The following is a 56878-nucleotide window of genomic DNA, read 5'->3' on the forward strand; positions in this document are numbered from 1 at the left end:
ACGGCCAGCGCCGCGCCCAGCACCAGCACGCGCGCACCGAGGGACGGGTGCGTCGGTTCGTCCGGTGACGTGGGGCGTCCGGGAGCTGGCACAGCCCGATCGTGGCAGCGCCCGGCGACGACGGAGCCGCTGCGGCGCGTCAGGCACCCGTTCGGCGCACCGGACCGCAAGGGGCAGGTCGGGTCGGCCACCAGATCGCAGACATCGCTGGACATGACAACGGACATTCAGGTACATCTATGCCACTCAAGATTTATCAAACTGCATCAAACGACACGATCAGGGAGCCGACATGGCGATCGAGGGCGAGAGGATCGGGCGCCGCCGGTCCGCAGGCGGGGCGTTCGGCGCGCTGCTCGTGGGGGCGGCGACGGCGGTGGCGCTGGCCGGGCTGCTGGGGCTGCGGCTGGAGGTCGTGCTGAGCGGGCGGTCCGGCGTGTGGCGGGTGGACTCGGCGGTCGAGGCCTGTGTGCTCGTCGTCGGCGGGCTCGTCGCGCTCTGGCTCGCGGTGTCCGCGTCCGTCGCCGCCGTGTGCGTCCTCGCCCGGGTGGCCGGCGCGAGCTGGGAGGCCGGGGAGTCGCTGGTGGCCCGGTGCGCGCCTAGGGTCGTCCGCATAGCCCTGGTGGTCGTCGTGGGGGCGGGCGTCGGGCTCGGTCTCGCCTCGGGGGCGTCCGCTGCCTCCCCGGCGCCGGCGCCGTCGGCCTCGGTGGGCGTCGTCGCGGGTGCCGACGACCTCGGGTGGGCCGTGACCGGTCCCGACGTTGCGAGCGGCCCCGCCGAGGGCTCGGGTCCGGTCGCGGCCGCCACCGACGCACCCTTCCCGCAAGCCGAGCAACTCGCCCCGACCGGCGCAGGGACCCCGGCCGGTCAACCGGCGGCAGCGAGCGCACCGGCGCTCGCCATGGAGACACAGGCGACACCGACGACACCGACGACACCGACGACAGCCGACACCGTCGTCGTCGTCGCGGGCGACAGCCTCTGGGCCATCGCCGCGCGCCACCTGCCTCCGGAGTCGACGGACGCGCAGATCGCCGAGGCATGGCCGCAGTGGTACGACGCCAACACCGCGACGATCGGCGCGGACCCCGGCCGCATCCTGCCCGGACAGGTCCTGGCCGTGCCGACCACCGGCGCCGGGATGTCGTCGTGAGCGCGGCGGTGCTCGCCCGGTCCGGCACCGCCGCGGAGGAGGCGTTCGCGCAGGTGCGCGGCACCGCGGACCCGGTCGTGCCGCACGAGCCTCCACGTCGCCCGCAGGCCCGGCTGGTCGCCGCGCCGCCGCCGGCCACGGTCGAGGAGGCCGCCGGACCGGTGCACGCGGTCCCGTTGACCGCCGCGGCCCGGATCGCCGTCCTGCGCGCGCGAGACCGGCCACCGGTGGACGAGGCCGACGACGAGCCCGGTCCGCTCCCCGACGGCGATCCGGCCGTCGTCGCCCGCACCATCGCGCTCGCCGCGCTCGAGGTCCTCGCCGGCCGGCGGTCGGCCGCCCAGCTCGCCCGCTGGCTCACGCCCGGCGTCTACGACTCGCTACAGGTCCGCGCCGGCCTGACGCAGCGGGTGCTCGGCGATGCCCGGAACGGGCGGCCGCCGGTCATCCGCCGGGCGCGCGCGTGCCGCGTCGGGACGCACGCGTTGGAGGCCAGCGTGATCGCCGACGACGGCGCTCGTGTCCGGGCCGTCGCGATCCGGCTGGAGGGTCACCGGGGCGCCTGGCGCGCCACCGCGCTCGAGATCGGCTGACCCCGGACGCACGGAAGCCCGCCCCGAGGTGGTCGGGGCGGGCCTCCGTCGTGCTCGTCAGCGCTTGCGCTGCTGCTTGGCCGCCTTACGACGCGCCTCGCGGTTGGCCGTGCCGTCCTCGCCGGCCGCGACTGCCGGACGCGCACCCGCGCTGCGGCCCCCCGCGTCACCGCGGGTGACCACGCCACCGTCACCGTCCACCGACGGGGCCGTGTACTGCAGCGGTGCGCGCTCGGCCGGCCCGTCGATGCCCTTGGCGACGAGCTTGCCCGGGGTCGGGCCGTCGGACACCGAGCGCGTGGCCGCCTGCGCACCGGCGCTGGCCGCTGCCGCGACCGCGGAGTCGGCCGTCACGGCGGGTGCCTCCGGCTGCGCCACCTGGACCTCCAGGTTGTACAGGAAGCCGACCGTCTCCTCCTTGATGGCGTCGGTCATCGCGTTGAACAGCTGGTAGCCCTCGCGCTGGTACTCGACCAGCGGGTCGCGCTGAGCCATCGCCCGCAGGCCGATGCCCTCCTTGAGGTAGTCCATCTCGTAGAGGTGCTCGCGCCACTTGCGGTCGAGCACCGAGAGGGTCACGCGCCGCTCCAGCTGGCGCATGTTCTCCGAACCGATCTCCTCCTCGCGCGCGGCGTACGCGTGCTCGGCGTCGGAGAGGATCTCGCGCTCGATGAGCTCCGCCGACAGGCGCGTGGCCCCGCCGGCCTGCTCGACGACCTCGTCGGGCGTGATCGACACCGGGTAGACGGCCTTGAGCGCCGTCCACAGCGCGTCGAGGTCCCAGTCCTCCGGACGCCCCTCGGCGGCGGCGCCCGTGATGTACGCCGTGAGCACGTCGGAGCGGAAGTGCTTGACCTGCTCGTGCAGGTCCTCGCCCTCCAGCACCCGGCGGCGCTGCTCGTAGATCACGACGCGCTGGCGGGACATCACGTCGTCGTACTTGAGGACGTTCTTGCGGATCTCGAAGTTGCGCGCCTCGACCTGCGACTGCGCCGACTGGATGCCGCGCGTGACGATCTTCGACTCGAGCGGCATGTCCTCCGGGAAGCCCGCGCGCGTCATCATCGACTCGGCCAGGCTCGAGTTGAACAGGCGCATCAGGTCGTCCTGCATCGACAGGTAGAACCGCGACTCGCCCGGGTCACCCTGTCGGCCGGATCGACCACGCAGCTGGTTGTCGATGCGGCGCGACTCGTGCCGCTCGGTGCCGAGGACGTACAGGCCGCCCAGCTCGACGACCTCGTCGTGCTCGGCCGCGACCGACTCCTTGGCCTTCTCGAGCGCGAGCGGCCAGGCCGCCTCGTACTCCTCCGCGTTCTCGGCGGGGTCCAGGCCGCGAGCGGCGAGGTCCTCGACGGCCATGAACTCCGCGTTGCCGCCGAGCATGATGTCGGTGCCGCGGCCGGCCATGTTCGTCGCGACCGTGACGGCGCCCTTGCGGCCCGCCTGGGCGACGATCGAGGCCTCGCGGGCGTGCTGCTTGGCGTTGAGGACCTCGTGCGGGACGCCCTGCTTCTTCAGCTTGGAGGAGAGCAGCTCGCTCTTCTCGACGCTGGTGGTGCCCACGAGCACCGGCTGGCCCTGCGCGTGCCGCTCGACGATGTCCGCGACGACGGCGTCGAACTTGCCGTCCTCGCTCTTGTAGACGAAGTCGCGCTGGTCGATGCGCTGCATGTTGCGGTTGGTGGGGATGGGCACGACGCCCAGGTTGTACGTGCCCTGGAACTCGGCGGCCTCGGTCTCGGCCGTACCGGTCATGCCGGAGAGCTTGCCGTAGAGGCGGAAGTAGTTCTGCAGCGTGATCGTGGCGAGGGTCTGGTTCTCGGCCTTGATCGCCACGCCCTCCTTGGCCTCGATCGCCTGGTGCATGCCCTCGTTGTAGCGACGCCCCGGCAGGATGCGGCCCGTGTGCTCGTCGACGATGAGCACCTCGCCGTTCATCACGACGTAGTCCTTGTCGCGCTTGAACAGCTCCTGCGCCTTGATGGCGTTGTTGAGGAACCCGATGAGGGGCGTGTTGAGGGACTCGTAGAGGTTCTCGATGCCGAGGTAGTCCTCGACGCGCTCGATGCCCGGCTCGAGGACGCCGACCGTGCGCTTCTTCTCGTCGACCTCGTAGTCGCGCTCGGCCTGCAGCCGCCGGACGACCTTGGCGAACTCGGCGTACCAGCGGTTGGTGTCGCCCGACGCGGGGCCCGAGATGATCAGCGGGGTGCGTGCCTCGTCGATGAGGATCGAGTCCACCTCGTCGACGATGGCGAAGTTGTGGCCGCGCTGCACCAGCTCGTCCGTGCTCCACGCCATGTTGTCGCGCAGGTAGTCGAAGCCGAACTCGTTGTTGGTGCCGTACGTGATGTCGCAGGCGTACTGCCGCCGACGCTCGGCCGGGTCCTGGGAGGAGAGGATCACGCCGCTGGTCAGGCCGAGGAAGCGGTAGACGCGCCCCATCAGCTCCGCCTGGTAGCTGGCCAGGTAGTCGTTGACGGTGACGACGTGCACGCCGTCGCCCGACAGCGCGTTGAGGTAGGCCGGGGCGGTGGCGACGAGGGTCTTGCCCTCACCGGTCTTCATCTCGGCGATGTTGCCCAGGTGCAGCGCCGCGCCGCCCATGAGCTGGACGTCGAAGTGTCGCTGGCCGAGGGTGCGACGGGAGGCCTCACGCACGGTGGCGAACGCCTCCGCGAGGATGTCGTCGAGCTTCTCGCCGTCGGCGAGGCGGGCCCGGAAGCGGTCCGTCTCCTCGCGCAGCTCGGCGTCCGACAGCGCGACGAAGCTGTCCTCCAGGGCGTTGACCTGCTGGGCGATGCCCGACAGCTTCTTGACGATCCGGCCTTCACCGAGGCGCAGGACCTTCTCGAGGATCGCTGGCACGCACTACTCCCGACGTGTTCGCACTCCGGGCGCGCGCGGCGTCGGAGCGGCTGAGGTGACCGGCCGCACGGCCGGGCGCGTCCATCGTAGGCGAGCCTGCACGGCGTGGGCGAAGAACGACCACCGCGGCGCCGAGCAGGACCGCCCCGACGACGCCGGTCACCCCCAGCCGCTCGCCCCGCAGGATCACGGCGCCGACCGTGGCGGTCAGCGGTTCGAGCAGGGCGAGGAGCGCCGCAGTCGTCGCCGGGACGTGCCGCAGCCCGGTGAAGTACGCGCTGTACGCGGCCGCGGTGGGCACGACGGCCAGGTAGGCCAGCAGCGCCCAGCCCTGCGGGTCGTCCGGCACGGTGAGCCCGGCACCGGCCACCGCGGCGACCGGCAGGAGCACGATTCCGCCGAGCGTGAACGCGGTCGCGGTGAGGGGCAGCGGACCGAGCCCGGCGACGCTGCGGCGGTTCAGCCCGGTCATCGTCGCGAAAGCCGCGGCGGCGACGAGGGCGAGCAGCGCGCCCGCCGCCGTGCCCGGCCCGGCGGCGTCCGACGGGCCGACGAGCAGCACGAGCCCGACCAGTGCGAGGCCGAGGGCCACGAGGGTGCGGGCCGACGGCAGCCGGCGGGCGGACACCGCGGTCCCCACGGCCACCAGCAGCGGCGCGGCACCGAGCGCGACGAGCGTGGCGACCGCGACGCCGGCCCGTTGCACGGCCGCGAAGTAGGCGGCCTGGTACACGGCGGCGAGCAGCGCCGTCTCGACCACCCGCACGACCACGGGCCGCGTCCGGGCGAGACCGCGCAGCGCCCCCGCCACCGCGAGGCCCAGCAGCAGGACTCCCCCACCGCCCAGGAGCCGGTACGAGGCCACCGTCAGCGGAGGGAGGCCGGCGACGTCGGCCAGCGCCGCGCCCGCGAGCCCGCCGGTGCCCCACAGCACGCCACCCAGCGCGACCAAGGCGAAGTCGCGCGACCGGGTCTGCGGGGTCATCCCGCCGACCGCAGCGCGTGGGTGAGGTCGGCCGCGAGGTCGCCGCGCAGGGAGCCCTCGCGGTCGCCGACGACGATGTCGCCCAGGCCGAGCCAGCCCGCGAGGTCGCGCAGCTCGGCGGCGAGCGGGTCGATCACGTCGGCGTCAGGCGTGGTGGAACCCGGCGCCCGGTGCGCCGCATGCACGCGCAGGATCCCGGCCTGCCGGTCGGCCTTGAGGTCCACCAGCGCCGGCAGCGACTCCCCCAGCAGGAACGGGAGCACGTAGTAGCCCCACACCCGCTGCGGCTCGGGCACGTAGATCTCGATGCGGTAGCGCAGGTCGAACAACGCCTCGACCCGGCGGCGCTCGAAGACGAGCGGGTCGAACGGGTTGAGCAGGGCGCGCCCGGCGGCCCGGCGGGGCAGGTCGGCGTCGCGATGCCGGTAGACCGGGCCCTGCTTCCAGCCGTCGACCTCGACCTGGTGCAGCACACCGTCCTCGACCAGGTCGGTGATGGCCGACGCGACCCGCGCCTCCTTGATCCGGAAGTAGTCGGCGATGCTGCGCAGCGTGCCGATGCCGTGCGCCCGGGCGCCGATCTCGATCAGGGCCCGGACCGCGTCCTCGTCGGACGGCTCGGGGCGGGCGAGGACGTCGGCCGGCAGGACGCGGGACGTCAGGTCGTACCGCCGCTCGAACGCGCCGTTGCGTCCCGCCGACGTGATCTCGCCCGTGAAGAAGAGGAACTCGAGCACGCGCTTGGCCACCGACCAGTTCCACCCCCACTCGCCCCGGGTGGTCGGGTGCTCCGCCTCGAACCCCTGCTGCACCTCGCGCGCGGTGACCGGGCCGCGGTGGTCGATGATCGCGCGGATCTCCGCGAGCACCGGCGAGTGCTTCAGCGGCACCTCGGCGATCCCGCCCCACGCCTCGTCCTGGTACGCGCGCTGCCGCCAGCCGAGCAGCCGGAAGGTCTCGGGCGGCACGAACGACGCCATGTGGGCCCACGTCTCCACCAGCCGGCGTGGCGACCGGCCCGCGGCCCGGTCCAGCAGCGCCGGGTCGTACGGACCGATCCGGGAGAACACCGGCATGAGGTGCGCGCGGGCGAGCACGTTGACCGAGTCGATCTGCAGCAGGCCCAGCCTGTCGACGACCTGCTGGAACTGACGCATCGTCGGATCGGCGCCACGCGCCGGGCGGGGCCGGTCCAGACCCTGGGCGCGCAGGGTGATGCGGCGGGCCTGCGACAGGGAGAGGCGTTCGAGCGGCACCCGCTCATCCTGCCGTGCGCCACCGACACGACGACGCCCGCCGGGTCACGAGGACCGGGCGGGCGTCGGGCGTGCGGGTGGTCAGCCGCCGACGGTCGCCGTGACGGGCGTGTCGAGCTTGATGATCCCGTAGCTCCAGCCACGGCGGCGGTACGCCACCGACGGCTGCGCGGTCTCGGCGTCGATGAACAGGAAGAAGTCGTGCCCCACGAGCTCCATCTCGTAGAGCGCGTCGTCGACCGTCATCGGCTGCGCCTGGTGCACCTTCTCGCGGATGATCACGGGCGAGTCGCCGAGGGTCGTCTCGACGGCCGCGTCGGGGTCCACCGGCGCGGGCTCCTCCGGCTCGGGCTCGGGCGGACGGACGTCGACGGGGGCGATAGGAGTGTGGTTGCGGTGGTCCTTGCGCCGGTCACGCGTGCGACGCAGCCGCTCGAGAAGCTTCCCGAGCGCCAGGTCCAGCGCTGCGTACCGGTCGTCTGCGCACGCTTCGGCGCGGATCACGGGCCCCCGGTCGACGACGGTGAGCTCGACGCGCTCACAGCTGCCGGACTGTCGGGGGTTCGTCTCGTGCGACACGAGGACGTCGATCCGCTGCGCGCGGGGGGCCAGCTGCTCGACTTTCGCGAGCTTCTGCTCGACGTGCGTCCGGTACTTCGGAAGCACCTCGGTGTGCCGGCCGGCAACCACGATCTCCATGTGAGCCTCCTGCGAGGTCAGGGGCGGGTCGTGCCCGCCCAGGTGACAGACGATGGGCTGCCCCAGGGGCAGTCGGGCGGCGTCACCTCCTCCCGCGGCCTACCCGGACGACCCCGTGGGGGTCGGCTCCGCGCGGCGCCGTCGGCTCAGGCCCCCACGCTAACCCCGCGGGACCCGTCGAACCACTCGCACCGCGCAGGGATCACCCTGTGGACACCGGCCGCCCGGGAGGGAGTCGTGGCGGCGCGGTCGGCCCGGGTGTCGACGCCAGCGTGACGCCCCCGACGACCCGTGCCCCGGCCCTCTCGAGCGCGGCGCGGGACGCGGCGAACGTGGCACCCGTGGTGAGGACGTCGTCGACGAGCAGCACCACTGACCCGTGCGCGCGCGGTGCTCGTGAGGGCGGCACCCGGACCTGCCCGGCGAGGTTCCGGGCCCGCGCCCGCGCGCCGAGACCGACCTGGTCCCGACCGCCGTCGCGCACGAGGACCGGTGCCGACTGCGCCGGCAGACCGGCGTCGCACAGGCCGCGGGCCACGGCAGCCGCGAGCGCGCCGGCCAGGTCGGCACCCCGGCGACGGCGGGTCGCGGCGGTCGACGGCGCGGGGACGACCAGCAGCGGACGGTCGCGCAGCTGCGGCGCGATCCGGTGCGCGGCGACCTCGGAGGCGAGCGCGAACGGGCGTGTCAGGTCGAGACGCCCGCGGTCCTTCCACGCGACGATGCCGCGCCGGACGTCGCCGGTGCAGTCCGCCAGGGTCCACACCGGCGGCGGCGACCCGTCCAGCCGGTCGAGCCGGGGGGCGCGGTCCTCGCACCGCCACGGACGCCCCGACAGCCGCGCCGCGCAGGTCGGGCACCAGGCGACGTCGTCGGCCCCGCAGCCACCGCACGCGACGGGCAGCAGCAGTCCCAGGAGCTCTCGGGCGAACGACATGGGCCCGAGGCTGCCCGGTCCCGCGCGCGGACGCGGACGGGCCAGTGGAGCCCCGGGGCTGTGGGTGGCCGAGTCAGCCGGGGAACGACGGGTCGGACGCCCCCGCGACCCCCTTGACCTGCGCCCACGTGGAGCCGACGAACCTGCGCAGCTCGCCGTCCGTCGTCGTGACGTAGATGACCGAACCCCCGGCCTCCGCCGCCAGCTTGGCCACCTCGGGCAGCGCCCTCGTGGGGCCGGCGACCGGGACCAGGTGGACGGCCGGGTTGCCGGTCGAGCGCCCGATGACCGCGAGCGTGGACTCGTCGGACCAGACGACCGACGTGGCGTCCACGAGCGAGGCACCCGCGCGGACCGGGATGCCCAGCTGCTGCGGCGTGCCCGACTCGTCCCGGGTGATCGCCGCGACATCGATGTTCACGCCGTCGGCACCGGCGGACACGATCGCGACCCGGACCCCGTCGCGGGCGACGCGCACGGCGCGCACCGTCCGGCCGTCGAGCCACTCCGCACTGACGTGCACGGGGTCGCCGTCGGTGGGCGCCGCGACGAGCCCGCTCGACGACTCCGCGGTCCAGGCCCAGCCGAAGCGGTCGACGGACGGTGCGACCAGTCCCGACCCGGTGAACAGGTCACGCGCGGGCGCCGAGCCGGTCGGCACGGTGCTCAGCGTGGTCGTCCCCGAGAGCATCACGCGGACCGAGGCGTCCTCGTTCCGCGCGGGGCTGCGCGCGTCGAGGCCGGCGAGCGACTCGAGGCCGGGCACCGCGGTGACCTCGCCGTCGACCAGCGCGACGATCCGGTCGCCCTGGAGGAGCTCCAGGTTGCTGGGCGGCGGGTTGCCCCGCTCCAGCGTCGTCGGACCCGGCTCCAGGATGACGCCGCCCGCGTCCACCTGGACCGAGCCGATGCCGGGCACCGGGCGCAGGCTCGCGTCGATCTGCTGGAGCAGGAGGTCGCGGTCGGCGCGGGTGACCGCCAGCGCCGGGGCGAGGCTGACGTGGGCCACGCCGTCCTCGTCGACGGTCACGGACTGCGGGTTCAGCTCCACGCCGTCCGGCACCGCGGTGCTGACCGCGTCCTGCAGCCACGGCGACGGGCCGCCGAGCAGCTCCGTCATGATCGACGTCGGCAGGTTCTTCGCCGGGAACCACCGCGACTCCGGCACCAGGAACGTGTCGTCCGGGGACAGGAAGTAGAGCGACGCCGGCCGGTAGTTCCTGGTGAAGTCCTCCTGCTGCAGGATCAGCCCGTCGGCCAGCTTGCCGATCCGCCACTGGTCGTCGTCGTCCTGGACCATGTTGAACGTGACCGACTCGCTGCCCTCCGGCGCCGCCTCGGCGTAGCGGCCACCCTCGTCCACGCGTGCCTTCACCGGGACGTCGATGGTGACCTCGGTGTCGGTGGTCGACGGCTCGTACTCGAGCGGACCGGAGACCGCGACGGTCGCGAGGGGCTGCCAGGTGGCCTTCGCCTCGCCCGCGAGGTACTCCCGCGCGGTCACGAACTGGTCGCTGAACCCGGCGGCGCCGGCCGCGAGGAAGCCGTCGACGATCTCCGTCGGGCTGGCTCCCGGCTGCGGCCCGGGGGCCAGCACGTCGATGTCGGTCGGCTCGCTGACCTCGGCGTTCCCCTCCTGGACCGGTCCCGAGGTCGGGATCGCCGAGCACGCCGCCAGCACGGCCACGGTCAGGGCGGCCATCGCCGTCCGGCGGAGCCCGCGCGCGCTCATCGGACCCCCTGCCGGTCGACCGCGCCGTGCTCGTCGGACGTCATGTCCGGCAGGGCCGCGGGATCGGTGTTCGGCCGGACCACGGGGATGCGCAGGGCGCCGGTGATCGGTGACTCGTCGGGGGCCAGCGGCAGGGGCGACCCGGTGAGCCGGATGCCCGCGCGGCGCGGCAGCGTGAGCCGGAAGCTCGCGCCCCGCCCGGGACGGCCCCACGCCTCGAGCCAGCCGCCGTGCAGGTGCGCGTCCTCCAGCGAGATCGCCAGCCCGAGCCCGGTGCCGCCCGTCGTGCGGGCTCGCGCGGGGTCGGCGCGCCAGAACCGGTCGAACACGTGGGCCGCCTCGTCGGGGGTCATGCCGACGCCGCGGTCGCGGACCGTGACCGCCACGGCGTGCGCGTCGGCACCCACCGTCACCTCGACCGTGCTGCCCTCCGCGTGCTCGACGGCGTTCACCAGCAGGTTGCGCAGGATGCGCTCGACCCGGCGGGGGTCGATGTCCGCGACGCAGCGCTCCTCGGGCACGACGACGTGCAGCCACGCGCCTCGCCGCTCGGCCAGCGGGGAGGCGTGGTCGACGGCCTGGATGACGACGTCGTTCACGTCCCGGCCCTCGGCGTCGAGCACGGCCGCTCCGGCGTCGAACCGGCTGATCTCGAGCAGGTCCGCCAGCAGGTCCTCGAACCGGTCGAGCTGGGTCTGCAGCAGCTCCGCGGAGCGCTTGGCCGCGGGGTCGAAGTCGTCGCGGGAGGCGTGGATGACCTCGCCGGCCATGCGGATGGTGGTCAGCGGGGTGCGCAGCTCGTGCGAGACGTCGGAGACGAACCGACGCTGGAGGGTCGACAGCTCCTCCATGCGATGGATCTGGTCCTGGAGGCTGTCCGCCATCTCGTTGAACGAGCGGGCCAGCGTCGCCATCTCGTCCTCGCCCTTCTCGGGCATCCGCTCGGACAGGTGCCCGTCGGCGAGCCGCTCGGCCACCTCCGCCGCGCGCCGGACGGGACGCACGGTCTGCCGCGTGACCAGCCACGTCATGCTGCCGAGCAGCACGACGAGGGCGGCCGCAGCGAGCGCGAGGGTGCGCTGGAGGAAGTCGAGCCGGTCCTGCTCGGACTGCAGGCTGTAGAGGAAGAACAGCTGGTAGGTGCCCTCGACCGGCACGGTCACGTCCTGGCCGACGATCACGCCGGGCGACACCCCGCCGCTCTCCTGCTCGATGGCCACGGACTGCCAGTGCTGGCCGCCGCCGGCCGTCGCGAGCCGCAGCTCGGGGCTCACCAGGGAGAGCAGCGAGCGGTCCGAGGCCGCACCCGTGACCGTCACGCCGCCGCCCTTCTGGCCGGGAGCACGCAGCAGGAAGACCTCGCGCCGGTCGGAACCACCGGTGCGCTGGGCGAGCGCCACGTCCCGCAGGAGCCGCTGCACGTCGGTGCCCGCGGTCGCCGTCGACGCGTCGAGGGTCGCCTGCGCCTGCTGGGTCGACCGGGCGCTCTCCTGGAGCACCTGCTCGAGCCGCGCGTTGAACAGCCCGTCCGCCATCCGGGCGCTGACGTAGGCGCCGACGAGGGTGAGCGCGACCAGGCCGATGGCCATGGTCGACGTGATGACGCGGACCTGCAGCGACGACCGCCACGCCCGTGCCCACGAGCGGACCCGGCGCCGCGAGCGTGCCCTGACCAGCCGCCAGGCCCCGCTCACCCGCACGAGCCTGCTCCAGACCACCTCACGTCGAGGCCACGCCCGCCTTGTAGCCGACGCCGCGGACCGTCACGACGATCTCGGGCTGCTCCGGGTCGTTCTCGATCTTGGAGCGCAGACGCTGCACGTGCACGTTCACCAGGCGGGTGTCGGCCGCGTGCCGGTAGCCCCACACCTTCTCCAGCAGGACCTCACGGGTGAACACCTGCCACGGCTTGCGGGCGAGGGCCACCAACAGGTCGAACTCGAGCGGCGTGAGCGAGACCGGTCGGCCCGCGCGGGCGACCCGGTGGCCGGGCACGTCGATGGTCACGTCGCCGATGGTCAGGTGCTCCGGGGCCGGCTCGTCGCTGCGGCGCAGCCGGGCGCGCACGCGGGCCACGAGCTCCTTGGGCTTGAACGGCTTGGAGATGTAGTCGTCGGCGCCCGACTCGAGGCCCAGCACGACGTCGACCGTGTCGCTCTTGGCCGTGAGCATGACGATGGGCACGCCCGACTCGGCGCGGATCTGCCGACAGACCTCGTTGCCGTCCTTGCCGGGCAGCATGAGGTCGAGCAGGACGAGATCCGGCTGCGTGGCGCGGAACACCCCGATCGCCTCGTCACCGTCCTCGCAGAACACCGGGTCGAAACCCTCCGAGCGCAGCACGATGCCGATCATCTCGGCCAGCGCGGTGTCGTCGTCGACCACCAGCACGCGTCCCTTCATGGCGGCATTCTCGCACCGTGAACGCCCGGACCCGGGCCACACGCCCGTCCGACGTGATTCGGGGCCGACACATCACCCGGACGCGCGTCGGCGGCCACGGCCGTCGTGGCACGATGATTCCTCCGCGGGGGCCACGTGACGGCGCCCGGACCACCGGGTCGACCACAGCCGAGGGAGCCGCGCTCGCATGACGAGCCCGCACGACGACGTGCCGCAGACGCCGACGTGGGCCGCGCCCGCGGGAGCGGGTACGCCACCGCCGGCGCCGCCCGGAGCACCCGTCCCTCCCCCGCCGCCTGGGTGGGGCGCGCCGCAGCCTCCGGGTGCGTGGGGTCCCGCCTCGCCGCCGCCCCCCGGGGTCGCGTGGCGGCCGCCCGCCCTGCAGCCCGGGATCATCCCGCTGCGACCGCTCGGCATGGGCGAGATCTACGACGGCGCCTTCCGGGCGGTCCGCGCGAACCCGCGCGTCATGTTCGGGCTCGCCGCTCTCGTGGTGACGCTCGCCGTCGTGCTCCAGTCGGTCATCGTCTGGTACGTCCGCGGGGTGCTGTCGGCGCAGATGGCGGACCTGGTCTCCGAGATCGACCCGTCCGGGCAGATGGAGCTGGGCGACGCCCTCGGCGCGTCCGTCGGCTCCCTGATCGCGGCGCCGTTCACGTCGATCGCGACGACCGTGCTCACAGGCCTGCTCATCGTGTCCGTCAGCCGGTCCGTGCTCGGGCAGGTCGCCAGCGTCGGCGAGGTGCTGCGGTCGTGGCGCGTCTGGCTCGTCGTCGGCTTCACTTTCCTCACGTCGATCGTCTCGATCGTCGCGGCCGCCGTCGTCGTCGGCAGCGTCACGCTCCTCGCCGTGAACAACCAGGTGGCGCTGGCCGTGCTGGTGGCGCTGGCCGGTGGCCTGGTGCTGTTCGTCGCGGCGATCTGGGTGATCACCCGCACGCTGCTGGTCCCGCCCGCGCTGATGCTCGAGGGCAAGCGCTTCTGGCCGACCGTCGCCCGCGCGTGGCGGCTCACGCGCGGGAGCTTCTGGCGCCTCTTCGGGATCTACCTGCTCACGGCGATCCTCGCCGGGATCATCTCGTTCATCATCACGGTCCCGGCCGGCGAGGTCGCGGCGTTGGTGCTGCGGGACCCAGCGGGGACGTCGTTCCTGTCGATCGTGGTGACCGGCGTCGCCAACATCATCGCGTCCACGCTGTCCACGACGTTCCTGTCGGCCGTCGTCGCGCTGCTCTACATCGACGTGCGGATGCGCCGTGAGGGCCTCGACGTCGAGCTGGCCCGGGCCGCGGAGACCACCGCGTGAACCTCGCGGCCCGGGTGCCGGCCGGCGTGCCGGTCGACCCGGACGCCGCGACCGCGCGCCGCTGGGCCCGCGAGGAGCTGGCCGACCCCGTCTACCACCAGCAGGGCTCGCTGCTGCGCCGGCTGCTGACCTGGCTGTCCGAGCAGCTCTCGAGCCTGCGCACGCCCGCGGCGATCGACCCGTGGGCCGTGCTCGTCGTCGTCGCGATCGTGGTGGGGGTCGTCGTCGTCGCGTTCCTCGTCGCCGGGCCCGTGCGGCGCGCCGGCCGGGTGACCTCGGAGCGCCGGGTCCTCGACGCCGACGACGACCGGACCGCCGAGCAGATCCGCGCGGCCGCCGACGCCGCCGCCGCGCGCGCCGACTGGTCCCTCGCCGTTCTCGAGCGGTACCGGGCGATCGTCCGGGGCCTCGAGGAGCGCACGATCCTGGACGAGCGGGCGGCGCGGACCGCCCACGAGGCGGCGCTGACCGCGGCCGCCCGGCTGCCGGACCTCGGCGCCGACCTGGTCGCCGCGGGGCGCACGTTCGACGACGTGGCCTTCGGCGACGTGCACGGGACCGCCGACGACGACGCCCGGCTGCGCGGGCTCGACGCCCGCGTGCGCGGCACCCGCCCGGCAGCCTCGAGCGCCCCGACCGACCTCGCGGCGGCCCCCCGATGAGCGCGGCGACGGACGTCGTCGTCGGCGACGGAACCACCACGCGCAGCAGGTCCTCGCGGCGCTGGCGCAAGGCCCGCTGGCCGCTGGGCCTGCTCGGGCTCGCCGTCGTCGCGGCCATCCTGTCCGCGCTGCCCGAGCCGCAGACCTCGACCCTCACGCTCGCCCCCGACAACCCCGCACCCGCCGGCGCCCGCGCGGCCGCGCAGATCCTCGGGCGGCAGGGCGTGGACGTCCGGTACGTGCGGCACCTCGCCGACGTGCGCGCGCTCGCCGGCCCGGGCACGACGGTCCTCGTCGTCGGCGACTACCTGCTCGACGACGACCAGATCGACGCGATCGGCGCCACGGGCGCGGACCTCGTGGTCGTCGACGGAGGGTGGGCGCTGCAGCGGCTCACCGACGCGCTCTCCCCGCAGGGCGGCCTCTCGAGCACCCCCGAGGTGCGCTCGGCCGAGTGCGACGACCCCGACGCGGTCGCCGCGGGCACGATCACCGCCACGGGCTCGGTCGTGGCCACGGGTCCCGACGCGGTCGTGTGCTTCCCGTCCCCCGGCGCCGGCACCGACGGCGGCGGGGCGTACGCGGTGGTCGAGGACGCCGACGGCCGCCGGATCGCGGCCCTCACCGACTACGCGCCGCTCACCAACGAGCACCTCGCGGAGCAGGGCAACGCCGCGCTGGTGCTGCGCGCCCTCGGCCGCCACGAGCGCCTCGTCTGGTTCATCCCGTCGCTCGACGACACCGCCTCCGCGGACGACGGCGCCACCGGAATTGACACGGCCCCGCTGGTGCCGCCCGTGGTCCCGATCCTGGCGCTGCAGCTCCTGCTCGTCGTCGTCGTGACCGCCCTGTGGCGCGGCCGCCGCCTCGGCCGGCTGGTCACCGAGCCGATGCCCGTCGTCGTGCGGGCCGGCGAGACCACCCGCGGACGCGGCCGGCTCTACCGCCGCGGACGCTCCTACGGCCACGCGGCGGCCGCCCTGCGTGCCGGTGCTGCCTCCCGCAGCGCCGCCCGGCTCGGCCTCCCGCGCTCGGCGCCGGCACCCCTGGTCGTCGACGCCGTCGCGCGTGCGACGTCCCGGCGGCCGTCGGACGTCGAGGCCCTGCTCTACGGACCACCACCCACCGACGACCGGGGGCTGGCCCAGCTGGCCCGCGACCTGGACCATCTCGAGAGCGAGGTTCACCGAACGTGAGCGACGACAGCCCCCAGTGGACGACGACGGCGACCCCGCCGGCGACGGAGCCCTCGCACGAGCTGCGGATGGCCCTCGGCGCCGTGCGCGCCGAGGTGGCCAAGGCCGTGGTCGGCCAGGACGCCGCCGTGAGCGGCCTGGTCATCGCGCTGCTGTGCCGCGGGCACGTGCTGCTCGAGGGCGTGCCCGGCGTGGCCAAGACACTGCTGGTCCGCGCCCTGTCCGCGGCCCTGGACCTGCAGACCAAGCGCGTGCAGTTCACGCCGGACCTCATGCCCGGCGACGTGACCGGCTCGCTGGTGTACGACGCGCGCACCGCCGAGTTCTCGTTCCGCGAGGGCCCGGTCTTCACCAACCTGCTGCTCGCCGACGAGATCAACCGGACCCCTCCCAAGACCCAGGCCTCGCTCCTGGAGGCGATGGAGGAGCGGCAGGTCTCCGTCGACGGCACGCCCCGCCCGCTGCCCGACCCGTTCCTGGTCATCGCGACGCAGAACCCGGTCGAGTACGAGGGCACGTACACGCTCCCCGAGGCCCAGCTCGACCGGTTCCTGCTCAAGCTCGTGCTGCCGCTGCCCGAGCGCGACGAGGAGATCGAGGTGCTGGCCCGGCACGCCGCGGGCTTCGACCCGCGCGACCTCGCCGGCGCCGGGCTGCGGCCCGTGGCGAACGCGGAGATGCTGGCGCGCGCCCGGGCCGAGGTCGCCCGCGTCCAGGTCGCGCCCGAGGTGCTCGGGTACGCGGTCGACGTCTGCCGGGCCACCCGGCGGTCGCCGTCGCTGTCCCTGGGTGTCTCCCCGCGTGGCGCCACCGCGCTGCTGGCGACGTCGCGCGCGTGGGCCTGGCTCTCGGGCCGCAGCTACGTCACGCCCGACGACGTCAAGGCGCTGGCCCACCCGACGCTGCGCCACCGCGTCCAGCTCCGGGCCGAGGCCGAGCTCGAGGGCGTCAGCACGGAGAGCGTGCTCGACACCGTGCTCGCGTCCGTACCCGTCCCCCGCTGACATGGCGGTCACGTGGCGCGCGGTCGTCCTCGCCGCGCTCGGCCTGCCGGTGGTGCTCGTCGTGCCCGCCACCGGGACCGTGCTGCTGTGGACGCTGCTCGTCGTGGTCGCCTGCGCGATCGACGTGGCGCTCGCCGCGTCGCCCCGGCAGGTCGGCGTGCGGCGGGAGGTGCCGGCGTCCGTCCGGCTCACGGAGCCCGCGACCTCCACGCTCACGCTGTCCCACCTGGGCCGACGACGCCTGCGGGGGCTCGTGCGCGACGCGTGGCCGCCGTCGGCGGGGGCGCGGGTCGACCGGCACAAGCTGGACGTGGCGCCCGGTGAGGGGACGCGGGTGCGCACCGTGCTGCTGCCGACCCGCCGCGGGGACACCCACGCCGACCGCGTGACCGTCCGGACCGCGGGACCGCTGGGCCTCGCGGGTCGACAGGCCTCCCTGACCGTGCCCGGGCGCCTGCGCGTGCTCCCGGAGTTCGCGTCGCGACGGCACCTGCCCAGCCGGCTGGCCCGGCTCAAGGAGCTCGACGGCCGGGCGGCCGTGCAGGTGCGCGGCCCCGGCACCGAGTTCGACTCCCTGCGCGAGTACGTCATCGGCGACGACGTGCGCTCGATCGACTGGCGGGCGACGGCCCGGCGCTCGGACGTCGTCGTGCGGACCTGGCGCCCGGAGCGTGACCGGCGGGTGCTCATCGTGCTCGACACCGGGCGGACGTCGGCGGTGCGGGTGCTGGACGCCCCCCGGATGGACGCGTCGATCGAGGCGGCGCTGCTGCTCGCCGCGCTGGCCACGAAGGCCGGCGACCGGGTCGAGCTCATCCTGTTCGACCGGCGCGTCCGCGGGCGGGTGGCCGGTGCCACCGGTCCGCGGGTGATGGCCGCGTTCGCCGACACGCTCGCGCTCGCCGAGCCGGTCCTGGTCGAGACGGACTGGCCCGGCGTGGTCGCCCAGGTGCGCGACCGGCTCAGCCAGCGCGCGCTCGTCGTCCTGCTCACCGCCCTCGACCCGGCCGCGGTCGAGCAGGGGCTGCTCGGCGTCGTCGGCCAGCTCACCGAGCGGCACCAGGTGGTCCTCGCGTCGGTGGCGGACCCGGAGGTGGACGCGCTGCGCACCGGCCGGGACGGCGCCGCGGCCGTGTTCGACGCCGCCGCCGCCGAGCGCGTGGGGCTGGAGCGGGCCGCGGTGACCCAGCGGCTGCGGCAGCGGGGCGCGGAGGTCCTCGACGCGCTGCCCGACGACCTGGCCCCCCGGCTCGCCGACACGTACCTCGCCCTCAAGGCCGCGGGGCGGCTGTGACCGAGCTGCTCACCCGCGCCCACCTCAACCGCGCCCTGCTGGCGCGGCAGCACCTCCTCGCGCGCCGCGACGGCCCCGCGATCGACGTGATCGACCACCTGGTCGGGCTGCAGGCCCAGAACGCGTGGTCGCCGTACGTCGGGCTGTGGAGCCGGGTCGCCGGGTTCCGGACCGAGGAGCTTGGCGACGCGTTCTGGGACCGGACCGTCGCCCGGATCGCGGTGATGCGCGGCACCATCCACCTGGTCACCGCCCCCGACGCGCTGCTGCTGCCCGGGTTGATCGCGCCCCTGTACGCCAAGGACCTGCTGGTCAACGTCGCGCACGCTGCCGGGCTGCGCACCCTGGACGTCCCCGCGCTGACCGCCGCCGCGCGCGAGCTCGTCGAGGCCGAGCCCCGCGCGACCACGGAGCTCGGGCGGCTGCTCGCGGAGCGCTGGCCTGACGTCGGCCCGAGCACGCTGGCCTACGGCGCGCGCGGCACCCTCCCGATGGTCCAGGTGCCCCCGCGGGGCGTCTGGGGCCGGTCCGGCGCGACGACGTGGACGACCGCCTGGGCCTGGTTCGGGCCCGAGCTCACGGCCGCGGCGCCCGACCTGTCCGACCCGTCCGTGCTCGCCGCCGAGCAGGAGCGGCTGGTGCGGCGCTACCTGGCCGCGTTCGGACCCGCGTCGGTGGCGGACGTGCAGAGCTGGTCGGGGCTCACCGGGCTGCGCGCCGTGGTGGACCGGCTCGACCTCGTCCGGTACCGCGCGGAGCCCTCGCCGGGTGCGGTCCGCGAGCGCGAGCTGCTCGACCTGCCCGGCATGCCGCTGCCGGACCCCGACGTCCCCGCGCCGGTGCGCTTCCTGCCCGACTACGACAACGTGCTGCTGGGCCACGCCGACCGCACGCGGATCCTGTCCCCCGAGCACCGCGCGTTCCTGGCCAGCCCCAACGGCGTCGTGCCGGCGACGTTCCTGCTGGACGGGCGCATGGCGGGGACATGGCACGTGCCGCGGGACCACAAGGGTCGAGGGCCCGTCACGCTCACGGTGCGGCCGTTCGCGCCGACGACGGCCGAGCAGCGGGACGCACTGGTGGCCGAGGCGGAGGGGCTCGTCGCGCTGATGGCGGCCGAGGTCGACGACCGCCGCGTCGCCGTGGTCGAGCCCTAGCCCGCGGTCGCCAGGCTGTAGCCCCCCCGGTCGGCCTCGAGGTCGCCCGTCTCCCCCGCGCGCACCGCGCGGCGCCCGAGGACGAGCACGTAGGTCCAGAACGCCGCCAGCGCCACGATGCCGATGCTCACCTTGACCACCCACGGCAGCCCGGAGCCGGTCACGAACCCCTCGATCAGGCCGGAGACCGCGAGCACGCCGACCAGGCCGATCGCGACCGTGAACAGCGCGCGCGCCTCCTCGGCCAGGGCGCGCCCGCGCGGGCGCGGACCCGGGTCCACCCAGGTCCAGAAGATCCGCAGACCGGCAGCTCCCGCGACGAACACCGCCGTCAGCTCGAGCAGCCCGTGCGGCGCGATGAGCTGGAGGAACAGGCCCAGGCTGTCGTGCGCCGCCATCAGCCCGCCCATCGCGCCGACGCTGATCGCGTTGTTCGCCTGGAACCAGACGGGCAACACCCCGGTGATGCCGGTCCCGATGCTGACGGCGGTGAGCAGGGCGTTGTTGGTCCAGACGACGGCCGCGAAACCTGCCCCGGGGTCGTAGTACTCGGCGAAGGACTTGTCGACGTACTCCTGCTGCTGGCTCGGCGTCATCAGGGACCCGAGCACGTCCGGCTGCGTGGCCACCCAGATGCCCGACGTCACGGCGAGGAGGATGAACGCCGTGGCGACGCCGACGGTCCACCACCGGATCCGGTACAGGGCCGCCGGCAGCGAGACGACCACGAAGGCGGTGACGTCACGCCAGGCGGGCTCGTGGGTTCCGGCGACCGCGGCCCGCGCGCGCCCGACGAGCATCGACAGGCGCGTCACCATCTCCGGGTCGGGTGCGGCGGACCGGACCGCCGACAGGTCGGTGGCCACGGCCTGGTAGAGCCGCACCAGCTCGTCGGCCTCCGCACCCGTGCGGCGGCGCTGCCGCACCAGCTCGTCGAGCCGTGCCCAGTCGGCCGAGCGGGCCCGCTCGAAGGCGTCGAGATCCATGCGGCACAGCCTGCCATCTCGCTGCGCCCCGCAGCCGTTACCCTGCCCGCATGGACGGCAACATCACGGGCGAAGGTGTCGTCCTCGACTCACGACCGGCTTCCGCGGCGAGCCGGCTGCTGGCCGCCCTGCTCGACCTGCTCGTGCTCGGGTCGGTGCTCGTGGTCGTCTTCATCGCGCTCGGCGCGCTGCTGCCCAGCCCCTCCGAGGACGTCGTCCGGATCCTCGTGGTCGTGCTCTTCGCCACGGTGACGGTCGTCGTGCCGACGACCGTGGACACCCTGACCCGCGGGCGCTCGCTGGGCAAGCTCGCGCTCGGCATCCGGATCGTGCGCGACGACGGCGGGCCCATCGTGTTCCGGCAGTCGTTCGTCCGCGCGCTCGTCGGGGTGGGTGAGCTGTGGCTGACGTTCGGCAGCGTGGCGCTGATCTGCTCGATCGTGCACCCGCAGGGCAAACGGATCGGCGACATCCTCGCGGGGACGTACGCGCTGCGCGTCCGCGGCGCCGCGCGCGTCCGCACCCCCGTCGTCATGCCGCCCGCGCTCGCCGGCTGGGCGCGGTCCGCCGATCTCGCGCGCCTGCCGGACGGGCTCGCGCTGTCGGTCCGCCAGTTCCTCGGCCGGGCCACGAAGCTGCACCCGGCCTCACGCGTGCAGCTGGGCTCGCAGCTCACCGCCGAGGTGCAGCGTTACGTCAACCCGCTGCCGCCCCTGGGCACCCACCCCGAGGCGTTCCTCGCCGCGGTGCTCGCCGAGCGGCGGGACCGCGAGCTCGCAGCCCGGCTGCGCGCCGGAGCGCGGGACGCCGCGGAGTCGTCGCTGCTGCAGCGGCTCCCCCACGGCGTCCCGGACCCGGTGGACTAGGGCGTCAGTACCGGTAGTGCTCCGGCTTGTACGGGCCGGCCACGTCCACGCCCAGGTACTCGGCCTGGGTCTTGGTGAGCTCGGTGAGCCGCACGCCCAGCGCGTCCAGGTGCAGGCGCGCCACCTTCTCGTCGAGCACCTTGGGCAGGCGGTAGACCTCGCGGGCGTAGTCGCCGGGCTTGGTGAACAGCTCGATCTGGCCGATCACCTGGTTGGAGAACGAGTTGCTCATGACGAACGACGGATGCCCGGTCGCGTTGCCGAGGTTGAGCAGGCGCCCCTCGGACAGCACGATGATCGACCGCTCCGCCCCGGACGCATCGGCCGGGAACGTCCACTCGTGCACCTGCGGCTTGATCTCGGTGCGCGTGATGCCCGGGACCGCGGCCAGGCCGGCCATGTCGATCTCGTTGTCGAAGTGCCCGATGTTGCCGACGACGGCCTTGTTCTTCATGCGGGCCATCTGCGCGGCCGAGATGACGTCCTTGTTGCCGGTCGTCGTGATGAAGAAGTCCGCCGAGCCCAGCACGTCGTCGAGCAGGGCCACCTGGTACCCGTCCATCGCCGCCTGCAGCGCGCAGATCGGGTCGACCTCGGACACGATCACGCGGGCACCCTGGCCGCGGAACGCCTCGGCCGCGCCCTTGCCGACGTCGCCGTAGCCCGCGACGAACGCCACCTTGCCTCCCATCAGCACGTCGGTGGCCCGGTTGATGCCGTCGGGCAGCGAGTGCCGGATGCCGTACTTGTTGTCGAACTTCGACTTGGTCACCGAGTCGTTCACGTTGATGGCGGGGAACAGCAGCCCGCCGGCCTCCGCCAGCTGGTACAGCCGGTGCACGCCCGTGGTCGTCTCCTCGGTGACGCCCTTGATGTCCGCGGCGATCGTGGTCCACCGCTGCGCGTCGGCCGCGAGCGAGCGGCGCAGCGTGCCGAGGATGACCAGGTACTCCTCGGAGTAACCGTCCTCGCCGGGCTGCGGGTCCGCCGGCACGGCGCCCGCGGCCTCGTACTCGACGCCCTTGTGCACCAGCAGGGTCGCGTCGCCGCCGTCGTCGAGGATCATGTTCGGGCCGGTGCCGCCCGGCCACACGAGGATCTGCTCGGTGCACTCCCAGTACTCCTCGAGCGACTCGCCCTTCCACGCGAACACCGGCACGCCGGCGGGCGCGTCGACCGTGCCGCCGGGGCCGACGACGATCGCCGCGGCGGCCTCGTCCTGCGTCGAGAAGATGTTGCAGGACGCCCAGCGGACGTCCGCGCCGAGCGCGACGAGGGTCTCGATCAGCACCGCGGTCTGCACGGTCATGTGCAAGGAGCCGGCGATGCGCGCGCCGGCGAGCGGCTGCGAGGGGCCGAACTCGGCGCGCAGGGCCATGAGCCCCGGCATCTCGTGCTCGGCCAGGCGGATCTGGTGACGGCCGGCCTCGGCGAGGGACAGGTCGCGGACCTTGTACGTACCGGAAAGCTCGGAGAACGTGGACATCTCACTCCTGAGGGGTGCGCGTGCGGTGGGCAGGCGCGAGCGGACGGCGTCGAGCCCGTCGTCGTTCGCGCCGGCGCGACCCCTCTCGGTCTGCGGGCATCACCCACGCCGTCCGGGCCATGCTAGACCTGGGTCGCGCCCGCCACACCGGGTTCGGCGACCGCGCGGCGCAGGTCCGGCTCGAGGTAGATGACGGTCGCGATGGGCACCGCCGCACGCACCCGGACCTCCGCCGCGTCGATCGCGGCGGCCACGTCGGCGGCGCTCACCGCCGCCGAGACCTCGATCTTGGCGGCCACCAGCAGCTCCTCCGGACCGAGGTGGAGCGTGCGCAGGTGGATCACGGACTCGACGCCCTCGCCGACCAGCGCGGTCTCGATCGCGACGACGTCCTTGGCCGACGCCGACTCGCCGAGCAGCAGCGACTTCGTCTCCAGCGCCAGCACGATCGCGATGAGCACGAGCAGGATCCCGATGCCGGCAGTGCCCAGGGCGTCGAACTTCCCGTTGCCGGTGATCAGGGTCATCCCGACGCCGAACAGCGCCAGGACCAGGCCGATCAGCGCGCCGAAGTCCTCCAGCAGCACCACGGGCAGCTCGGGGGCCTTGGCGGTGCGGATGAACGAGACCCACGACTGGTCGCCGCGGACCTCGTTCGACTCGTGGATGGCTGTGCGGAACGAGAACCCCTCGAGCGCCAGGGCGACCACGAGGACGACGAGCGGCACCCACCACCAGCGCCCCTCGATGGGGTGCGGGTCCTGCCACTTGTGCCACGCCTCGTACAGCGCGAACAGGCCACCGAGCGAGAACAGGATGATCGACACGATGAACGCGTAGACGTACCGCTCACGGCCGTAGCCGAACGGGTGCTCCACGTCGGCGTCCCGACGCGCCCGCTTGCCACCGACCAGCAGCAGCAGCTGGTTGCCGGAGTCCGCCAGCGAGTGCACCGACTCGGCCAGCATCGAGCTCGAGAGCGTGAGCAGGTACGCGATGAACTTGGTCACCGCGATGCCGAGGTTGGCGGCCAGTGCCGCCACGATCGCCTTGTTGCCGCCGTCGTGCGCCACTCGTGCTCCTGGGATCAGATCGGGGGACGAGAGGGGGTCAGCCGCGGCCGACCGGCACGCCCTCGCCGACGAGCAGGACGGGGATGCCGTCGCGGACCGGGTACGCCAGCGGGTTCTCGGGGTCCGTGGAGACGAGCGTCGGCTCGCCGTCCGGGCCGACCCCGTCCACCAGCGTCGCGCCGGTCACCGGGCAGCGCAGGAGCTCGCGCGCCCACGGCTCCAGGGAACGACCGGAGGTCATCAGGACTCCCCGTCCTGCCGGACCAGCGCGAGCACGTCGTCGCGGACCTTCTCCATGACGTCCTCGTCGGCGGCCTCGACGTTGAGCCGCAGCAGCGGCTCCGTGTTGGACGCGCGCAGGTTGAACCACCACTGCGGCTGGCCGTCCCAGTGCGACACGGTGAGGCCGTCCATCTCGTCGACGGACACCGGACCCGCGCCCTGCTGGGTCACGTACGCCTCGATGACCCGGTCGCGCGCGGCCGCCACGTCGGCGACCCGGGAGTTGATCTCCCCGCTCGCGGAGTACGGCTGGTACTGCTCGGACAGCGCCGACAGCGGGTGCGGCTGGCCGCCGAGCGCGGCGAGCACGTGCATCGCCGCGAGCATGCCCGTGTCCGCGAAGAAGAAGTCGCGGAAGTAGTAGTGCGCGCTGTGCTCCCCGCCGAAGACCGCGTCGTTCTCGGCCATCTGCGCCTTGATGAACGAGTGCCCCACGCGCGTGCGCACCGTCGTGGCGCCCGCCGCGCTCAGCAGGTCCGGGACCACCTGCGACGTGATCAGGTTGTGGATGACGGTCGGCGTGCGGCCCGCGGCCAGCTCGCGCTGCACCTCACGCAGCCCGACCAGCGCCGTGATCGCGGACGGGCTGACGGGGTCGCCGTGCTCGTCGATGACGAAGCACCGGTCCGCGTCGCCGTCGAAGGCCAGACCCAGGTCGGCGTCGTGCTCGACGACGGCCGCCTGCAGGTCCCGCAGGTTCTCGGGCTCCAGCGGGTTGGCCTCGTGGTTGGGGAACGTGCCGTCCAGCTCGAAGTACAGGGGCACGACGTCGAGCGGCAGGCCGGGCAGACCCGCGCCCGTGCCCAGGACGGCCGGCGCGGTGAACCCGCCCATGCCGTTGCCGGCGTCGACGACGACCTTGAGCGGCCGGATCCCCGACAGGTCCACCAGCGAGCGCAGGAACGAGGCGTACTCGGCGAGCATGTCGCCGTCCTCGACCGTGCCGCGCTGTGCGGCGTCGACCTCGGGGACCGCACCGGCGAGGTAGTCACCGGCGAGCTCCCGCACCGTCGTCAGGCCGCTGTCCTGGCCCACCGGTCGCGCACCCGCCCGGCACAGCTTGATGCCGTTGTACTGCGCGGGGTTGTGGCTGGCGGTGAACATGGCGCCCGGGATGCCCAGCGCGCCCGAGGCGAAGTAGAGGCCGTCCGTCGACGCCAGGCCGATCCGCAGGACGTCGACGCCGCGCACGGCCAGGCCGTCGGCGAACGCTGCGACGAGCTCCGGGCCGGAGGGGCGCATGTCGTTGGCGATGACCACCCGCGGGCGGCCGGTGGCTTCGGGGAGGACCACGACGTCCGCGAACGCCGCGCCGATCGCACGGGCGACCGCGGGGTTCAGCTCGTCGGGGACGACACCCCGGACGTCGTAGGCCTTGATGAGGGCAGTCAGATCGACACGGTCGGCTGCAGGGGAGGTCACGCGGGTCATCGTACCCGGGGCTCCCACGCTGCCGAGGTGGGAACCGTCACACGTCAGCCGCCGACGACCTCGTCGCGGGCCAGCGGCGTGCCGTCGCCGTCGAGGGCGAACCAGTTGCGCTGCTCGCACGACGGGCACGAGACGAAGACGACCTGGCGGCCGTTGGTGAGGGCCATGCGGATGCGGGTCAGGTCCGTCTCGCCGCACTGCAGGCACGCCTCCGAGCCCGGCACGACGGGTCCGGTGGGCTGGCTGATCGACCCCAGCGGCTCCCCCGCGCGCTCGGCACGGGCGCGAGCAGCCTCCCCCTTGCGGCGGGCCACGTCAGCCCTCGCCCCGCAGCACCCGCAGGTGCCCGCGCCGCGGCGCCTCGCTGAGGGCCGCGCCGACCGCCTCGGGCAGCGCTACCTGCTCGGGCTCCGGGCGACGGCCGGCCTCGCGGACCGCGTCGGCCAGGGCGAGCAGGTCGTCCTGGCTGGGCGGGGCTGCGGCGAACTCAGGCGTGAGCCGGACGACCTCCCAGCCGCGCGGTGCGGTCAGACGCTCCGCGTGCTCCACGCACAGGTCGTACGAGTGGGGCTCGGCCTGCTGCGCGAGGGGACCGAGCACGGCGGTCGAGTCGGCGTACACATAGGTCAGGGTGGCCACAGCTGCACGGCCACACGCCGTGCGCGTGCACTGCCTCACGGATCTCACGCGCTGACCGTACCCCCGGGCGCCCACAGCCGTGCCTCCCCACGCCGTCGCTCGGGTGCGATCTACAGTGCAGTGGTGAGCTCCACGCCCCCGCCGCCCGCCCGCCGCACGCCCGGCATCGGCCGCCGCACGCTCGCGCTGCCCACCACGACGGTGGCCCCGGTCCGGCGTCGCGACCGCCGCGGGCGCGGACCCCGGGGGCCCCTGCTGCCCAGCTCCATGCCCGCCTATCGCACCCGCGCCGAGCGGTTCGACGACCTCGTCCTCGACGCGGTCGAGCGGATCGAGCGGACCTGGGCGCGCCAGCTGCAGGGCACCGAGTTCGCCGTCGAGGACGTGCCGCCGTCCAACCCGGCGCCGTGGGAGCGCGGCGGGGTGCCGCTCGGGCGCTACTTCCCCGCCGACGCCGGGCTCCCGGCGCGCATCGTCGTCTACCGCCGTCCCGTCGAGTCGCGCGCGGCCGACCCGCTCGACATGGCAGACCTGGTGCGCGACGTCGTCGTCGAGCAGGTGGCCCACATGCTCGGCCGGTCGCCCGACGACGTGGACCCGCAGTACGGGGATGCTCATTGATTCCCACTACCCTGTCCGGACGATGAGCCCCGCCAGTCCCTCCCCCTCCGTGCCCGCCGTCCGAGTCGTCTGCGTCGTCTACCACCCCGGCGACGAGCTGATGACGTTCGCGCGGACCCTGCGCGCCGCCTCCGTGCAGCCCGCCGAGCTCGTGATCGTCGACAACGGCACCGACCCCACCGTCGCCCGCCAGGTGGCCGACGAGTACGGCGCGCGACTCATCGCCTCCGGCGAGAACCTCGGGTACGGACGCGGCGCCAACCTCGGCGCGCAGGGCGCGCAGACGCCGTGGATCGTCGTCGCCAACTCCGACATCGAGTGGCAGCCCGGGTCGCTGGACCAGCTCGTCGCCGCCGCGGAGGCCCACCCGACCGCCGGGTCCGTCGGTCCCGCGCTGCTGAACACCGACGGCACCGTCTACCCCTCCGCGCGCGAGCTGCCGTCGCTGACCCAGGGCGCCGGGCACGCCGTGTTCGTGCGGCTGTGGCCCGGCAACCCGTGGACCCGCCGGTACCAGGCCCGGCAGCAGAGCACCGGAGGGCAGCGCCCGGCCGGCTGGCTGTCCGGCGCCTGCCTGCTGCTGCGCCGCGAGGCGTTCGAGGCGGTCGGCGGCTTCGACGACGGCTACTTCATGTTCTTCGAGGACGTCGACCTGGGCGAACGCCTCGGCCGGGCGGGCTGGACCAACCTCTACGTGCCGCAGGTGCAGGTCACGCACGTGGGCGGCACGTCCTGGCGGGCGAAGCCGGCGCCGATGATCTCGGCGCACCACGCCAGCGCGGCCCGGTACGTCGGACGGCGGTACCCGCACTGGTACCAGTGGCCGGTCCGGCAGGGGGCGGCCCTGGGGCTTCGGCTGCGCGAGCGCTCGGAGCTCCGCGCCGCGAGCTGACCGGGGCTTGACGGTCCCGAGGAGCGCGTCAGCGCGTCCCGAGGCGCGGGTCCTCGCGGACGGCCACGTCGGCCGTCGAGCGCGGCACGGGCACCGGGTCCAGCACGGAGACGAGCATGCCGTCGGGCCGGTCGACCTCGGACACCAGCGCCCACGCGACCGCGACGTCCGCGCCGTCGTCGGTGACGAGGTCCACCCCGACCACCCCGCCGGGCGCCGGAGCCGCGGCGGCAGGGGCTGCCGGGTCGGGCACGACGACGTCCCCGGTGCCCGCGGCGAGCTCGTCGACGCTCCAGGCGCCGGTGGTCCCCGCGCCGAGGCGCACGGTCCGCTCGACGATCACCGCACCGTCGGGGCCCAGCAGGCGCAGGGTCGCGGTCGCGTCGCGGCCGGACGTCGGGTCCGCGTGCTCCGAGACGGCGCCGATCACCAGGACCCCGCGGGTGCCGGTCGGGACGGCGACGACACCGCTGCGACCGACGGAGGTGGACGCCGCCCAGCCGCGCTCGGAGCTCGGCACGTCGTCCAGCTCGCCGACGGCACCGGGCCGGGTCACGACCGCGGAGGCCAGGACCGGCTGGTCGGCGTCGACGACCACCGTGTAGGCGCCGGCGGGGAGCCCGCCCAGCGTCACGTCGGTGACCTCTCCGGCGGCGAGCGCCACCGAGTCAGCCCCGGGGAGCTCCACCACACCGGCGGGTCCGAGCAGGGTGACGTGAGCGGTGGTGCCCCGCGTGCCGGGGGCGAGCAGCCGAAGGGCGGGCGCGGTCGCGTCGCCGACGGCCGACGCCACCACCGACACCCCGGGCACCACCTGCCGCCGCGCCGGCGCCGCGCCCGGGACGACCAGGTCGGTCCCGGCCGGGGTGAAGCCGTCGATGGCCGAGTCCTGGACGTGCACCCCGACGCGACCGCCGGTGGCGGTCACGTGCACGGCGAGGCGCCGCTGCTCGGCGGCGATCCCGCCCAGCACGACGACGCGCTCGGCCCCGGGGGCGACCAGGTACCGCTCGCCGGTCAGGTCGACCGGCCCGGACGGGCCCCAGATCTCGATGGTGACCTCGGCCGGAGTGGTGCCGGCGTTGTCCAGGACGAGCTGCGCGGTGCTGGACAGGTCGGTGGCGCCGCCGAGCAGCCAGGCGGCGGCGACGGGCTGCTGGCACGAGGCGGCTGACAGCCCGCGCAGGTCGCCCGCCGTCACCAGCCCCCCGGTGGCCGCGGCGACGCGAGCCGGGGCGGCGCCCGGCTCGGCGCGCACGATCTGCGGACCGGTCACGCCGGCGACGACGGCCGAGTCGCCGCCCGCGGTGAGCGTCGCGGTGGTGCTCGAGCGATCGAGCGGTCCGACCGTCCCGGCGGCGCTGCCGTCCGAGTCCGGCACGGAGGTCACGGCGGTGACCGTGGTGACGGGGTCGACGGGAGTCGGGTCGAACGCGGAGTCGCCGCGGCCCGTGTCGTCGGGCTGGATCAGGGGTCCCGGGCAGACCATCGTCGACGCCGAGGGTGGCACCGAGACCAGCGCGGGCGGGACGTCGGTGGCCGTGGCGCCCGGCAGCCGCGCGCCGGCGACCACGACCACGGCCGCCAGCCCCAGCACGGCCAGGCCGGACACGGCTCGGGCGGACCGGCCGAGCCAGACCTGCTTGCGCGTCGGCTCGCTCATGTCCGCACCCCCCGGCGGCGGCGCACCGGCACCGCGAGCAGCAGGGTGATCAGGGCGACCAGGCCCTGCACGGCGAGCCAGGGCGTGCGGTCCGGGCTGTCGAACCGGACCACCAGGTCGCCGCCGGCAGCGCCGACCGCGAACGTCTGCCGCCACCCGTCGTCGACCGCCCGCAGCGGAGCGCCGTCGAGCCACGCGTGCCAGTGCGGGTCGGCGCGCTCGGCCAGCACGAGCAGCCGGTCGCCCTCCCCCGCGGCGACGGGCGTGCCCACGGTGCGGTCGCTCGACGCGACCGGCGACGCCACGACCGTCGGGTCCGTGACGTCGGCGCCGGCCGGCACCAGCCGGGCCCATGCCGGCACGACGGTCGGGGCGGCCACGCCGGCACCCGGCGCCGTCGCCTGCACCCGCCAGATGGTGCCGGACGCGTTCTCCGTCACGCGCTCGAGCCCGGCGGTCGAGTCGAGCCTGCTGACCAGCTCCTCGCGCTGCGCCGCGGCCACCGCGGGCTCGACGCCGCCGAGGTCGGTGGGCAGCGGCGGGACGAGCACGTCGGCCACGGCGAGCGACGCGAGCTCCCCGGAGACGTCGCCGGTGGCCGCGGTCGCCAGGCGCGCGACGAGGGCGTCGACCTCGCTGGTCGCGGCGTCGTCGGCGGTCGGGTCCGGGGTCAGCAGGTCGCCTCCGACGGTGCGCGTCCAGGCCGCGGCGGCCTGGTCCAGCTGCTGCGGTCCGTCGCCACGCATCAGCTGCCACGTGGCGGTCGTCGTGTCGCCGGCGGGCTCCAGGCTCACCGCGAGGACCCGCGACGCGAGGTCGGAGCCCTGCGCCTGCTGGCCGACCGCCGGGACGATCACGCGGTCGACGGGGCGCAGCGAGACCGCGTCGCCGCTGCGGGCCTGCCAGGTCCACGTGCCGAGCCAGGCCACGGGGACCGCGACGGCCAGCAGCGTCACGACGGCGACCAGCGCCTGGCGCCAGCCGAACGTGTAGCGCATGAGCCGCTCACGCAGCCGGTCCGTGCCGATGACGGCCGCAGTCAGCAGCCCGGCGCCGGCGAGCGACGTCGCGGGGCCGGCCCACCCGTGCACGACCACGCCGTCGGCGACCGCGACGGGGACGGCGACGGCCACCGACGCGGCGGCCACACCGAGCGCGGCGACCACCCAGGCACCGCGCACGGCCCGCGCGACCGGCGCGCCGCGCAGCAGCGCGAGGACCGCCAGCGCCAGCACGACCGCGCCCAGCGAGAGCGGCCACGCGGCCGCGACCGCGGTCGGCAGGCCGGCGGGGACGAGCGAGGACGGGTCGGCCGGCACGCCGAGCAGCCGGCTCACGGGGTCCGAGGCCGTCGACACGGCCGGCATCCCCGGGTCGGCGAACAGGAGCCGCCAGCCCTCGAGGCCGCGGCTTCCCGCCTCGAGGAGCGTGGGCCCGAGCAGAGCGAGAGCGGGGACGGCGACCAGGAGCACCCGGCCGCGCCGGCGCGGCGCGCAGAGTGCCACGACGCACAGGGCCAGGAGCCCCGGCACGAGCAGGCTCGGCGCGCCGGCGACCACCACGGCGAACGCGATCGCGGCCGCCGCGGCCGCGGAGATGGAGCCGGTGGGGTCGGGGGCGCCGACACGCTCGGCAGGAGCCTCGTCGGCCTCCGGAGCGGGGTCGGCGTCGCCGGAGGTCCGCGGCGTGGGCACCGTCGGCGTGCCGCGGACCGGCGCGGACACCTCGCCCTCGTCGAGCACCTCGTCGTCGTCGCGCTGCGCGGTCGCGAGGCCGGAGAGCACCTGGTCGACGCGCTGCACACCCACGGCGCGCGCCAGCCCGAGCGCGACCCAGGGCAGCGCCACGTGGGCGACGACGGCGCCGAGCCGTCCGCCGCCGAGCCCGAGGAGCAGGGCCGGCGCGCCGGCCCAGACGATCGCGGCCCAGGCGCGCACGCCCACCGAGCGCGTCGCGGCGCCCGCCGCGGCCCAGGCGCCGACGCCCGCGAGCACGACCGAGCCGAGCAGGAGCAGCGCGACAGCGCCGGACGCGGACCCCCCGACCAGGATCGTCGGGACGGCGAGCGCGCTGAGCAGGGCGTCCGCGGGACCGGGACCGCCGAGGCCGTCGGCGACCCAGCCGGACGTCGCGGCCGCCCAGAGGTCGCCCAGCCGGGCGGAGACCGGCAGCAGGGCCTCGCCGACGAGCCGCGCGCCACCGAGGACCGGCGCCACGAGCGGCCCCAGGGCGACCGCGGCCAGCACGACGAGCACGCCGACGACGAGCGCGAGGGTGGCCCGGCGGCGCGTGGCCAGACCGGCCAGCTCCCGCAGCTCGAGCTCGCTGGGCGCCTGGACCACCCGGCGCGCCTCGGCCCGCGCCAGACGACGGTCCCGGGCCTGCGACCAGACGTCGCGCCAGCCGGCCTGCAGGGGCCGCAGCGCACGGCGGGGCAGGCGGCGGCTGCGGGTGGCACCGAGGCGGGCGCGCAGGATGCCGTCGGGCCGCGCGAGTGCGACGAGCGCCGCCCGCACCTCGTCGACGGCCAGCCCGGGCTGCTTGACGGCGAGCTGGACGAACCCGCGGACCACGGCCCCGAGCAGGGCCAGGACGGCGACCACCGGCACCAGCACGACCGGCGCGGACACCAGCCGGGTGTGCACGAGCGCGCGCCGACGGGCCGCGAACGACCGGCGCGGGTCGGCGCGGTCGTCCTCGCCGTCGCCGTCGCGGTCGACCGGGTCGCTCTCGAGCGCGACGGAGCGCAGCCCGAGGTACCCCGCCTGCGCGTGCCGGACCACGGCCGACGGGACGACGATCACCCGGTGGCCGGCCAGCCGCGCGCGGCGGGACAGGTCGAAGCCGTCGCCGAAGGGCCCGAGCAGCGGGTCCGTGCCGCCCAGCTCGTCCCAGACGTCGCGCCGCACGAGGGCACCGGCGATCCCGACGCCGAGCACGTCCTCGCGGCCGTCGTGCTGGCCCTGGTCGAGCTCGCCCGGCTCGACGTCGGTCATCCGCCGGCCGGACCGGGACGTGCGGACGCCGACCTCGAGCAGGCGCTCCGGATCGGTCCAGGTGCGCTGCTTGACGCCCGCGACGCCGACGGACCGGGCGTGGCCGACCGCACGGACCAGCTCCGCGAGCGCCGTGGGGGCGGGCGCGCTGTCGTCGTGCAGCAGCCACAGCCAGCTGGTCGCGAGCCCCTGGTCGGACTCGACCGCACGGCGGACCGCGTGCCCGAACGTCCGGGCGCCCGGCGCGTGCACGAACCGCAGCGTGGGGGTCGGCGAGCCGCCCGCCGCGGCGAACGTGCTGGTCAGCAGCCGCTCGAGGGTGTCGTCGGTGCCGTCGGAGACGTCCACCAGGAGGACCCGCAGCGGTCGGCGGGTCTGCGCCGCGAGCGCCGTGAGCGTCGGGGCGAGGTACGGGGTGCGCCCGCGGGTGACGACGACCGCGCACACCGGCGTCGTCACCGGTGTCGAGGAGGTCGCGGTGGAGATGCCCACCGGCTGGAGCGTGTCAGTCATGCTCGGAACATCATGCCGTCGCGCGGGACGAGGCCCGCGCGCGACACTCCCGCCCGGGGCAGGACGTCAGACGACACGCCGCTTGAGCTTGCGCCGCTCCCGCTCGGACAGCCCGCCCCAGATGCCGAAGCGCTCGTCGTTCTGCAGCGCGTACTCGAGGCACTCGGAGCGCACGTCGCAACCCGTGCACACCTTCTTGGCCTCACGCGTCGAGCCGCCCTTCTCGGGGAAGAACGCCTCGGGGTCGGTCTGCGCGCACAGGGCGCGCTCCTGCCAGCCCATCGGGCCCTCGTCCTCGAGGGCGCCGAAGATCGGCAGGACGTTGGACGCGTGCGTCTGTGCACTCGTGCGTGCGTCCGACGGGAAGATCTCGTCGTTGTCGAGCAGGTTCCACATGCGTGCCTCCGTGCGGTCCTCGTGCTGGTTCTTCTGCTCGTTCAGGGGCTCGGCGTGCGACGGTCTCTGGACTGCTCTGTCGAGGCGTCGCGGGTGGTGCTCGCTCATGAATCCGTTCTAAGGAATTACACGCGTGTCGTTCGCGTTGGTCAAGCGGGAGCGTGGTAGTTGTCCGGTTTTGCCGGGTGAACTTGGTGCGGATGGGTGATCCGGGCGTGTCGTCCCTACGCTGGCCGGGTGCTCCCCACCACCACCGCCGACCTGCTGACCCTCCTGCGACGGGAGCCCGGTCGGCCCCGGCTCACCTGGTACGCGGCCGACGGAGACCGCGTGGAGCTGTCCGGCGCCGTGCTCGACAACTGGGTGTCCAAGACGACCAACCTCCTGGTGGAGGAGCTCGACGTCGGCCCCGGTTCCCGCGTGCTGCTCGACCTGCCGACGCACTGGCGCACCGTCGTCTGGGCCATGGCCGCCTGGCGCTCCGGCGCCACGCTGGTCCTGCCGGACGCCGAGCGGACCGTCGGCGCCGACGTCGTCGTGACCGACCGTCCCGAGGAGCCCCGCGACACCTCGGCTCAGCTGGTCGTCGTGAGCCTGCCCGCCCTCGCCCGCCGCTACGCCGGTGCGCTGCCGCCGGGCGCCCTCGACGCGGCGTCCGCCGTCATGACCTACGCCGACGTGATCGGCTGGGTGCCGCCGACCGACCCCGCCTCCCCCGCGGTCGACGCGGCCGGCGCGCAGGTCCCGCACGCGGACCTGTTCGCCTGGGCCGGCCCGCAGGAGACCGCTCGCGCCCTCCTCGCCGCCGGCGCCGGCCGCGTGGACGCGACGGCCCTCGCGCAGGTCCTCGGGCTGCTGGCCGCGGACGGGTCGGTGGTGCTGGTCGACGACGCCCTCGCCCACGCGCTGGGCGACGACCCTGCCCGGGCGGACCGGCTCGTGTCCACCGAGCGCGTCACCCGACGGCTCGGCTAGGGTCACGCAATGGCGCCGGAACTGCCGGAAGAACCTGAGCTCGCTGCCACCGCCGGTCTCGACTACGCGGAGCGGCTCTACGACATCAGCAACGTCTGGTGGAAGCGGCTGCTCCACGTCCAGGCGCCCTACCAGGCCAACATCCGGCGCTTCGACCTCGGCCGCACCATCGACGTCGGCTGCGGCATCGGCCGCAACCTCAAGACGCTCGCACCGGGCTCGGTCGGCGTCGACCACAACCCGTACGCGATCGAGGTCGCGCGCCGCACGGGGGTGGCGGCCTACACCGACGACGAGTTCTTCGCCGATCCGGACCTCGCCCGGCCCGACAGCTTCGACGGCATGCTCGTCGCGCACGTCATCGAGCACCTGACGCCACAGGAGGCGCGCTCCATCCTCGGGATGTACCTGCCGCTCGTGCACCCGGGCGGCCGCATCGCGTTCATCACGCCGCAGGAGCGCGGGTACGCCAGCGACCACACGCACATCACGTTCACGGGGTTCGAGGAGCTGCGCGCGCTGGCCGACGACCTCGGCCTGATCACGGTGCGGAACGCGTCGTTCCCGTTCCCGCGCTGGGCCGGCAAGGCGTTCGTCTACAACGAGTTCGTCCTGCTGGCCCGCAAGCCGGTCTGACGGCTCGTCGGCAGGTCAGCGGGACACAGGCGCCTCGCTCGAGGTCACGTCCCGCGACGTCGGGGCGTCCTCGTGCGCTGCGTCCGAGGCGGCCGGCAGCGCCTCCTGCGCGACGCCGGCCGGCCGGCCGCGCGTGAGGCGCCGGGCCAAGGTGATCGATGGTGTCTCCACGAACCGGTACATGAGCTCGGTCGCGATCGCGACGGCGACGAGCGCCAGCAGGAGCGCCCATCGGTAGATCACGCCCCGCGACCAGGCGACGTCGAGCACCAGGACACCGACGATGCCGTGCGTGAGGTAGAGCGAGTAGCTCCGGCGCGCGACGAGGTCGAGCCACGCCGCGGGCCGGACCCGACGCTCGGCGAGCACCGCCGCGACGAAGCCTGCCAGGGCGACGCTGAGGCTCGAGCCATAGGACTGCGCGGGCGTGAGGAAGCCCGGCTGGGTGCGTTCCAGGCTCCACACGAGGACCACCCAGGCGCCCACCGCGACCCCCGCACCAGCGAGCACCGAGGCGCCGCGCTGGGTCACCAGGAAGACGACCTGACCGAGGACGAGGATGGGGACGTACGACGCCGAGACGCTCAGCAGGAAGAAGGCGTCTCCGAGCGAGCGGTCGAGGAGCGCCACCAGGGCGAGCAGAGTCAGGATGGCCACGGGTGCGAGCAGGTCCGGGAGCGAGCCCTTGAGCAGCGGTGCCGTGGCCCACACGAGCGCGTAGAAGACGACCTCGATCACGAGCGTCCACGCGACGGCGACGATGACGACCTGCGGTACCGAGACATAGGTCGCCAGCGTCATCGCCTTCAGGAGTGCGGCCGGGCTCAGCTGCTCCCACATCTGCGACCCCAGACCCGTGCGGTGCAGCACGTAGGCGGTGCCGACCGAGAGCAGGACTGCGGCCACCAGGGGTGGGTAGATCCGCAGCACGCGGCGCACGACGAACGTCCAGCCCGGTTCGAGGGAGCCGGCCCGCGTCACGACGAATCCGCTGATCAGGAAGAACAGCGCGACGCCGAGGAAGCCGGTGTGCTGGATCAGGTTGAGCGGACCTGTGACGAAGCGGGTGACGAGCGTGTCCGGACCCCAGTCAAGGGCGTGCCGCTCGAGCCACTCCCCGACGAGGTGGTCCCAGACCACGAGCAAGGCCGCGATCCCGCGCAGCTGGTTGACCAGCGAGAAGTAGCCCGCCGCCTGCCGCGGCCGCTGCGTCGACACGAGTGGCACCCCCTTGTGTCGCTGAAATCCCCGCGCCACGAGGTGGCGGCTGCGAGGATACCCGTGGTCGGCACCGGCCGGGCACACGCGCCGCCACGCAGGAGCGCCGCGATAGACTCTTCCGGCTCCGCGAACCGTTCCGGGCCACGCGTTGCGCGCGTCGATCCGACGAGGCCGTGCAGAGACAAGTTCGAGGAGGGCGCCGATGCCCCGCGCGCATGCCGTCTGCACGATCGTCGCCCGCAACTACATCGCACAGGCTCGCGTGCTCGCCCGCTCGTTCGTCGAGCACAACCCGGGCGTGCAGTTCTCGACGCTGATCATCGACGCCGACGAGGACGACCGGACCCTCACCGGCCTCGGCACCGTGGTCCTCCCTGCCGACCTGGGCGTCGAACCCGACGTCCTCGACTCGATGCACGTCATGTACGACGTGATGGAGTACGCGACCGCGCTCAAGCCCGCCCTGCTGATGTACCTGTATCGGCGCGGCGCCCGCACAGCCAGCTACTTCGATCCCGACATCCGCGCGTACGGACCCCTCGACGACGTGTTCGAGGATGCCGAGCGCCACGCGCTCGTCCTCACGCCGCACACGCTCGAGCCGTTCCCGCGCGACGACCGACGCCTCACCGACTCCGACGTCATGCACTCCGGCATGTACAACCTCGGGTTCATCGCCACCGGCCCCACCGCCTACCGCTTCCTCTCCTGGTGGCACGGCCGGCTCACCACCGAGGCCGTCGTGGACCTTCCGAACGCACTGTTCACCGACCAGCGGTGGGTCGACTGGGCACCCTCGTTCGCGCGACCGCAGATCACCAAGGACACAGGGCTGAACGCCGCGTACTGGAACCTGCACGAGCGGACGATCACGCGGGACGCCGCGGGGCAGTGGTTCGCAGGCGACCGCCCCCTGCGGTTCTTCCACTTCAGCGGCTACGACCCCGCCAAGCCCTGGCTCCTGTCGAAACACTTCGGCGGGCAGCCGCGGACGCTGCTCAGCGCGCACCCGGGGTTGACGGAGCTCTGCGACGCCTACGGGCGCGAGCTGGTCGAGCAGGGCCACGTCGAGCTGCGGAAGAACCCGTACCGCAACTCGCGGACAGCCGACGGCCTGGAGCTCACCCCGTTCGTCCGCCGCCTCTACCGGGTCGCCACGCTCGGGCTCGACGAGAACCTGCGGGGCGCGCCGAACCCGCTGCGTGATGCCCCGGAGTTCCGCCGGTGGCTCCTCGAGCCGACGCTCGCCGCCGGCCCGACGATGTTCAGTCGGTTCGAGTACGCGATGTGGCTGCAACGTCCGGACCTGCAGAACGCCTTCCCGGAGCCGCTCGGCCCGTCAGCGCGCCACTTCCGCTGGTGGCTGGAGCACGACCCCGTCGCCCTCGGTCGCTACCAGGACATCGGCGTGCGGCAGCCCCGGCCACACTCGGGCCCGACGCCCGCGCCCGAGTACGGCTGGAGCATCGCCGGCTACGCCCGAGCGGAGCTGGGCGTCGGAGAGGCCGGCCGCCGCATCGCCCGAGCGGTGGCACGCACCGGCATGCCGTGGGAGATGGTCGGCATCACGAGGGGCCCCCAGTCGCGCCAGCAGCATCAATACAGCGGTGAGCTCGTCGACGAGCCGGGCTACGCGAACGTGCTCCTGTGCGTCAACGCGGACCAGACCCCACAGCTGGTCGAGAACCTGGGTCTCGCGGGCAGTGCGGGCAAGCGCGTCGGCTACTGGTTCTGGGAGCTCGAGGACTTCCCCGAGCACCACGGGCCGGCGTTCGACCTGCTCGACGAGGTGTGGGTGTCGACTGAGTTCACCCGGAGGGCCGTCGCGGCACGCACGGACAAGCCCGTGCGCGTCGTCCCGGTCCCGATCACCGTCCCGCGCGCGCCGACCACCCTCAGCCGTCGGCACCTCGGTCTGCCGGAGGGCAGGTTCGTCTTCCTGGCCAACCTCGACTTTCTCTCCGTCATGGAGCGCAAGAACCCCCTCGGCGCCATCGAGGCGTACACCCAGGCCTTCGGGCCCGACGACGGCGCCGTACTGGTGGTCAAGTCGATCAACGGCCATCTGCGACCGACCGAGCTCGAGCGACTCCGCTACGCGGCACGGGGACGTCCCGATGTGCTCATCCGCGATGGCTACCTCGCTGCTCACGAGATGCGCGCGCTCGTCGAGCTCGTGGACTGCGTGGTGTCGCTGCACCGTTCCGAAGGGTTCGGCCTCAACCTCGCTGACGCGATGGCGGCGGGGACGCCCGTGGTGGCCACCGCCTACTCGGGCAACATGGAGTTCATGACGTCCGGCACGTCGTACCTGGTCCCGTATGCGCTGACCGAGATCGGCCCGGGTGCAGCTCCGTACGACGCCCGCGCTCGCTGGGCCGAGCCGGACCTGCACGCAGCGTCGTCTTCGCTGCGCTCCGTCCACGACAACCCCGACGCCGCCCGCGAGACCGCCGCGCGAGCACGGGCCCACATCGAGCAGTTCTCCGTCGAGCGGGTCGCTGCGTCAGTCGGCCCGCTGCTCTGGGACGTCCCTCTCTTCTCCCCTTCGACCAGGTAAGGCCCCCATGAAGATCGTCCTGCTGGGAGATGTCGGATCGACGGGTGGCTTCCACCTGGGCGACGAGGCGATGGCGGAGGCCGTCGTCGCCGAGCTCGGTGCTCGGACGCCGCTGTCTGTCGTCGCCGTGAGCGGCGACCCGGTGGACACCGCAGAACGATACGGCTGGGAGGTCGTACCGAGGATCGGCTTCTCCGCCGACGGCGACGAGCAGTCCGAGGCGCGCCTCGATCGGGTGCTCGCGGCGGCCTCCGGCGACCCGCACGCCCTCCCGTGGTCCGACCCGGCATGGCACGTGATCCACGCAGTCGCGGCGTGCGACGCCGTGGTGATCTCGGGCGGTGGAAACCTCAACTCCAGCTGGCCCGAGCACGTGTACGAGCGCGCCGCGCTGGCCTCGCTCTCCGCGCTGTTCGGCAAGCGACACGTCGTCACGGGACAGACGGTCGGCCCGCACCTGACCCGGCGGCACGGCGAGATCGTGGGCGGCATCCTCACGTCGGCAGCCGCCGTGGGTGCTCGCGAGGCAGCCACGTACGAGACCGCCCTCCAGCTCGGCGTCCCGCCCGAGCGGCTCGTGCAGACGGTCGACGACGCCGCGTACCTCGCCGGCGAGGGCGATCGGGAGGCACTGTCCCAGCCATATGTCGCCGCGACGTTCTCCCCGCACGGCGGCTTGCTCGACCACGACCGCTACGTCACCGGGATCGCGGCGCTGCTCGACGACGTGCACCGCGCCACCGGGTACCCCGTCGTCCTGGTCCCGCACCAGGGCACGGCGCACGACGGCGAGCTCACTGGGGACCTTGCGATGCACCAGAGCATCGTGGACGCGTGCTCCTCTGCGCCGGTGACGGCACTCGGCGTCGTCTCGTCGCGTCGTGCGGTGCGGGTGACCCAGGACGCAGCGCTCGTGATCAGCTCGCGGTACCACCCCGTCGTCTTCGCGATGGCAGGCTCGGTCCCGGCGATCGGACTGGGCGTCGACGTGTACACGTCCACCAAGATCCGTGGCGCGCTGAGCAACTACGGCATGGGGGACTACGCGCTCTCCGTCGCGTCCCTCACGGACGGCGGAGCCCTCGCCGCCGCCGAGGATCTGCGCGAACGCGCCACCGAGATCCGCAGCCATCTCGAGCGCGTCAACGAGGTGCGCCGCCACGAGAACGCGGCGTGGTGGGACACGGCCGTCGGTGCCCTGACGACGGGTGACGTGGCCGCTCACGGGCGCCTTCGCGAGGTCGAGGAGTTCGCCGGTTCGAGCTGGACCGCGACGGCCCACGTCCTGCGCTCATGGAGCGACGCCATCTCGACCCGCATCGTCGGCTCAGCGCTTGCCAGCGCAGCCGTGTACGACGAAGCACACGTGCAGGCGCGCGTGGACGAGCTCGAGCTGGAGGCGGCGGCGCTCTCGAGCCGGCTGGCTGATGCGCTGGACGAGATCGAGACTCTCCGCATCTCCGCGCGCGCTGCCCACGAGCTGCTGTCGACGGAGCTCCGGCCGCTGGTGCAGTGGTCGCGCGACCTCCCGACGGTGCGGGCCCTCGAGGCAGAGCGTGACGCTCTCTACGGGACCCGTACGTTCCGCTACCTGCGAGGCCCGCGAGAGCTGTACCGCAAGCTGCGTTCCTGACTCGGGCCGACCGGCAGCGCCCCCGTCAGGGGACGTCTGCCTGCACCACGACGCCGGCGCCGCACACCGTGAGCTCCCCGTCGCGCGCGGGCACGAACGCCGCGTCGCCCTGCGTCAGGGTCAGCGAGCCGTCGCCCGTGCTGCTGACCGTGACCTCGCCGGAGAGGCAGAGCAGGACGCGCGGGCCGCGGCCCGGCAGCGGGTGCGAGCCGTCGTCGGCGATCTCGGTGATCGACAGCTCGAAGTCGTCGACCGGCGCGTAGAACACCCGGGTCGCGCCGTGGAAGGTCTCGGGCGCGACGCGGATGGGCGGCGCGGCGACGTAGTCGACGTTGCGCAGCAGCTCGGGGACGTCGACGTGCTTGGGGGTCAGCCCGGCGCGCAGCACGTTGTCCGAGCTGGCCATGATCTCGACCGCGACGCCGCGCAGGTACGCGTGCACGCCACCGGCCGGCACGAACATCGCGTCGCCGGGCTCGAGCGTCACCGGGTTGAGCAGCAGCGACGTGACGATCCCCGGGTCGCCCGGGTACGCGGCGGCGAGCTCGACCACCGTGCGGTCGGCGCGCGGCGACGGGGAGCCGATGGCCAGCCGGGCGGCGCAGGCGTCGACCACGTCCTGGACATCGCGCGCGGACGGCCGGGTAGCCGGCTCGAGCAGCTGCGTGAACGCGGCGCGGATGCCGTCGGCGGTCGGCTGCGCCCGCAGGACGTCGCAGAGCTCCTTGGCCAGCGGCGCGTCCAGGCCGGCGAGCAGCTCGGCCGCGCGGCGCGGGGCCCGGAAGCCGCAGACGGCCTCGAAGCGGGTCAGCGCGTAGACGAGCTCGGGCTTGTGGTTGGCGTCGCGGAAGTTCCGGTGCGGGGCCGTGACCGGGACGCCCGCACGCTCCTCGTCGGCGAACCCGGCACGGGCCCGCGCGATGTTCGGGTGCACCTGCAGCGAGAGCGGCTGCTCGGCCGCGATGATCTTGAGCAGGTACGGCAGCTCGGCGCCGAAGCGAGCCACCACGTCCTCGCCCAGGATGCCGTCCGGGTCCCCCGCGATGAACGCGTGCAGCGGCTGCGCCGCCTCGTCCTGGGTGATCGACGGGGCCGACGGGTGGGCGCCCATCCAGGCCTCCGCGAGGACGCCGTCGGTCGCAGCGACGCCGAGCAGGTCCGGGATGGCGTCGCGCGATCCCCATGCGTAGCTCTGCAGGGCGTGGCTGATCCGGATCACGGGCACCTCGTCTGTCGGGGGCGGGGCTGCCCGAATCCTACCGGCCGACGGCGCCAGGGCGGCTGTGTGTCGGGCCACACCCGACATAGGCCAGACTGTGTGACCATGCGCGGCATCATCCTCGCCGGTGGATCCGGTACCCGACTGCACCCCATCACCCTCGGCGTGAGCAAGCAGCTCGTGCCGGTGTACGACAAACCGATGATCTACTACCCGCTCTCCACGCTGATCCTCGCGGGGATCCAGGACGTGCTGATCATCACGACGCCGCACGACGCCGAGCAGTTCCAGCGGCTGCTGGGCGACGGGTCCCAGTTCGGCATCTCCATCAGCTACACCGTCCAGGCCGAGCCCAACGGGCTGGCGCAGGCGTTCGTGCTCGGCGCGGACTTCGTCGGCACCGACTCGGCCGCGCTGGTGCTGGGCGACAACATCTTCTACGGGCCCGGGCTGGGCTCCCAGCTGCAGCGGTTCGACCAGATCGACGGCGCCGCCGTGTTCGCCTACCGGGTGGCCGACCCGACGGCCTACGGCGTGGTGGAGTTCGACGCGGACGGCAAGGCGCTCTCGCTCGAGGAGAAGCCGGCCGCCCCCAAGAGCTCCTACGCGGTCCCCGGGCTGTACTTCTACGACAACGACGTCGTGCAGATCGCCCGGGACCTGAAGCCGTCGCCGCGCGGCGAGTACGAGATCACCGACGTCAACCGGACGTACCTCGAGCGGGGCCGCCTGCAGGTCGAGGTGCTCCCCCGCGGGACGGCCTGGCTCGACACCGGCACGTTCGACTCCCTGCTCGAGGCGTCCGACTACGTGCGGACCATCGAGCACCGCCAGGGCCTGAAGGTCGGGTGCCCGGAGGAGGTCGCCTGGCGACGGGGCTTCCTGTCCGACGAGCAGCTGGCCGAGCGGGCGAGCGCCCTGGTCAAGTCGGGGTACGGCAGCTACCTGCTCAGCCTCCTGGCCTGAGACGCCGGATGCCGCGACCCCTCGTCGGGGTCGCGGCATCGCGGGCGAGCGTGCGTGCGTCAGGACGGGCGCAGCAGGGCGAGGTCGTGGTCGACCATGCGGCCGACGACCTCCTCGAACGCGACCGTCGGTCGCCAGTCGAGCTCCGCGGCGGCCTTGCGGGCGTCGCCGACGATCTCGGACGCGTCGACCGGCCGCACGAAGCGCGGGTCGACGCGCACGTGCGGCTGCCAGTCCTCGATGCCGGCCCGCGCGAACGCTGCTGCGGCGAACTCCGCCACGGAGTGGGTGCGGCCCGTCGCGACGACGAAGTCGTCGGCCACGGCGTGCCGCGCGGCCCGGACCATCGCGTCGACGTAGTCGTCCGCCCAGCCCCAGTCGCGCCGCGCGTCCAGGTTGCCCAGCGCCAGCACCCCCGAGCCGTCCACCGCGATCTGCGCGGCGGCCGCGGTGATCTTGCGGGTGACGAACGACGTCGGGCGCAGCGGCGACTCGTGGTTGTAGAGCACGCACGCCGACACGTGCAGGCCGCGCGAGCGGTACACGGACGCCATCTGGTGCGCGTACGCCTTCGCAGCCCCGTACGGGGAGACGGGCCGGATCGCGGTGCCCTCGTCCTGCGGCGACCGGTCGGGCAGGCCGAAGATCTCCGCGGACGACGCCTGGACCACCCGGACCGCCCGGCCCGTGGACTCCTGAGCCCGCCACGCGGCCTCGAACAGCGCCACGGCACCGACCCCGGTGATCTCGCCCGTGAGCACCGGGTGGTCCCACGAGTAGGCCACCGAGGAGATGCCCGCGAGGTTGTAGATCTCGTCGGGCGCGACGTCGGCGACGATCCGGCTCAGCGCCGCGGCGTCCCGCAGGTCGGCGACGTGCACGACGACCTCGGACGGCCGCTCGCCGCGCGACGCCGTGACGTCGTCCTCGTTGCGCACGAGCCCGTGCACCTCGACGCCCTCGGCCAGCAGCCGGCGCGCCAGCAGCGTGCCGTCCTGCCCGGTGACCCCGGTGACGAAAGCTGTCGTCACCGACTCACTTCCCCGCGAGCAGGCGCTGCTCCTCGAGGTCGTTCTCGACCATCATCTTCACGAGGCCCTGGAAGTCGACCTCTCGCTTCCAGCCGAGCACGTCCTGCGCCTTGGACGGGTCGCCGACCAGCAGGTCGACCTCGGCGGGGCGCATGAACGCCGGGTTCTGCTTGACGTAGCGCGACCAGTCGTCGATGCCGACGGCGTGGAACGCGAGGTCCAGCAGCTCGCCGATCGAGTGGGTCTCCCCCGTCGCCACGACGTAGTCGTCCGCCTCGGGCTGCTGCAGCATGCGCCACATCGCCTCGACGTAGTCACCGGCGAAGCCCCAGTCGCGCTTGGCGTCGAGGTTGCCGAGCACCACGTCGTCCTGCAGGCCGAGGGCGATGCGCGCCACGGCGATCGAGATCTTGCGGGTGACGAACTCCGGGCCGCGACGCGGCGACTCGTGGTTGAAGAGGATGCCCGACGAGGCGTGCATCCCGTAGGACTCGCGGTAGTTGATCGTCATGTAGTGGCCGAAGACCTTGGCCACGCCGTACGGCGAGCGGGGCCACAGCAGCGTGGACTCGCGCTGGGGCACCTCCTGCACCTTGCCGAACATCTCCGAGCTGGAGGCCTGGTAGAAGCGGACCCGCGCCGGGTCGTCGTGCGAGTACAGGCGGACGGCCTCGAGGATGTTCAGCACGCCCATGCCGGTGACCTCCGAGGTCACGCGGGCGTTCTCCCACGAGTACGCGACGAACGAGATGGCGCCGAGGTTGTAGACCTCGTCCGGCTGGGCGATCTCGAGCGCCCGCAGCAGGGACGAGAGGTCGCCGAGGTCGCCGGTGAGGAGCTGGACGCCCGGCACCGTCTCCTCGACGAGGGATCGCTTCGGGTTGTTCTGTCCGCGGATGAGGCCGAAGACGTCGTAGCCCTTGGCGAGCAGCAGCTCGGCGAGATACAGACCGTCCTGACCGGTGATTCCGGTGATGAGAGCGCGTGGCATGCCGCCAACCTTAGCGGGGGCGGCCGCCCGACCGGGACGTCTACCGGGCCGCCGAGTAGGCGTCGACGTGCACCCGTGCGGCCGCGTCCCAGGTGAAACCGGCAGCGCGGCGGGCCGCGGCGGCGCCCAGGACGGCTCGTCGCGCGGGGTCGTCGAGCAGCTCGCGCAGGGCGGTCGCGATGTCGGCGGCGTCGGTCCCGCAGTACGCGACCGCGTCGCCGCCGACCTCGGGCAGCGAGAGCCGACGCGTGGTCAGCACCGTCGAACCGCAGGCCATGGCCTCGAGCACGGGCAGGCCGAACCCCTCGCCGAGGCTCGGGTAGGCCACGACGTCCGCGCCCGCGAGCAGCCCGGCCAGGTCGCCGAGCGGCACGTAGCCCGGCACCACGACCCGCAGGCGGTCCGGCACGCGCGCGACGGCCCCGTCGAGCTGCTCGTCCCACCCGCGCGCGCCGGCGAGCACGAGCGCCGGCGGGTCGTCGTCGTCCGCCACGGCCGCGGCCCAGCCCTCGACCAGGGCGACGACGTTCTTGCGCGGCTCCAGCGTGCCGAGGAACGCGACGTAGCGCCCGTGGACGCCGAGCCCGTCCGCGACGCGCCGCGACTCGACCGGCTCGACCGGGCGGAAGACGGCGGCGTCGACCCCGTGGTAGGCGACGTGGAACCGGTCCGGGTCGCCGCCCGCCTCGCGCAGCACCTCGTCGCGCGTCGCGGCCGACGGCACGACGAGCCCGCGGGCACGCCGGACCGCGAGCCGGGTGGCGGCGCGGAAGAACACGGCCTTGCTGCGCAGGTGCCACTCGGGGGCGGTGAAGAACGTCGCGTCGTGCAGAGTCACCACGACGGGCACGGGGCTGACCAGCGGCATCGTGTAGTGCGGGCTGTGCAGCACGTCGGCGCGGACGCGGCGGGCGAGGAGCGGCAGGCCCACCTGCTCCCAGAGCATGCGCGCGGGTCGCCGCGCGATCCAGCCCGGCGCCGCCACGACGGTCGCGCCGGTGCCCTCGAAGACACCCGTGTCACGGGCCTGGCACACGACCGTGAGGTCGACGCCCGCGCGCACCAGGGCCGGGGCCAGCTCGTCGACGTACCGTCCGACGCCCCCTCGGTCGGCCGGGACGGCCGTCGCGTCGAGGAGCACCCGCCCTGCTCCGGGCTTCGCGACGGGCACGGAGCTGTGGGGCGTGGGCACGCCGTAGTCTCTCACCCATGCCGCTCGACCCTCCGCCGCTGCGTGTCGCCATGACGGTGGAGCAGGCCTGGCAGCCGGTGCCGGGCGGCTCCGGCACCTACGTCTCGGAGATGTCGCGCGAGCTGGCCACGCGGGTCGAGCTGACGGCGGTCTCGGCGTGGCACCGGCAGCCGGCACCCCCCGACTGGGCGCCGTCCGGCCGCCGGCGGCGGGTCCCGCTGCCCCGCACGGCGATGTACGAGGCGTGGCAGCGCGTGGGCCTGCCTCGGATCGAGTGGAGCGCCGGCGCGGTCGACGTCGTGCACGCCTCGACGTGGGCCGTGCCGCCCACCACGAAGCCGCTGGTGGCGACCGTGCACGACCTCGCCTTCCTGGTCGAGCCGGACCACTTCACCGCCCGCGGGATCGGCTTCTTCGGTCGGGCGCTCGAGCACGTCCGACGCCGTGCCGACGCCGTCGTCGTGCCGTCCCTGCACACCCGCGACGAGTGCGTCGACGCCGGCATCCCCGCCGAGCGGCTGCACGTCGTGCCGCTCGGCAGCCGCCTGCCCGCCACCACGCCGCAGGACGTGGCCGAGTTCCGCTCCCGGAACGGCCTGACCCGGCCGTACGTGCTCTGGGCCGGCACGGTCGAACCCCGCAAGAACCTGCCCGCGGTCCTCGCCGCGTACGCGACGCTGCGCCGGACGCGCCCGGACGTCGACCTCGTCCTGGTCGGTCCTAGCGGCTGGGGGGACGTCGACATCCCGACCGACGAGTCCGTGCACCGGCTCGGCCTGCTCTCCCGCGTCGACCTGGCCCGGGCCTACGCGGGCGCGGCGGTGTTCTGCTTCCCGTCGCTGCGCGAGGGCTTCGGCCTGCCCGTGCTGGAGGCGATGAGCGCGGGCGTCCCCGTGGTCACGTCCGCGGGCACCGCCTGCGCCGAGGTCGCCGGGACCGCGGGCCTGCTGGTCGACCCCACCGACCACGACGCCCTCGCGGGCGCGCTCGAGGTGGCGTGCGGGAGCGACGGGCCGGCGCTGGCCGCGGCGGGCCTGGCGCGGGCCGCCGAGTTCTCGTGGGCGGCCGCGGCGGAGCGCACCGTCGAGGTGTACGCCGCGATCACCGGCCGTCAGTGGGCGGCGACGGCCTGACGGTAGGCACCCACGGTCGCGTCCACGCAGCGCTCCCAGGTGAACGTCCCGGCCCAGGGCCGGCCCGCGTCCGGGTCGCGCGCGGGCACGGTGACCAGGGCGTCGGCCCAGGCGTCGACGTCCGTCGGCGCGACCAGGCGGACGTGGGTCCCGCCGACCTCGCGGAGCACGGGGATGTCGCTGCAGAGCACCGGCGTGCCGGCGGCGAGCGCCTCGAGGACGGGCAGGCCGAACCCCTCGTAGAGCGACGGCATCGCCAGCGCCCGGGCCCCGGCGACCAGGCCACGGACCTCGGCCCCCGGCAGGTGCGGCAGCACGACGGTGCCGGGTCCGGGAGACAGGTCGGCCCACCCGGAGGCGCCCACGAGCACCAGCCCGAGCGTGCCGCCGGCCGCGCGGTAGGCCGCGAAGCCGGCCAGCAGCGTCGACAGGTTCTTGCGGGGCTCACGCGTGCCGACGAAGACGACGTACTCGTCGGGCAGGCCGAGCTCGGAGGCCCGCGCGGGATCGAGCGGCTCGGCCGCGAACCACTCGGGCGCCACGCCCAGGGGGGTCGCCACGACCCGGTCGGCGGCGACGCCGTAGTGCTCGACCACCTCGTCGCGGATCGCCGCCGACGGCGTGACGACGACGTCCGCGTAGCGCAGGCCGCGAGGCACGAGGGTCCGGTACTGGCGCGACGCCGCGGAGACGAGCTCCGGGTACCTCTCGTAGCTGAGGTCGTGGATCATCACCACGCCGGCCGCGCCGGACGGCGGCTGCACGAAGTTGGTGCCGTGGAAGACGTCGTGCCGCCCGGCCAGCCACTCCACCCGCGGCAGCGGCGTGCGCAGCCACGACGCCCGCAGGGCCCGCGCCGGCACGGCCCGGTGCCGCCAGCCCACGGCTGCGGGCAGGTCGATCGGCCGCTGGGCGCGACCCGAGAACGCGGTGAGGTCCACAGAGACGTCGCCGCGCGCGGCCAGGCCCGAGACCAGGTGCTGCACGTAGGTGCCGACGCCGGTCCGGGGGCCGACCAGCGGCGTCGCGTCGAGCGCGACCCGCAGCGGCTCAGGCACCCGGCCGGCGCCCGGTGGGAGCAGGCACGGCACCGGGCCCCGCGTCCGGACCCGCCTCCGGGCCGGTCTCCGACGCACGCTCCACGGACTCGACCGAGGCGCGCCGCATGGCGTTGACCTGGTCGACCACCGGCTGCACCTGCCACGCCGTCACCTTGCGGACCGCCTTGCGCACCAGCACGCGCAGCCCGCGGCCCTGACCCGGGTCCGGCAGGTGCACGTCGCCCAGCCGCCGCAGCGGGGCCGAGACGGCGCCCGTCCCGACGGCGCTCGGACCCGGCGTGCCGTGCCCGTCGAGCGGGACGGCGTGCCCGCGACGCCGCGCGGCGCGCAGCACCACCTGGGCCTGGATCGCGTCGCGGCCGGCGTCGGCGCTGGGCCACGGCTGCACCTCGACCACCGGCTCGGACCCGCCGGCCTCGCGGCGCATGGCCTTGCGCAGGCCCGCGTCGTCGTCGACGATCGTGACGCCGTCCTCCTCGTGCGCCTGCTCCACGAGGGCACCCACCCGGGTCGCGATGACGCGGCGCCCGAACAGCAGGGCCCGCTCCATCACGCTGGAGGACCAGATCTCGCGGTACGGCAGCACCACGACGTCGGAGGCGACGATCCACCGGTCGAACAGCTCGTCGCTGACGAACCCCAGGTGCACGTGCGCGCCGGGGATACGGGCGGCGAGCCCCTCGAGGTCGTCGGCGTAGCGGACGAACGCGGGGTCCTCGACGCGCACCGAGCCGACGACGTCGAGCCGCACGCCGCCGCGCCCCATGCCCGAGAAGGCCCGGACGGCGCGGTCGAAGCCCTTGTGCGGCTGGATGAAGCCGATCGACAGGAACACCGTGGCGTCCTGCGCGATGCCCAGGCTCGCCCGGGCCTGCGCCTGGTCCAGCGGGGTGTGCGCGACGAACGTGGCGCCGGGGTCGACCACCCGGATGTGGGAGGACTGCACGCCGAACGCCTCGCGGAACGAGTCGACCTCGCTCTGGGAGTGCACGCTGATCTGGTCGACCCGCCGCCACAGCTGGCGCGTGATCAGGGCCGCCGGGCTGGTTCCGCGGCCATACCGGTAGTCGACCTCGTGCACGACGACCTCGACCCGCTTGGCGCGGGCGAACGCGGCGCTCAGGGCCAGCCCCACGGCGGCCCGGTCCGACTGCCCGGCGCCCGGCGGGTAGAAGAAGTCCGGGTGGAACTGCACGATCACCAGGTCGTAGCCGGCGACGCGCTTGGCGAGCGCCAGCGCCCCCCGCGGCCCGACCAGGTCGAGGTGGTAGTGCGCGGCCGACGGGCCCGGCGAGAGGACCTCGACGTCGTGACCCTCGCGGCGCAGCGACGCCACCTGCTGCTGGGCGTACGCGGCGATGCCGTCCCGCAGCGGCGGGTAGGGCGAGACCATCAGGATCCTCATGCGTCGACCCCCGTCCACGCCTCGATCTGCGCCTCGACCGCGTCGAGCACGGTCTCCCACTGGTAGTGGGACAGCACGTACTCACGGCCGCTGACGGCCAGCGCCGCGGCCTCCTCGGGAGCCTCGGCGACGAAGCGGAGCGCCTCCTCGAGCTCGAGCGCGTCGTCGTACGTCAGACCCGCGCCGGATCGCTCGCAGTGCCACTTCACGACGTCGCTGCCCCCGTTGGCGATGACCGGCGTGCCCGCCAGCCACGCCTCCATGATCGTGCGCGAGAACGCCTCGAACCGGCTGGGCTGGATGTAGGCGTCGGCGGCCGCGAACGCGTTGTCGCGCTCGTCGTCGTCGAGGAAGCCCACGTCGATCACCTTGCCCTCGAACCCGACCGGCGGCCGGACCTCGCCGCCACCCATGGTGACCAGCGTGAACGGGAACTGCCCGCGCGCGTCGATGTCGGCGAGGATCTCGAGGAGCTCGTCCCACCCCTTCGCGCCCTCGCGCCGGCCGGCGTAGAGCAGGAAGCGGCCCTCGATGCCATACCGCTCGCGGAACCCGTCGGGGTCGTACGACGCCGGCACCTCCACCCCGCAGCCGACCACCTTGTGCGGCGCGAGCTTCGAGGTGATCCGCTCCGCCAGGTCCTGCTCGGGGTCGGACTGGAACAGCAGCCCGGCGCTGCCGGTGAACACCGGCTGGAAGAGCTCGAGGTACGCGTACGGCTCGTCGTGCAGGCAGGTCCACAGCACGCTCTTGTGCGGCACGATCTGCGAGCACGCGAACGTCACCCAGAACGGGTACGGCGTGAACACGAAGGCCCGGTACTCGTCCGAGCTGTCGAGGATGTAGTGATACAGGTCCGGTGCCCGCATGCCGGAGTTCATCCAGCGCTGCTGCTCGGAGATGGTCAGCGGGTCGCCCGTGAGGATCCGGTGCTCGAGGACCCCCCGCTCGGGCAGCGCGTCGCCGTCCACCGTGAACCGGCGCACCGGCATGCCGTCCTCGACGGTGACGCCCGGCTCGGTCTCGTTCTTCCACGTGTGGTGGTCGAGGGCCGTCGTCGTGAGGATCTCGACGTCCCAGCCCCGCTTCTGCAGGCCGAACGCCATGTGGCGCAGCACGATCTCCGCACCACCGACGATCCGGTCGCCGTAGCGCGCCGGGACGAACGCGATCTTGCCCTGACGACTGCTCATGACACCGCCTCGACTGAGAACCGGGGGGCGAGGTGGACGACGCCCACCTCGGTGGCCGTGGTGCGCACGCGCACGACCGCGGCACGGTCGACGCGGTGCCACTCGGCCCCACGCTGCGGGTGCACCGCGGCCGTGACGTAGTACTGACCCTCGACCACCGGGAGCCGGTCGACCGTGAACTCCATCCAGTGCTTGCCCTCGACCGAGGGCGGCACGATCCCGAGCATCTCCGTGTTCGTGCCGTACACCAACCGCTCCATGTTGTCCGTGAGGGCGAGTCCCACGACGTAGTCCTCGACGCGCCGGTGAGCGTCGATCGCCACCCGGAACCGGACCGGCTGGTCCGGGCCGACGGTGACGAGGGGGGCGCCCGCGAGGTCCGTGATGGCGACCTCGGTGATCGTGGCCGGCCGCGGGCCGGCCTCCTCGGCGACCACCAGAGCCGCGTCGTCGTTCGCCTCACGGAACGCCCGGATCACCTCGACGGCAGTCCCCTCGACGACGGTCCGGCCGCGATCGAGCATGACGGCGTGATCGCACATCTCGCGTACCTGGTCCAGCGAGTGGGTGACCAGCACGATGGTGCGCCCCTCGCCCTGGAACTGGCGGATCCGCTCGATGCACTTGCGCTGGAACGGCTCGTCGCCCACCGCGAGGACCTCGTCCACCAGCAGGATGTCCGGGTCGACGTGCACCGCGACGGCGAACGCGAGCCGGACGTACATGCCGCTCGAGTAGAACTTCACCTGGGTGTCGATGAACTCCTCGATGCCCGAGAAGTCGACGATCGCGTCGAAGTACCGCTCGGTCTGCTTCTTGGTCAGGCCGAGCAGCGAGGCGTTGAGGAAGACGTTCTCGCGGCCCGTGAGGTCGCCGTGGAAGCCCGCACCGAGCTCGAGCAGGGCCGCGAGCCGGCCTCGTCGCTCGACGATGCCCGCGGACGGCGTCAGGACGCCGCCGATGACCTTGAGCAGCGTGCTCTTGCCGGAGCCGTTGTGGCCGACCAGGCCGATCGTCGAGCCCTCGGCCACCGTCAGGTCGATGTCCTTGAGCGCCCAGAAGCTGGTCTCGTTCTCCTTCGAGGCGCGCCGGTTGACCAGGCGCTCCTTGAGGCTCTTGTCGTTGCGCAGCCGGAACTGCTTGGACACGCCCTCGAGGCGGATGATGTCGCTCACTGTCACAGCTCCTGTGCGAAGTTGCCCTGGGCCCGCGCGAACACGCGCTGGGCGAACCACAGGAGGACGAGGCTCGCGCCGCTGATGGCCAGGAGCCGGACTGCCAGGGGGCCGTCGTAGTAGAACGGCGCGCCCTGCTCGGTCAGCCCGCCCGGCCACAGCGCGCGCTGGAACGCCAGCACCACGTTCGCCATCGGGTTGAGCATGTACACGTCGAACAGCCAGGGGTACCCGGCCTCGGTCAGCGTCGACTGCACCTTCGTCCAGTCGTAGACGATCGGCGTCATCCAGAACCACAGCAACAGGCCGACCTCGACCAGGTACTGCACGTCGCGCAGGAACACGTTCGCGGCCGCAAGCATCAGGCCCAGCGACGTCGCGAAGAGGATCAGGGTGAGCAGCGCCAGCGGGACGAGGAGCAGGTTGCTCGGAGCCGGCCAGGACCCGGTCACCACGTACGCAGCGAGGAGGACCACGAGCTGGATGGCGAAGTTCACCGCGGAGGCGCCGACGACCGAGAGCGGGAACAGCTCGCGCGGCATGTAGACCTTCTTGACCAGGCCCGCGTTGCTGATGATCGAGCCGGTAGACCCGCCGATGATGTCGGTGAACAGCGACCAGGCCAGCAGGCCGGTGAAGAGGTAGACGCCGAACTCGGGGATCGTCTTGCCGGACCCCAGGAAGAAGCCGATGGCGACCGAGTAGACGATCAGCTGCAGCAGGGGGCGGACGAGGGTCCAGAAGAAGCCGAGGAACGAGTCCTTGTACTTGACCTTGAGCTCCTTGCGGACAAGGTTGCCGAGAAGCTCGCGGTAGTGGACGACCTCGCGCACGTCCGCCCAGAATCCGTGGAACCACCGGGCCTGCGAGAACACCCGCGTCATCTCGCCCGACACGTGACGTCGCCGGTCCTCCGGCGCGGCGTCGGCCCCCAAGGCTTGCTCGAGTCCGCTCATCGGGCGTTCCTGCAGTTGCTCACGAACGTCAGAGCGTACCGGGACAGCCACACCCGCGGCTCCGGGCGGGTGGTCGCGGGCGGCTAGCATGTAGCGCGCCGCTGGACCGCCGACCGGAACGAGGAACCACCCCGATGGATGTGATCGTGTGCGGCGCCCAGGTGCCCTTCGTGCGTGGAGGGGCTGAGCTCGCGACGGCCAACCTCGTCCGTGCACTGCAGGAGAACGGACACCGCGCCGAGCTGGTCCACCTGCCGACGGCGTGGGAGAAGGAGCGGGTGTTCGACGCCCCGCTCGCCTGGCGGATGCTCCCGATGGACGCCGACGCGGTCATCACCACCAACTTCCCCTCGTACTACGCGCGCCACCCGCGCAAGATCGTCTGGCTGTTCCACCAGCACCGGGGCGCGTACGACGGTGCGGACGCCGCCTGGTCGGACATGGGCCTGGACGACGAGTCGCTCGAGATCCAGCGCCAGCTGACCGAGTGGGACACCAACGCGCTCCTCGAGGCGCAGCGCATCCACACGATCTCCGACGTGGTGGCCGACCGCCTCGCCCGGTACAACGGGCTCGAGGGCGTGACGCTCTACCACCCGCCGCCCCTGTCGGAGGACCTGCGCACCGGCGAGTACGGCGACTACGTCTTCACGCCCACCCGGCTCGAGGCCAACAAGCGCCCGGAGCGGATCGTCGCGGCGATGCCGTACGTGACCTCGGGCGTGCGCGCGGTCGTCGCCGGCCGCGGCTCCATGGCCGCGCAGCTGGCGCAGCAGGTGGAGAAGCACGACCTGGCCGACCGGGTCGAGCTGCCCGGGTTCGTCACCGACGAGGCGCTGGTGGACCTGTTCGCCGACTCGCTGGGCGTGATCTACGACCCGCACGACGAGGACTACGGCTACGTGACCCTGCAGGCGTTCCTGGCGGGCAAGCCCGTCATCACGTCGCAGGACGCGGGCGGCGTGCTCGAGTGGGTCGAGGACGGCGTCACCGGCCTGGTCACCGACGGCACGCCCGAGGGTCTCGCCGACGCCATCGACCGGCTCTCCTCGGACAAGGCCGCCGCCGCCGAGATGGGTATGGAGGGCCGCCGACGGGCCGCCGAGCTGTCCTGGCCGGCGGTCGTCGAGCAGCTGCTCGCATGAACCGTCTGCGTATCGGCATCGCCACCCGTGCGCCGGTCGGGGACGATCTGCGCGCCGCGCTCACGCGACTGGCCGAGCGTGCCGATGTGCGTGCTGTGGTCGATGGAGGCCGGTTCGACACCGTGGTCCGGACCGCCGAGGCGCCCGGTCCCTTCGGCGAGCGCACGACCGTGTGGGTCGACGCCGCGACCGACCTGTCCGCGCCGGCGGTCGCCGCGGCGACGGTCGTGATCGCCGCCCCGGACGTCGCCCGCGAGGTCCGCGCGCAGGTCAGCGCCCCCGTTCTCGCGCTCGGGCCGCAGGAGGCCCACGGCGCCGCCCGCCCCGTCGCCCCGTTCACGCGTTCGCGGATCCGCCGCGCGCGTGGGCTCGAGGGCGCGCGCGCGGTCACCCGACACGTCGCCGGTGCGTGGTCGTGGGACCACGAGCCGGTGGAAGAGGCCACGGCGGTCACCGCCGTGGCGCTCGCCAGCGTCCTCGTGACGGACGACGCCACGACAGCCGTGCTCGGCGCGGCATGGGGGGCACCCGTCGTGGCTCCGGTGGAGCTCGCTCGCGAGCTCGACCTCCCCCTCCCGAAGGAGAGAGCGTCCGCCACCTCGGACGAGGAGGCGGAGCGGCTGCTGGCCGACCCCGCCGCCCTCGCCGAGCACGCTCAGGCCTGCCGCGCGCTGTACACGCGCGAGCACAGCCCGGACCACGTCGTCCTGCAGCTCGAGGAGATCCTCGGGACCGCCGGACGGCACCGTCCGCGTGACGGCTTCGCCCAACCCCTCGATCTCCTCGGCACGCCGGCGGACAGTGTGGTCCGTCACCGCGCGAGCAGCGTGCTCGACACCCTCAGGAGTACGTCATGACGCTCCCCCCCGAGCTTCGTTCCGGCGCGACGCAGGCGTTGCGCACCGTCACCGACCAGCAGCCTGTGGTGGAGGCCCGGCCCGCGCCGCCCGTCGCCCCGGCCCCCGTGTCGCTCAAGCGCAAGGTCCGGTCGTCGGTCGGTCGCGTGGCGCGCCCGGCCCTCAACCGGATCCAGCCCGTGCTGCAGCGCGGGCTGCGGGGCACCGAGAGCCAGCGGCACGCCCTCGACGAGGCGAACCGCCGGATCGACGAGCTCGAGCGCCGCTTGTTCGACGCCGCCGGCGGCCGGGTCGACCTCGCCCTGATGCAGCAGCGCCTGCAGGCCAACGAGATCAACCAGACACTCCAGAAGGCCGACTTCGGCGACGTGGTGCGTCGTTTCGAGGCGCTCGGCGACGCGATCGCACCCGGCGCGGGCATCCACGCCGCCGCGATCCGGCTGGCGGAGCAGCGCGAGCAGCTGCACTCGCTCGACCGCCGCCTGCGGGTGCTCGACTCGCGCGTGAACTCCGCGCTCGTCGCCCCCGAGGGCGCTCCCCCGCTGCCGCCGGCCGGCACGCCCGCGCCGACGGCGCCGACCGAGGCACCGGTGGCCACGACCGTCGAGCCGGACGCGGACGCCCACTCCGCGGGCTTCGACTACGTCGGGTTCGAGGGCCGCTTCCGCGGCGAGCCGGACGAGATCCTTCGCGTGCAGCGCGAGCGGTACATCCCGATCCTCACCGGTCACGGCCCCGTGGTCGACATCGGCTGCGGCCGCGGCGAGCTCCTCGACGCGCTGCGGGAGGCGGGGATCGACGGCATCGGCGTCGAGCCCGAGCCCGGCATGGCCGCCGAGGCCCGCGCACGCGGCCTCGTGGTCGAGCAGACCGACGCGCTCGGCTTCCTGCGGGCCCAGGAGCCCGGCTCGCTGGGTGCCGTGTTCTCCGCCCACGTGCTCGAGCACCTCGAGCTCGACTACCTGCTCGAGTTCATCCAGCTGTCCCTGTCCCGGCTGCGGCCGGGCGGCATCTTCGTCGCGGAGACCCCGAACCCCGCCTCGCTGATCGTCCTGGGCAACAGCTACATCCTCGACCCCACGCACGTCTGGCCCCTGCACCCGTCGCTGACGTCGTTCCTCTGCGAGAGCGCCGGCTTCCGGGACATCCACCTGGCGTTCCACGCCCCGGCCACCGGCTACCACCTGCCCAAGGCGGAGCCGCAGCTGGGCGACCTGGCGCGCGTGGTCAACGAGGGCTTCACGCGCCTCAACGACGTGCTGTTCGGTCCGCAGGACTACACGATCGTCGCGACCAAGGCCGCGAGCTGAACGCGCACCACGCCCGGGGGGTCGCGCTGCTCGGCGTCCTCGGGGCGCTGACCCTCGCCGCCTGCACGGGCGGCAACCCCACGGCCATCCCGCGCAGCACCCCGACCGCCGGGGGCACCCAGGTCGCCTCGACGCCGACGACCGGCACCGGCACGACGCCGTCGAGCGCGCCCGCGGCGACGCCGGGCGCGCCGGACGCGACCCCGACGACGGACGCACCCGCGCCAGCCACCGACGCGGTCCCCGTGCTCGCCGCGGCGTCCCTCGAGGCCGACGGCGTGGAGATGTCCGGCTACGTGCAGGGCGTCATCGTCGACGGCGGCACGTGCAGCTACGAGCTGACCGGTCCGGGCGGGACCACCACCGTCTCCACCCGGTCGCTCGCCGACGCGAGCGTGACGACGTGCCCCTGGGGGACGATCGCGTCCGCCGGGCTCGCGTCCGGCACGTACGAGGCGCGACTGGTCTGGGACACCGCCCGGTCAGAGCCGCTCACCGTCACGATCCCCTGACCGGAGCCACGCACCGCATGATCGACACGACGCTCGAGGAGGGCGAACCCGCGCACGGGTCGACGGCCCCCGTGCCGAGCCGGCGGCGCGCCGCGCTCGCGTTCCTCGACGCCCACCGGACCACGGTCCTGTCCACGATCACGCTGTGGATCGCGCTGCTCACGGTCGCTCCGGTCACCACGTCGCCGTACCGGTCCGACGACAAGATCCACGCCCTCGAGCCCGGCCAGCTCGCACGGGACACGCCTCTGGCCACCCTGCACGCGGCGTGGCAGTCGTTCCACGAGACCGTCAGCTGGTGGGTCGTCCACGAGGGCCGGTTCTTCCCCGGCTCGACGCTCTGGACGCTCATCATCTTCACGGTGTTCCCCACCCTCGCGTCGTACAAGATCTTCATCGGGGCGCTGGTCCTGACGATGGTCGCGCTCACGGCCTGGCTGGTCGCCACCGTCGCCCGGACGGCGCTCGTCGTCCCCGTGGTCGTCATCGCGCTCGGCTCCACGATCACGATGCGGGCGTGGTTCGACGGCCTCGACAGCTTCTCGGGCGTCCTGCCCCTGACCGTCTGTCTCGCCCTCGGCGCGACGCTGCTCCTGATCCGGGGGAAGCGCTGGG

Annotated in this window: 51 protein-coding genes (2 of these 51 cut by a window edge); 22 read left to right on the forward strand and 29 right to left on the reverse strand. The window is 73.9% G+C overall.

The window, feature by feature from the left end; all coding sequences use genetic code 11:
* A protein-coding gene (locus AC1DWH_RS18480; protein WP_477094918.1) for a hypothetical protein crosses the window boundary here: on the reverse strand, window positions 1–92 show its beginning. It extends 259 nt beyond the left edge of the window; only the first 92 of its 351 coding nucleotides appear in the window; the start codon lies at window positions 90–92; its stop codon lies beyond the left edge, outside the window.
* 200 nt (window positions 93–292) lie between these two features.
* Here AC1DWH_RS18480 and AC1DWH_RS18485 point away from each other — a divergent pair, with 200 nt between their 5' ends.
* Complete coding sequence (locus AC1DWH_RS18485; protein ID WP_477094919.1) at window positions 293–1153, forward strand: LysM peptidoglycan-binding domain-containing protein; 861 nt, start codon at window positions 293–295, stop codon at window positions 1151–1153.
* Window positions 1150–1746: an Rv3235 family protein gene (locus AC1DWH_RS18490; protein ID WP_477094920.1), complete on the forward strand. Its 597-nt coding sequence runs from the start codon at window positions 1150–1152 to the stop codon at window positions 1744–1746. The genes AC1DWH_RS18485 and AC1DWH_RS18490 overlap by 4 nt, the downstream gene beginning before the upstream one ends.
* A gap of 57 nt (window positions 1747–1803) precedes the next feature.
* Here AC1DWH_RS18490 and secA read toward each other — a convergent pair whose 3' ends face one another.
* The 8 genes from secA to mtrA all read right to left on the reverse strand — a co-directional run bounded on the left by secA (window position 1804) and on the right by mtrA (window position 12629).
* Complete coding sequence (gene secA, locus AC1DWH_RS18495) at window positions 1804–4617, reverse strand: preprotein translocase subunit SecA (RefSeq protein ID WP_477094921.1); 2814 nt, start codon at window positions 4615–4617, stop codon at window positions 1804–1806.
* Window positions 4580–5602, reverse strand: coding sequence for a DMT family transporter (locus AC1DWH_RS18500; protein WP_477094922.1), 1023 nt, complete (start codon window positions 5600–5602; stop codon window positions 4580–4582). Before AC1DWH_RS18500 ends, secA begins: the two co-directional genes overlap by 38 nt.
* Window positions 5599–6858, reverse strand: coding sequence for a winged helix-turn-helix domain-containing protein (locus AC1DWH_RS18505; protein WP_477094923.1), 1260 nt, complete (start codon window positions 6856–6858; stop codon window positions 5599–5601). Before AC1DWH_RS18505 ends, AC1DWH_RS18500 begins: the two co-directional genes overlap by 4 nt.
* Before the next feature lie 81 nt (window positions 6859–6939).
* Complete coding sequence (hpf, locus tag AC1DWH_RS18510) at window positions 6940–7557, reverse strand: ribosome hibernation-promoting factor, HPF/YfiA family (RefSeq protein WP_477094924.1); 618 nt, start codon at window positions 7555–7557, stop codon at window positions 6940–6942.
* 202 nt (window positions 7558–7759) lie between these two features.
* Complete coding sequence (locus tag AC1DWH_RS18515; protein WP_477094925.1) at window positions 7760–8494, reverse strand: ComF family protein; 735 nt, start codon at window positions 8492–8494, stop codon at window positions 7760–7762.
* A gap of 73 nt (window positions 8495–8567) precedes the next feature.
* The gene (locus tag AC1DWH_RS18520) at window positions 8568–10226 is read right to left on the reverse strand and encodes an LpqB family beta-propeller domain-containing protein (protein ID WP_477094926.1); all 1659 of its coding nucleotides are present in this window, start codon (window positions 10224–10226) and stop codon (window positions 8568–8570) included.
* Window positions 10223–11926: an MtrAB system histidine kinase MtrB gene (gene mtrB, locus AC1DWH_RS18525; RefSeq protein WP_456845988.1), complete on the reverse strand. Its 1704-nt coding sequence runs from the start codon at window positions 11924–11926 to the stop codon at window positions 10223–10225. Before mtrB ends, AC1DWH_RS18520 begins: the two co-directional genes overlap by 4 nt.
* Window positions 11927–11945: 19 nt before the next feature.
* Complete coding sequence (gene mtrA / locus AC1DWH_RS18530; protein WP_055912929.1) at window positions 11946–12629, reverse strand: MtrAB system response regulator MtrA; 684 nt, start codon at window positions 12627–12629, stop codon at window positions 11946–11948.
* Window positions 12630–12816: 187 nt separating this feature from the next.
* Here mtrA and AC1DWH_RS18535 point away from each other — a divergent pair, with 187 nt between their 5' ends.
* The 6 genes from AC1DWH_RS18535 to AC1DWH_RS18560 all read left to right on the forward strand — a co-directional run bounded on the left by AC1DWH_RS18535 (window position 12817) and on the right by AC1DWH_RS18560 (window position 19248).
* Window positions 12817–13935, forward strand: a complete 1119-nt coding sequence (locus AC1DWH_RS18535; RefSeq protein WP_477094927.1) for a glycerophosphoryl diester phosphodiesterase membrane domain-containing protein — start codon at window positions 12817–12819, stop codon at window positions 13933–13935.
* Entirely contained in the window at window positions 13932–14597 is a 666-nt protein-coding gene (locus tag AC1DWH_RS18540; protein WP_477094928.1) for a DUF4129 domain-containing protein, read from the forward strand. The genes AC1DWH_RS18535 and AC1DWH_RS18540 overlap by 4 nt, the downstream gene beginning before the upstream one ends.
* Window positions 14594–15793 (forward strand): DUF4350 domain-containing protein, encoded by a 1200-nt coding sequence (locus AC1DWH_RS18545; protein WP_477094929.1) that lies wholly within the window; start codon window positions 14594–14596, stop codon window positions 15791–15793. The genes AC1DWH_RS18540 and AC1DWH_RS18545 overlap by 4 nt, the downstream gene beginning before the upstream one ends.
* 68 nt (window positions 15794–15861) lie before the next feature.
* Entirely contained in the window at window positions 15862–16797 is a 936-nt protein-coding gene (locus tag AC1DWH_RS18550; RefSeq protein ID WP_477094986.1) for an AAA family ATPase, read from the forward strand.
* A gap of 1 nt (window position 16798) precedes the next feature.
* Complete coding sequence (locus AC1DWH_RS18555) at window positions 16799–18091, forward strand: DUF58 domain-containing protein (RefSeq protein WP_477094930.1); 1293 nt, start codon at window positions 16799–16801, stop codon at window positions 18089–18091.
* Window positions 18088–19248 carry a winged helix DNA-binding domain-containing protein gene (locus AC1DWH_RS18560; protein ID WP_477094931.1) on the forward strand — a complete coding sequence of 387 codons (1161 nt, stop codon included), beginning with the start codon at window positions 18088–18090 and terminating at the stop codon, window positions 19246–19248. Before AC1DWH_RS18555 ends, AC1DWH_RS18560 begins: the two co-directional genes overlap by 4 nt.
* On the opposite strand, the gene AC1DWH_RS18565 is transcribed toward AC1DWH_RS18560, so the two are convergent.
* Window positions 19245–20234 carry a stage II sporulation protein M gene (locus tag AC1DWH_RS18565; protein ID WP_477094932.1) on the reverse strand — a complete coding sequence of 330 codons (990 nt, stop codon included), beginning with the start codon at window positions 20232–20234 and terminating at the stop codon, window positions 19245–19247. The genes AC1DWH_RS18560 and AC1DWH_RS18565 overlap by 4 nt on opposite strands.
* A gap of 50 nt (window positions 20235–20284) precedes the next feature.
* Between AC1DWH_RS18565 and AC1DWH_RS18570 the strand changes: the two genes are divergently transcribed.
* Window positions 20285–21100 carry an RDD family protein gene (locus AC1DWH_RS18570; RefSeq protein WP_477094933.1) on the forward strand — a complete coding sequence of 272 codons (816 nt, stop codon included), beginning with the start codon at window positions 20285–20287 and terminating at the stop codon, window positions 21098–21100.
* A gap of 4 nt (window positions 21101–21104) precedes the next feature.
* Here the strand turns inward: AC1DWH_RS18570 and ahcY are convergent, their stop codons facing one another.
* The 6 genes from ahcY to AC1DWH_RS18600 all read right to left on the reverse strand — a co-directional run bounded on the left by ahcY (window position 21105) and on the right by AC1DWH_RS18600 (window position 26059).
* Window positions 21105–22586 carry an adenosylhomocysteinase gene (gene ahcY / locus AC1DWH_RS18575; protein ID WP_477094934.1) on the reverse strand — a complete coding sequence of 494 codons (1482 nt, stop codon included), beginning with the start codon at window positions 22584–22586 and terminating at the stop codon, window positions 21105–21107.
* A 122-nt stretch (window positions 22587–22708) separates the two neighbouring features.
* Window positions 22709–23659, reverse strand: a complete 951-nt coding sequence (locus tag AC1DWH_RS18580) for a cation diffusion facilitator family transporter (RefSeq protein WP_456846540.1) — start codon at window positions 23657–23659, stop codon at window positions 22709–22711.
* Window positions 23660–23696: 37 nt separating this feature from the next.
* Entirely contained in the window at window positions 23697–23900 is a 204-nt protein-coding gene (locus AC1DWH_RS18585) for a Trm112 family protein (protein WP_456846539.1), read from the reverse strand.
* Window positions 23900–25372, reverse strand: coding sequence for a phosphomannomutase/phosphoglucomutase (locus tag AC1DWH_RS18590; protein WP_477094935.1), 1473 nt, complete (start codon window positions 25370–25372; stop codon window positions 23900–23902). Before AC1DWH_RS18590 ends, AC1DWH_RS18585 begins: the two co-directional genes overlap by 1 nt.
* A gap of 44 nt (window positions 25373–25416) precedes the next feature.
* Window positions 25417–25686, reverse strand: coding sequence for a hypothetical protein (locus tag AC1DWH_RS18595; RefSeq protein ID WP_477094936.1), 270 nt, complete (start codon window positions 25684–25686; stop codon window positions 25417–25419).
* A gap of 1 nt (window position 25687) precedes the next feature.
* Window positions 25688–26059, reverse strand: coding sequence for a DUF3499 domain-containing protein (locus tag AC1DWH_RS18600; protein WP_477094937.1), 372 nt, complete (start codon window positions 26057–26059; stop codon window positions 25688–25690).
* Between the two features lie 75 nt (window positions 26060–26134).
* Here AC1DWH_RS18600 and AC1DWH_RS18605 point away from each other — a divergent pair, with 75 nt between their 5' ends.
* Together AC1DWH_RS18605 and AC1DWH_RS18610 are read left to right on the forward strand one after the other, a co-directional pair.
* Complete coding sequence (locus AC1DWH_RS18605) at window positions 26135–26632, forward strand: metallopeptidase family protein (RefSeq protein WP_477094938.1); 498 nt, start codon at window positions 26135–26137, stop codon at window positions 26630–26632.
* A 49-nt stretch (window positions 26633–26681) separates the two neighbouring features.
* The gene (locus tag AC1DWH_RS18610; RefSeq protein ID WP_477094939.1) at window positions 26682–27524 is read left to right on the forward strand and encodes a glycosyltransferase family 2 protein; all 843 of its coding nucleotides are present in this window, start codon (window positions 26682–26684) and stop codon (window positions 27522–27524) included.
* 28 nt (window positions 27525–27552) lie between these two features.
* Here the strand turns inward: AC1DWH_RS18610 and AC1DWH_RS18615 are convergent, their stop codons facing one another.
* The 3 genes from AC1DWH_RS18615 to AC1DWH_RS18625 all read right to left on the reverse strand — a co-directional run bounded on the left by AC1DWH_RS18615 (window position 27553) and on the right by AC1DWH_RS18625 (window position 33092).
* Window positions 27553–29187 (reverse strand): DUF5719 family protein, encoded by a 1635-nt coding sequence (locus AC1DWH_RS18615; RefSeq protein ID WP_477094940.1) that lies wholly within the window; start codon window positions 29185–29187, stop codon window positions 27553–27555.
* The gene (locus AC1DWH_RS18620; protein WP_477094941.1) at window positions 29184–32696 is read right to left on the reverse strand and encodes a glycosyltransferase family 2 protein; all 3513 of its coding nucleotides are present in this window, start codon (window positions 32694–32696) and stop codon (window positions 29184–29186) included. Before AC1DWH_RS18620 ends, AC1DWH_RS18615 begins: the two co-directional genes overlap by 4 nt.
* A 66-nt stretch (window positions 32697–32762) precedes the next feature.
* Window positions 32763–33092 (reverse strand): WhiB family transcriptional regulator, encoded by a 330-nt coding sequence (locus tag AC1DWH_RS18625; protein ID WP_456845073.1) that lies wholly within the window; start codon window positions 33090–33092, stop codon window positions 32763–32765.
* A gap of 237 nt (window positions 33093–33329) precedes the next feature.
* Here AC1DWH_RS18625 and AC1DWH_RS18630 point away from each other — a divergent pair, with 237 nt between their 5' ends.
* Both AC1DWH_RS18630 and AC1DWH_RS18635 read left to right on the forward strand, forming a co-directional pair.
* Complete coding sequence (locus AC1DWH_RS18630) at window positions 33330–34067, forward strand: TIGR03089 family protein (RefSeq protein ID WP_477094942.1); 738 nt, start codon at window positions 33330–33332, stop codon at window positions 34065–34067.
* 9 nt (window positions 34068–34076) lie between these two features.
* The gene (locus AC1DWH_RS18635) at window positions 34077–34703 is read left to right on the forward strand and encodes a class I SAM-dependent methyltransferase (RefSeq protein ID WP_477094943.1); all 627 of its coding nucleotides are present in this window, start codon (window positions 34077–34079) and stop codon (window positions 34701–34703) included.
* A gap of 15 nt (window positions 34704–34718) precedes the next feature.
* On the opposite strand, the gene AC1DWH_RS18640 is transcribed toward AC1DWH_RS18635, so the two are convergent.
* Window positions 34719–35921: an acyltransferase family protein gene (locus AC1DWH_RS18640; RefSeq protein ID WP_477094944.1), complete on the reverse strand. Its 1203-nt coding sequence runs from the start codon at window positions 35919–35921 to the stop codon at window positions 34719–34721.
* A 205-nt stretch (window positions 35922–36126) separates the two neighbouring features.
* On the opposite strand from AC1DWH_RS18640, the gene AC1DWH_RS18645 reads away from it, so the two are divergent.
* Together AC1DWH_RS18645 and AC1DWH_RS18650 are read left to right on the forward strand one after the other, a co-directional pair.
* Window positions 36127–38484: a glycosyltransferase family 4 protein gene (locus AC1DWH_RS18645; RefSeq protein ID WP_477094945.1), complete on the forward strand. Its 2358-nt coding sequence runs from the start codon at window positions 36127–36129 to the stop codon at window positions 38482–38484.
* 7 nt (window positions 38485–38491) lie between these two features.
* Window positions 38492–40117, forward strand: coding sequence for a polysaccharide pyruvyl transferase family protein (locus AC1DWH_RS18650; RefSeq protein WP_477094946.1), 1626 nt, complete (start codon window positions 38492–38494; stop codon window positions 40115–40117).
* Window positions 40118–40142: 25 nt separating this feature from the next.
* Here the strand turns inward: AC1DWH_RS18650 and manA are convergent, their stop codons facing one another.
* Window positions 40143–41336 carry a mannose-6-phosphate isomerase, class I gene (gene manA / locus AC1DWH_RS18655; protein ID WP_477094947.1) on the reverse strand — a complete coding sequence of 398 codons (1194 nt, stop codon included), beginning with the start codon at window positions 41334–41336 and terminating at the stop codon, window positions 40143–40145.
* A 105-nt stretch (window positions 41337–41441) separates the two neighbouring features.
* Between manA and rfbA the strand changes: the two genes are divergently transcribed.
* A complete protein-coding gene (rfbA, locus tag AC1DWH_RS18660; protein WP_477094948.1) occupies window positions 41442–42302 on the forward strand; it encodes a glucose-1-phosphate thymidylyltransferase RfbA in 861 nt (286 codons plus the stop codon).
* A 59-nt stretch (window positions 42303–42361) separates the two neighbouring features.
* Here the strand turns inward: rfbA and AC1DWH_RS18665 are convergent, their stop codons facing one another.
* The 3 genes from AC1DWH_RS18665 to AC1DWH_RS18675 are packed head-to-tail and all read right to left on the reverse strand — an operon-like array spanning window position 42362 to window position 45516.
* Window positions 42362–43333, reverse strand: coding sequence for a GDP-mannose 4,6-dehydratase (locus AC1DWH_RS18665; protein ID WP_477094949.1), 972 nt, complete (start codon window positions 43331–43333; stop codon window positions 42362–42364).
* A 4-nt stretch (window positions 43334–43337) separates the two neighbouring features.
* A complete protein-coding gene (locus tag AC1DWH_RS18670; RefSeq protein ID WP_477094950.1) occupies window positions 43338–44324 on the reverse strand; it encodes a GDP-mannose 4,6-dehydratase in 987 nt (328 codons plus the stop codon).
* A 40-nt stretch (window positions 44325–44364) separates the two neighbouring features.
* Window positions 44365–45516, reverse strand: a complete 1152-nt coding sequence (locus AC1DWH_RS18675; RefSeq protein ID WP_477094951.1) for a glycosyltransferase family 4 protein — start codon at window positions 45514–45516, stop codon at window positions 44365–44367.
* A gap of 17 nt (window positions 45517–45533) precedes the next feature.
* On the opposite strand from AC1DWH_RS18675, the gene AC1DWH_RS18680 reads away from it, so the two are divergent.
* The gene (locus tag AC1DWH_RS18680) at window positions 45534–46649 is read left to right on the forward strand and encodes a glycosyltransferase family 4 protein (protein ID WP_477094952.1); all 1116 of its coding nucleotides are present in this window, start codon (window positions 45534–45536) and stop codon (window positions 46647–46649) included.
* On the opposite strand, the gene AC1DWH_RS18685 is transcribed toward AC1DWH_RS18680, so the two are convergent.
* From AC1DWH_RS18685 to AC1DWH_RS18705, 5 genes are all read right to left on the reverse strand, one after another.
* A complete protein-coding gene (locus AC1DWH_RS18685) occupies window positions 46628–47707 on the reverse strand; it encodes a glycosyltransferase family 4 protein (RefSeq protein ID WP_477094953.1) in 1080 nt (359 codons plus the stop codon). The two genes, AC1DWH_RS18680 and AC1DWH_RS18685, sit on opposite strands and share 22 nt — an antisense overlap.
* Window positions 47700–49115: a glycosyltransferase family 4 protein gene (locus AC1DWH_RS18690; protein ID WP_477094954.1), complete on the reverse strand. Its 1416-nt coding sequence runs from the start codon at window positions 49113–49115 to the stop codon at window positions 47700–47702. Before AC1DWH_RS18690 ends, AC1DWH_RS18685 begins: the two co-directional genes overlap by 8 nt.
* The gene (locus AC1DWH_RS18695; protein WP_477094955.1) at window positions 49112–50308 is read right to left on the reverse strand and encodes a glycosyltransferase family 4 protein; all 1197 of its coding nucleotides are present in this window, start codon (window positions 50306–50308) and stop codon (window positions 49112–49114) included. Before AC1DWH_RS18695 ends, AC1DWH_RS18690 begins: the two co-directional genes overlap by 4 nt.
* Window positions 50305–51408, reverse strand: a complete 1104-nt coding sequence (locus AC1DWH_RS18700; protein ID WP_477094987.1) for an ABC transporter ATP-binding protein — start codon at window positions 51406–51408, stop codon at window positions 50305–50307. Before AC1DWH_RS18700 ends, AC1DWH_RS18695 begins: the two co-directional genes overlap by 4 nt.
* Before the next feature lie 77 nt (window positions 51409–51485).
* Complete coding sequence (locus tag AC1DWH_RS18705) at window positions 51486–52439, reverse strand: ABC transporter permease (RefSeq protein ID WP_477094956.1); 954 nt, start codon at window positions 52437–52439, stop codon at window positions 51486–51488.
* A 134-nt stretch (window positions 52440–52573) separates the two neighbouring features.
* On the opposite strand from AC1DWH_RS18705, the gene AC1DWH_RS18710 reads away from it, so the two are divergent.
* The 5 genes from AC1DWH_RS18710 to AC1DWH_RS18730 form a co-directional block, all read left to right on the forward strand.
* Complete coding sequence (locus tag AC1DWH_RS18710; RefSeq protein WP_477094957.1) at window positions 52574–53584, forward strand: glycosyltransferase family 4 protein; 1011 nt, start codon at window positions 52574–52576, stop codon at window positions 53582–53584.
* Window positions 53581–54441: a hypothetical protein gene (locus AC1DWH_RS18715; protein WP_477094958.1), complete on the forward strand. Its 861-nt coding sequence runs from the start codon at window positions 53581–53583 to the stop codon at window positions 54439–54441. The genes AC1DWH_RS18710 and AC1DWH_RS18715 overlap by 4 nt, the downstream gene beginning before the upstream one ends.
* Entirely contained in the window at window positions 54438–55751 is a 1314-nt protein-coding gene (locus AC1DWH_RS18720) for a class I SAM-dependent methyltransferase (protein ID WP_477094959.1), read from the forward strand. The genes AC1DWH_RS18715 and AC1DWH_RS18720 overlap by 4 nt, the downstream gene beginning before the upstream one ends.
* 245 nt (window positions 55752–55996) lie before the next feature.
* On the forward strand, window positions 55997–56263 hold the full coding sequence (locus tag AC1DWH_RS18725) for a hypothetical protein (protein WP_477094960.1): 267 nt from the start codon (window positions 55997–55999) through the stop codon (window positions 56261–56263).
* Window positions 56264–56280: 17 nt separating this feature from the next.
* Window positions 56281–56878, forward strand: the 5' portion of a protein-coding gene (locus AC1DWH_RS18730; protein ID WP_477094961.1) for a hypothetical protein. It continues 731 nt past the right edge of the window; the window shows 598 of its 1329 coding nt (coding positions 1–598); its start codon is at window positions 56281–56283; its stop codon lies off the right edge, out of view.

The organism is Cellulomonas sp. P2_F12 (genome assembly GCF_056403775.1).

What these genes read in the sequence shown, in the direction of transcription:
- AC1DWH_RS18535 (WP_477094927.1), top strand. Translation starts at nt 12,817, where the DNA reads ATGACGAGCCCGCACGACGACGTGCCGCAGACGCCGACGTGGGCCGCG.
- AC1DWH_RS18515 (WP_477094925.1), bottom strand. Translation starts at nt 8,494, where the DNA reads ATGTCGTTCGCCCGAGAGCTCCTGGGACTGCTGCTGCCCGTCGCGTGC.
- AC1DWH_RS18620 (WP_477094941.1), bottom strand. Translation starts at nt 32,696, where the DNA reads ATGACTGACACGCTCCAGCCGGTGGGCATCTCCACCGCGACCTCCTCG.
- AC1DWH_RS18555 (WP_477094930.1), top strand. Translation starts at nt 16,799, where the DNA reads ATGGCGGTCACGTGGCGCGCGGTCGTCCTCGCCGCGCTCGGCCTGCCG.
- AC1DWH_RS18710 (WP_477094957.1), top strand. Translation starts at nt 52,574, where the DNA reads ATGGATGTGATCGTGTGCGGCGCCCAGGTGCCCTTCGTGCGTGGAGGG.
- AC1DWH_RS18680 (WP_477094952.1), top strand. Translation starts at nt 45,534, where the DNA reads ATGCCGCTCGACCCTCCGCCGCTGCGTGTCGCCATGACGGTGGAGCAG.
- AC1DWH_RS18625 (WP_456845073.1), bottom strand. Translation starts at nt 33,092, where the DNA reads ATGTGGAACCTGCTCGACAACGACGAGATCTTCCCGTCGGACGCACGC.
- ahcY (WP_477094934.1), bottom strand. Translation starts at nt 22,586, where the DNA reads ATGTCCACGTTCTCCGAGCTTTCCGGTACGTACAAGGTCCGCGACCTG.
- AC1DWH_RS18550 (WP_477094986.1), top strand. Translation starts at nt 15,862, where the DNA reads ATGGCCCTCGGCGCCGTGCGCGCCGAGGTGGCCAAGGCCGTGGTCGGC.
- AC1DWH_RS18690 (WP_477094954.1), bottom strand. Translation starts at nt 49,115, where the DNA reads ATGAGGATCCTGATGGTCTCGCCCTACCCGCCGCTGCGGGACGGCATC.
- AC1DWH_RS18520 (WP_477094926.1), bottom strand. Translation starts at nt 10,226, where the DNA reads ATGAGCGCGCGCGGGCTCCGCCGGACGGCGATGGCCGCCCTGACCGTG.
- AC1DWH_RS18545 (WP_477094929.1), top strand. Translation starts at nt 14,594, where the DNA reads ATGAGCGCGGCGACGGACGTCGTCGTCGGCGACGGAACCACCACGCGC.
- AC1DWH_RS18650 (WP_477094946.1), top strand. Translation starts at nt 38,492, where the DNA reads ATGAAGATCGTCCTGCTGGGAGATGTCGGATCGACGGGTGGCTTCCAC.
- AC1DWH_RS18720 (WP_477094959.1), top strand. Translation starts at nt 54,438, where the DNA reads ATGACGCTCCCCCCCGAGCTTCGTTCCGGCGCGACGCAGGCGTTGCGC.
- AC1DWH_RS18590 (WP_477094935.1), bottom strand. Translation starts at nt 25,372, where the DNA reads ATGACCCGCGTGACCTCCCCTGCAGCCGACCGTGTCGATCTGACTGCC.
- AC1DWH_RS18645 (WP_477094945.1), top strand. Translation starts at nt 36,127, where the DNA reads ATGCCCCGCGCGCATGCCGTCTGCACGATCGTCGCCCGCAACTACATC.
- AC1DWH_RS18695 (WP_477094955.1), bottom strand. Translation starts at nt 50,308, where the DNA reads ATGAGCAGTCGTCAGGGCAAGATCGCGTTCGTCCCGGCGCGCTACGGC.
- rfbA (WP_477094948.1), top strand. Translation starts at nt 41,442, where the DNA reads ATGCGCGGCATCATCCTCGCCGGTGGATCCGGTACCCGACTGCACCCC.
- hpf (WP_477094924.1), bottom strand. Translation starts at nt 7,557, where the DNA reads ATGGAGATCGTGGTTGCCGGCCGGCACACCGAGGTGCTTCCGAAGTAC.
- AC1DWH_RS18635 (WP_477094943.1), top strand. Translation starts at nt 34,077, where the DNA reads ATGGCGCCGGAACTGCCGGAAGAACCTGAGCTCGCTGCCACCGCCGGT.
- AC1DWH_RS18565 (WP_477094932.1), bottom strand. Translation starts at nt 20,234, where the DNA reads ATGGATCTCGACGCCTTCGAGCGGGCCCGCTCGGCCGACTGGGCACGG.
- AC1DWH_RS18715 (WP_477094958.1), top strand. Translation starts at nt 53,581, where the DNA reads ATGAACCGTCTGCGTATCGGCATCGCCACCCGTGCGCCGGTCGGGGAC.
- AC1DWH_RS18485 (WP_477094919.1), top strand. Translation starts at nt 293, where the DNA reads ATGGCGATCGAGGGCGAGAGGATCGGGCGCCGCCGGTCCGCAGGCGGG.
- AC1DWH_RS18670 (WP_477094950.1), bottom strand. Translation starts at nt 44,324, where the DNA reads ATGCCACGCGCTCTCATCACCGGAATCACCGGTCAGGACGGTCTGTAT.
- mtrA (WP_055912929.1), bottom strand. Translation starts at nt 12,629, where the DNA reads ATGAAGGGACGCGTGCTGGTGGTCGACGACGACACCGCGCTGGCCGAG.
- AC1DWH_RS18585 (WP_456846539.1), bottom strand. Translation starts at nt 23,900, where the DNA reads ATGACCTCCGGTCGTTCCCTGGAGCCGTGGGCGCGCGAGCTCCTGCGC.
- AC1DWH_RS18705 (WP_477094956.1), bottom strand. Translation starts at nt 52,439, where the DNA reads ATGAGCGGACTCGAGCAAGCCTTGGGGGCCGACGCCGCGCCGGAGGAC.
- AC1DWH_RS18615 (WP_477094940.1), bottom strand. Translation starts at nt 29,187, where the DNA reads ATGAGCGAGCCGACGCGCAAGCAGGTCTGGCTCGGCCGGTCCGCCCGA.
- AC1DWH_RS18500 (WP_477094922.1), bottom strand. Translation starts at nt 5,602, where the DNA reads ATGACCCCGCAGACCCGGTCGCGCGACTTCGCCTTGGTCGCGCTGGGT.
- AC1DWH_RS18570 (WP_477094933.1), top strand. Translation starts at nt 20,285, where the DNA reads ATGGACGGCAACATCACGGGCGAAGGTGTCGTCCTCGACTCACGACCG.